This window comes from Burkholderia sp. MSMB1589WGS (assembly GCF_001636105.1).
Lineage (GTDB): Bacteria > Pseudomonadota > Gammaproteobacteria > Burkholderiales > Burkholderiaceae > Burkholderia > Burkholderia humptydooensis.
Genome location: NZ_LNJT01000004.1, coordinates 1 through 57,303, shown reverse-complemented (window position 1 = coordinate 57,303; position 57,303 = coordinate 1). Strand labels below are relative to the sequence as shown.

The 57,303-nt window shown below is 67.0% G+C and carries 48 protein-coding genes, 1 tRNA gene and 1 pseudogene (1 of these 50 only partly in view); 34 read left to right on the top strand and 16 right to left on the bottom strand.

Features of this window, described 5'->3' with window-relative positions:
• The 11 genes from WT16_RS01755 to WT16_RS01705 form a co-directional block, all read left to right on the top strand.
• On the top strand, window positions 1-848 hold the 3' portion of the coding sequence (locus WT16_RS01755) for a MurR/RpiR family transcriptional regulator (RefSeq protein ID WP_006026470.1). It extends 34 nt beyond the left edge of the window; 848 of the gene's 882 nt are visible here — the last part of the coding sequence; the start codon falls outside the window, past its left edge; it ends in the stop codon at window positions 846-848.
• Entirely contained in the window at window positions 841-1,860 is a 1,020-nt protein-coding gene (iolG, locus tag WT16_RS01750) for an inositol 2-dehydrogenase (protein ID WP_063532579.1), read from the top strand. The genes WT16_RS01755 and iolG overlap by 8 nt, the downstream gene beginning before the upstream one ends.
• A 12-nt stretch (window positions 1,861-1,872) precedes the next feature.
• Window positions 1,873-2,910: a Gfo/Idh/MocA family oxidoreductase gene (locus WT16_RS01745; protein WP_063532578.1), complete on the top strand. Its 1,038-nt coding sequence runs from the start codon at window positions 1,873-1,875 to the stop codon at window positions 2,908-2,910.
• A 128-nt stretch (window positions 2,911-3,038) separates the two neighbouring features.
• The gene (locus WT16_RS01740) at window positions 3,039-3,269 is read left to right on the top strand and encodes a sulfurtransferase TusA family protein (RefSeq protein ID WP_006026473.1); all 231 of its coding nucleotides are present in this window, start codon (window positions 3,039-3,041) and stop codon (window positions 3,267-3,269) included.
• A 230-nt stretch (window positions 3,270-3,499) separates the two neighbouring features.
• On the top strand, window positions 3,500-4,048 hold the full coding sequence (locus WT16_RS01735) for an ISAs1 family transposase (RefSeq protein ID WP_061083842.1): 549 nt from the start codon (window positions 3,500-3,502) through the stop codon (window positions 4,046-4,048).
• 180 nt (window positions 4,049-4,228) lie between these two features.
• Complete coding sequence (locus WT16_RS01730; RefSeq protein WP_059929735.1) at window positions 4,229-4,615, top strand: hypothetical protein; 387 nt, start codon at window positions 4,229-4,231, stop codon at window positions 4,613-4,615.
• Between the two features lie 320 nt (window positions 4,616-4,935).
• Window positions 4,936-5,640 (top strand): response regulator transcription factor, encoded by a 705-nt coding sequence (locus tag WT16_RS01725; protein ID WP_004193573.1) that lies wholly within the window; start codon window positions 4,936-4,938, stop codon window positions 5,638-5,640.
• Window positions 5,637-7,001: a FecR domain-containing protein gene (locus WT16_RS01720; protein WP_063532577.1), complete on the top strand. Its 1,365-nt coding sequence runs from the start codon at window positions 5,637-5,639 to the stop codon at window positions 6,999-7,001. The genes WT16_RS01725 and WT16_RS01720 overlap by 4 nt, the downstream gene beginning before the upstream one ends.
• A gap of 10 nt (window positions 7,002-7,011) precedes the next feature.
• Complete coding sequence (locus WT16_RS01715; RefSeq protein ID WP_015601033.1) at window positions 7,012-9,405, top strand: CHASE2 domain-containing protein; 2,394 nt, start codon at window positions 7,012-7,014, stop codon at window positions 9,403-9,405.
• Between the two features lie 89 nt (window positions 9,406-9,494).
• Window positions 9,495-10,112 carry a DUF4136 domain-containing protein gene (locus WT16_RS01710; protein ID WP_063532576.1) on the top strand — a complete coding sequence of 206 codons (618 nt, stop codon included), beginning with the start codon at window positions 9,495-9,497 and terminating at the stop codon, window positions 10,110-10,112.
• A 226-nt stretch (window positions 10,113-10,338) separates the two neighbouring features.
• A complete protein-coding gene (locus WT16_RS01705; RefSeq protein WP_231892021.1) occupies window positions 10,339-12,108 on the top strand; it encodes a hypothetical protein in 1,770 nt (589 codons plus the stop codon).
• A gap of 82 nt (window positions 12,109-12,190) precedes the next feature.
• Here WT16_RS01705 and galU read toward each other — a convergent pair whose 3' ends face one another.
• Window positions 12,191-13,075 (bottom strand): UTP--glucose-1-phosphate uridylyltransferase GalU, encoded by an 885-nt coding sequence (galU, locus tag WT16_RS01700; protein ID WP_006026480.1) that lies wholly within the window; start codon window positions 13,073-13,075, stop codon window positions 12,191-12,193.
• Window positions 13,076-13,161: 86 nt separating this feature from the next.
• Complete coding sequence (locus WT16_RS01695; protein ID WP_063532574.1) at window positions 13,162-16,029, bottom strand: valine--tRNA ligase; 2,868 nt, start codon at window positions 16,027-16,029, stop codon at window positions 13,162-13,164.
• 140 nt (window positions 16,030-16,169) lie between these two features.
• On the opposite strand from WT16_RS01695, the gene WT16_RS01690 reads away from it, so the two are divergent.
• Window positions 16,170-18,542 (top strand): UvrD-helicase domain-containing protein, encoded by a 2,373-nt coding sequence (locus WT16_RS01690; RefSeq protein WP_063532573.1) that lies wholly within the window; start codon window positions 16,170-16,172, stop codon window positions 18,540-18,542.
• A complete protein-coding gene (locus WT16_RS01685) occupies window positions 18,539-19,327 on the top strand; it encodes a 5'-methylthioadenosine/adenosylhomocysteine nucleosidase (RefSeq protein ID WP_006026483.1) in 789 nt (262 codons plus the stop codon). The genes WT16_RS01690 and WT16_RS01685 overlap by 4 nt, the downstream gene beginning before the upstream one ends.
• Before the next feature lie 68 nt (window positions 19,328-19,395).
• Here WT16_RS01685 and WT16_RS01680 read toward each other — a convergent pair whose 3' ends face one another.
• Window positions 19,396-20,649 (bottom strand): MFS transporter, encoded by a 1,254-nt coding sequence (locus tag WT16_RS01680; RefSeq protein WP_063532572.1) that lies wholly within the window; start codon window positions 20,647-20,649, stop codon window positions 19,396-19,398.
• 345 nt (window positions 20,650-20,994) lie between these two features.
• Here WT16_RS01680 and WT16_RS01675 point away from each other — a divergent pair, with 345 nt between their 5' ends.
• Entirely contained in the window at window positions 20,995-22,680 is a 1,686-nt protein-coding gene (locus tag WT16_RS01675; protein WP_063532571.1) for a methyl-accepting chemotaxis protein, read from the top strand.
• Window positions 22,681-22,739: 59 nt separating this feature from the next.
• Here WT16_RS01675 and WT16_RS01670 read toward each other — a convergent pair whose 3' ends face one another.
• Genes WT16_RS01670 through WT16_RS01655 form a run of 4 tightly spaced genes read right to left on the bottom strand, consistent with a single transcriptional unit; the run spans window position 22,740 to window position 27,526 of the window.
• Window positions 22,740-23,618, bottom strand: coding sequence for an HlyD family secretion protein (locus WT16_RS01670; RefSeq protein WP_009912687.1), 879 nt, complete (start codon window positions 23,616-23,618; stop codon window positions 22,740-22,742).
• Window positions 23,619-23,631: 13 nt separating this feature from the next.
• Window positions 23,632-23,835 (bottom strand): DUF1656 domain-containing protein, encoded by a 204-nt coding sequence (locus WT16_RS01665; protein ID WP_004191885.1) that lies wholly within the window; start codon window positions 23,833-23,835, stop codon window positions 23,632-23,634.
• Complete coding sequence (locus WT16_RS01660) at window positions 23,832-26,033, bottom strand: FUSC family protein (protein ID WP_063532570.1); 2,202 nt, start codon at window positions 26,031-26,033, stop codon at window positions 23,832-23,834. Before WT16_RS01660 ends, WT16_RS01665 begins: the two co-directional genes overlap by 4 nt.
• A 14-nt stretch (window positions 26,034-26,047) precedes the next feature.
• Window positions 26,048-27,526, bottom strand: coding sequence for an efflux transporter outer membrane subunit (locus WT16_RS01655; protein ID WP_082761076.1), 1,479 nt, complete (start codon window positions 27,524-27,526; stop codon window positions 26,048-26,050).
• Window positions 27,527-27,744: 218 nt separating this feature from the next.
• Here WT16_RS01655 and WT16_RS01650 point away from each other — a divergent pair, with 218 nt between their 5' ends.
• Window positions 27,745-28,686 carry a LysR family transcriptional regulator gene (locus tag WT16_RS01650; RefSeq protein ID WP_009912680.1) on the top strand — a complete coding sequence of 314 codons (942 nt, stop codon included), beginning with the start codon at window positions 27,745-27,747 and terminating at the stop codon, window positions 28,684-28,686.
• Between the two features lie 134 nt (window positions 28,687-28,820).
• A complete protein-coding gene (locus tag WT16_RS34260; RefSeq protein ID WP_009912679.1) occupies window positions 28,821-28,994 on the top strand; it encodes a hypothetical protein in 174 nt (57 codons plus the stop codon).
• Window positions 28,995-29,043: 49 nt separating this feature from the next.
• On the opposite strand, the gene WT16_RS01640 is transcribed toward WT16_RS34260, so the two are convergent.
• From WT16_RS01640 to wrbA, 4 genes are read right to left on the bottom strand one after another with little or no spacing between them, the layout of a single operon-like run.
• Window positions 29,044-29,928 (bottom strand): metallophosphoesterase, encoded by an 885-nt coding sequence (locus WT16_RS01640; protein ID WP_063532618.1) that lies wholly within the window; start codon window positions 29,926-29,928, stop codon window positions 29,044-29,046.
• Window positions 29,929-29,965: 37 nt separating this feature from the next.
• Window positions 29,966-31,387 (bottom strand): FAD-binding oxidoreductase, encoded by a 1,422-nt coding sequence (locus WT16_RS01635; protein ID WP_063532569.1) that lies wholly within the window; start codon window positions 31,385-31,387, stop codon window positions 29,966-29,968.
• A 33-nt stretch (window positions 31,388-31,420) separates the two neighbouring features.
• Complete coding sequence (locus WT16_RS01630; RefSeq protein WP_006026492.1) at window positions 31,421-31,861, bottom strand: DUF2069 domain-containing protein; 441 nt, start codon at window positions 31,859-31,861, stop codon at window positions 31,421-31,423.
• The gene (gene wrbA / locus WT16_RS01625; protein ID WP_006026493.1) at window positions 31,858-32,466 is read right to left on the bottom strand and encodes an NAD(P)H:quinone oxidoreductase; all 609 of its coding nucleotides are present in this window, start codon (window positions 32,464-32,466) and stop codon (window positions 31,858-31,860) included. Before wrbA ends, WT16_RS01630 begins: the two co-directional genes overlap by 4 nt.
• Window positions 32,467-32,578: 112 nt before the next feature.
• Between wrbA and WT16_RS01620 the strand changes: the two genes are divergently transcribed.
• Window positions 32,579-33,892: a YihY family inner membrane protein gene (locus WT16_RS01620; protein WP_006026494.1), complete on the top strand. Its 1,314-nt coding sequence runs from the start codon at window positions 32,579-32,581 to the stop codon at window positions 33,890-33,892.
• Between the two features lie 101 nt (window positions 33,893-33,993).
• Here WT16_RS01620 and WT16_RS01615 read toward each other — a convergent pair whose 3' ends face one another.
• The gene (locus WT16_RS01615; RefSeq protein WP_015601899.1) at window positions 33,994-34,314 is read right to left on the bottom strand and encodes an Mpo1-like protein; all 321 of its coding nucleotides are present in this window, start codon (window positions 34,312-34,314) and stop codon (window positions 33,994-33,996) included.
• Between the two features lie 182 nt (window positions 34,315-34,496).
• Here WT16_RS01615 and WT16_RS01610 point away from each other — a divergent pair, with 182 nt between their 5' ends.
• The 3 genes from WT16_RS01610 to aroC all read left to right on the top strand — a co-directional run bounded on the left by WT16_RS01610 (window position 34,497) and on the right by aroC (window position 38,303).
• Window positions 34,497-34,961: a CBS domain-containing protein gene (locus WT16_RS01610; protein ID WP_015602134.1), complete on the top strand. Its 465-nt coding sequence runs from the start codon at window positions 34,497-34,499 to the stop codon at window positions 34,959-34,961.
• A 120-nt stretch (window positions 34,962-35,081) separates the two neighbouring features.
• A complete protein-coding gene (locus WT16_RS01605) occupies window positions 35,082-37,016 on the top strand; it encodes an MFS transporter (protein ID WP_006026497.1) in 1,935 nt (644 codons plus the stop codon).
• A 177-nt stretch (window positions 37,017-37,193) separates the two neighbouring features.
• Window positions 37,194-38,303, top strand: coding sequence for a chorismate synthase (gene aroC, locus WT16_RS01600; protein ID WP_059929710.1), 1,110 nt, complete (start codon window positions 37,194-37,196; stop codon window positions 38,301-38,303).
• Window positions 38,304-38,465: 162 nt separating this feature from the next.
• On the opposite strand, the gene WT16_RS01595 is transcribed toward aroC, so the two are convergent.
• Window positions 38,466-40,139 (bottom strand): electron transfer flavoprotein-ubiquinone oxidoreductase, encoded by a 1,674-nt coding sequence (locus WT16_RS01595; RefSeq protein WP_006026499.1) that lies wholly within the window; start codon window positions 40,137-40,139, stop codon window positions 38,466-38,468.
• 180 nt (window positions 40,140-40,319) lie between these two features.
• Between WT16_RS01595 and WT16_RS01590 the strand changes: the two genes are divergently transcribed.
• Both WT16_RS01590 and WT16_RS01585 read left to right on the top strand, forming a co-directional pair.
• On the top strand, window positions 40,320-41,099 hold the full coding sequence (locus WT16_RS01590; protein WP_015602148.1) for an SDR family oxidoreductase: 780 nt from the start codon (window positions 40,320-40,322) through the stop codon (window positions 41,097-41,099).
• A gap of 44 nt (window positions 41,100-41,143) precedes the next feature.
• Window positions 41,144-41,575, top strand: coding sequence for an acyl-CoA thioesterase (locus WT16_RS01585; protein WP_009912676.1), 432 nt, complete (start codon window positions 41,144-41,146; stop codon window positions 41,573-41,575).
• A 239-nt stretch (window positions 41,576-41,814) separates the two neighbouring features.
• Here WT16_RS01585 and WT16_RS01580 read toward each other — a convergent pair whose 3' ends face one another.
• The 3 genes from WT16_RS01580 to WT16_RS01570 all read right to left on the bottom strand — a co-directional run bounded on the left by WT16_RS01580 (window position 41,815) and on the right by WT16_RS01570 (window position 46,281).
• Window positions 41,815-42,888, bottom strand: a complete 1,074-nt coding sequence (locus WT16_RS01580; RefSeq protein WP_063532568.1) for a hypothetical protein — start codon at window positions 42,886-42,888, stop codon at window positions 41,815-41,817.
• 793 nt (window positions 42,889-43,681) lie between these two features.
• Window positions 43,682-45,214: a cellulase family glycosylhydrolase gene (locus tag WT16_RS01575; protein ID WP_006026503.1), complete on the bottom strand. Its 1,533-nt coding sequence runs from the start codon at window positions 45,212-45,214 to the stop codon at window positions 43,682-43,684.
• Between the two features lie 521 nt (window positions 45,215-45,735).
• Window positions 45,736-46,281: a LuxR C-terminal-related transcriptional regulator gene (locus tag WT16_RS01570; protein ID WP_006026504.1), complete on the bottom strand. Its 546-nt coding sequence runs from the start codon at window positions 46,279-46,281 to the stop codon at window positions 45,736-45,738.
• A 254-nt stretch (window positions 46,282-46,535) separates the two neighbouring features.
• Here WT16_RS01570 and WT16_RS01565 point away from each other — a divergent pair, with 254 nt between their 5' ends.
• The 12 genes and pseudogenes from WT16_RS01565 to WT16_RS29865 form a co-directional block, all read left to right on the top strand.
• The gene (locus tag WT16_RS01565; protein WP_006026505.1) at window positions 46,536-47,240 is read left to right on the top strand and encodes a CoA transferase subunit A; all 705 of its coding nucleotides are present in this window, start codon (window positions 46,536-46,538) and stop codon (window positions 47,238-47,240) included.
• 1 nt (window position 47,241) lies between these two features.
• A complete protein-coding gene (locus WT16_RS01560; protein ID WP_009912671.1) occupies window positions 47,242-47,883 on the top strand; it encodes a CoA transferase subunit B in 642 nt (213 codons plus the stop codon).
• A 169-nt stretch (window positions 47,884-48,052) separates the two neighbouring features.
• Window positions 48,053-49,243, top strand: coding sequence for an alpha/beta hydrolase (locus WT16_RS01555; RefSeq protein ID WP_231892011.1), 1,191 nt, complete (start codon window positions 48,053-48,055; stop codon window positions 49,241-49,243).
• Window positions 49,244-49,315: 72 nt separating this feature from the next.
• Window positions 49,316-49,669, top strand: coding sequence for a RidA family protein (locus WT16_RS01550; RefSeq protein ID WP_063532551.1), 354 nt, complete (start codon window positions 49,316-49,318; stop codon window positions 49,667-49,669).
• A 45-nt stretch (window positions 49,670-49,714) separates the two neighbouring features.
• A complete protein-coding gene (locus WT16_RS01545) occupies window positions 49,715-51,958 on the top strand; it encodes a bifunctional (p)ppGpp synthetase/guanosine-3',5'-bis(diphosphate) 3'-pyrophosphohydrolase (RefSeq protein ID WP_063532550.1) in 2,244 nt (747 codons plus the stop codon).
• A gap of 108 nt (window positions 51,959-52,066) precedes the next feature.
• Window positions 52,067-52,143, top strand: a tRNA-Val gene (locus WT16_RS01540).
• A 269-nt stretch (window positions 52,144-52,412) separates the two neighbouring features.
• Window positions 52,413-54,320: a threonine--tRNA ligase gene (gene thrS / locus WT16_RS01535; protein WP_015600888.1), complete on the top strand. Its 1,908-nt coding sequence runs from the start codon at window positions 52,413-52,415 to the stop codon at window positions 54,318-54,320.
• Between the two features lie 49 nt (window positions 54,321-54,369).
• Entirely contained in the window at window positions 54,370-54,894 is a 525-nt protein-coding gene (gene infC / locus WT16_RS01530; protein WP_075644849.1) for a translation initiation factor IF-3, read from the top strand.
• Window positions 54,895-55,086: 192 nt separating this feature from the next.
• Window positions 55,087-55,284, top strand: a complete 198-nt coding sequence (gene rpmI / locus WT16_RS01525; protein ID WP_004191477.1) for a 50S ribosomal protein L35 — start codon at window positions 55,087-55,089, stop codon at window positions 55,282-55,284.
• Window positions 55,285-55,314: 30 nt separating this feature from the next.
• Window positions 55,315-55,674, top strand: coding sequence for a 50S ribosomal protein L20 (gene rplT, locus WT16_RS01520; protein ID WP_004192938.1), 360 nt, complete (start codon window positions 55,315-55,317; stop codon window positions 55,672-55,674).
• Window positions 55,675-55,822: 148 nt separating this feature from the next.
• Window positions 55,823-56,836 (top strand): phenylalanine--tRNA ligase subunit alpha, encoded by a 1,014-nt coding sequence (gene pheS / locus WT16_RS01515; RefSeq protein WP_059929699.1) that lies wholly within the window; start codon window positions 55,823-55,825, stop codon window positions 56,834-56,836.
• A gap of 86 nt (window positions 56,837-56,922) precedes the next feature.
• Window positions 56,923-57,303, top strand: a pseudogene (locus tag WT16_RS29865) (phenylalanine--tRNA ligase subunit beta); the annotation flags it as partial.

The following is a 57,303-nucleotide window of genomic DNA, read 5'->3' as shown; positions in this document are numbered from 1 at the left end:
TCGACGATCTGCTGCAACGGATCGCCGACGCCTTCGACACGCTGCCGCGCCAGTTGAAGCGCATCGCGTCGTATATCGACGAGCACCGCTCGAGCGTGATGATGGACCGCACGAGCGACATCGCCGAGCGCTGCGGCGTGCATCCGTCCGCCGTCGTGCGCTTCGCGCAGCGCTTCGGCTTTTCGGGTTTTTCCGATTTGCAGGCGGTGTTCAAGGATGCCTATACGGGCCAGAACCCGACCGTGCAGAGCTACCAGCAGCGCATCCGCAACCTGATCGACGGCAAGTCGGGCCAGATGACGGGCGGCGCGGTCGCGCGGCAGTTCATCGACGCGTCGCGCGCGGGGCTCGACGAACTCGCGGCAGGCCTCGACGACGACCAGTTCGACGCGGCCGTCACGATGCTCGAGCGCGCGGAGAACATCTACGTGGTCGGCGTGCGCCGTTCGTTTCCGGTCGCGAGCTACATCGTCTACGCGCTCCAGCATACGGCCAAGCGCGTGCATCTCGTGTCCGGCCTCGGCGGGATGTACCGCGAGCAGATCCGCAGCGTGAAGAAGGGCGACGTCGTGATCGCGATCAGCTTCGCGCCGTACGGCAAGGAAACGCAGTACTGCCTGCGCGCCGCGCGCCACAACCATGCGCAGACGCTCGTCATCACCGACAGCCGTCTGTCGCCGCTCGCGCGCGACGCGAGCGCCCATTTGCTCGTGAAGGAGGGGAGTGCGTTCGCGTTCCGCTCGCTCACGAGCACGATCTGCCTGTGCCAGGCGCTCTTCATCGCGCTCGCGTACCGGCTGGAGTTGAACGTGGAAGAAGTCAAGGACACTGGAGGATACGATGACTAATGCAGTACCGACGATCGACGTCGCCGTGTTCGGCGCCGGGCGCATCGGCCGCATTCATGCGGGCAATCTCGCGCGCCGGCCCGGCGTGCGGCTGAAGTACGTGGTCGACGTGAACCGCGACGCGGCGGCCGCGCTCGCCGCGCAGCACGGCGCGCAGGTTGCCGACGTCGAGGGCGCGCTCGGCGACGCGTCGATCGGCGCATCGGTGATCTGCTCGAGCACCGACACGCACGCCGACCTGATCGTCGGCTCCGCGCGCGCGGGCAAGCACGTGTTCTGCGAGAAGCCCGTCGACCTGACGCTCGCGCGGGCGCGCGCATGCGAGGCGGCCGTCGCGCGGGCGGGCGTCGTCTGCATGATCGGCTTCCAGCGCCGCTTCGATCCGACGTTCGAGGCACTCAAGCGCCGCGTCGACGCGGGCGAGATCGGCACGCCGGAGATGCTCGTCGTGACGAGCCGCGATCCGGGCGCGCCGCCTCTCGACTACATCAGGCATTCGGGCGGGATCTTCAAGGACATGCTGATCCACGATTTCGACATCTTCCGCTGGGTCCTCGGCGACGACGCCGACACGCTGCACGCGACGGGCAGTTGCCTCACCGACCCGGCGATCGCGGACGCGGGCGACGTCGATTCGACCGCGGTCACGATCCGCACGAAGCGCGGCCGGCTCTGCCAGATCAACACGTCGCGCCGCGCCGCGTACGGCTACGACCAGCGCTTCGAAGTGCTCGGCAGCGCCGGGATGCTGCAGGCGGGCAACGTGCGGCCGACCGAGGTGACGGGCTACTCGGCGCAGGCGGTGTCGACGGACCTGCCCGAGGCGTTCTTCCTCGAACGCTATCGCGCGGCGTACGCGCGTGAGATCGAGCACTTCTTCGCGGCGGTGACGAGCGGCGAGCCGGTGCGCACGACGATCGCCGACGGCGTGAAGGCGCTCGAGCTTGCCGAGGCGGCGACGCTGTCGTGGCGGGAAGGGCGCGGGGTGAAGCTCGATGAAACGGCGGCCTGAAGGAGCGATGCGATGACAATCAGCCACCGCGCCGCACCCGTGCGGATCGGCATCGCGGGGCTCGGGCGGCTCGGCCGGCGCCATGCGGAGAACCTCGCGCGGCATGTCGCGGGCGCGCGGCTCGCGGCCGCGTGCAGTCCCGTCGCCGACGAATGCGCGTGGGCGCGCGATGCGCTCGGCGTGCCGCGCGTCTACGAGGATTTCGATGCGCTCGCGGCCGACCCCGAGCTCGACGCGCTCTGGCTCGTCACGCCGTCGGCGCTGCATGCGGACCAGATCGTCGCGGCGCTCGTCGCGGGCAAGCACGTGTTCTGCGAGAAGCCGCTGTCGCTCGATCTCGGCGAATGCGAGCGGGTGCTCGCCGAGGCGCGCGCGCGGCCGCATCTCGTCGCGACGATCGGCTTCATGCGCCGCTTCGATCCGAGCTATCGCGACGCATACGCGCGCGTCGCGGCGGGCGAGATCGGCCGGCCGTTCCTCGTGCGCTCGCAGACTTGCGACCGGAACGATCCGGAAGGCTTCTTCGTGCGCTTCGCGCCGACCTCGGGCGGCATCTTCCTCGACTGCACGGTGCACGACATCGACGTCGCGCGCTGGCTCCTCGGCGCGCCGCGCGCGACGCGCGTGTACGCGGCGGGCGCGGTCGCGCTGCACGAGGGCCTGCGCGCGTGCGGCGACGTCGACAACGGCGTCGCGATCTGCGAGTTCGAAGGCGGCCGGCTTGCGATGTTCTACGCATCGCGCACGATGGCGCACGGCAACGACACGCACTCGGAAGTGATCGGCACGGCGGGCGGGCTCGCGATCGGCCGCAACCCGCGCGCGAACCGCGTCGAGATTTACGATGCGGCGGGCATTCGCAACACCTGCACGCCGACGTTCTTCGACCGCTTCGAGGAGGCGTTCCTGATCGAGGCGCAGGCGTTCGTCGCGGCGGTGCGCGGCGAGGGCGGCACGGGCGGCGCGACGCTCGCGGACGCGCTCGAGGCGACGAGAATCGGCCATGCGCTGCGCGAATCGCTGCGGACCGGGCGGGCGATCGAGCTGTAGCCCGACGCACGCGCGCCGCATGGCGGGCGGCGCGCGTGCGCTCGCGCGGGGGCGGACGGGAGCGCATGCGGTAGAATCTGTCGTTCCGATAGCGCCGCGACGGCGCGCCATTCGAAGGTCGAAAGCCGATGCTCATTCACAAGGAAGTGGACGCGCGCGGGCTCAATTGCCCGCTGCCGATCCTGCGCGCGAAGAAAGCGCTCGCCGACATGGAAAGCGGCCAGATTCTGAAGGTGCTCGCCACCGATCCCGGCTCGCAGCGCGATTTCGCCGCGTTCGCGAAGCAGACGGGCAATGAAATCGTCGAATCGTCGACGACGCAGGACAGGACGTTCGTCTTCCTGATGCGCCGCCGCTGACGCGCGCGGGCGCCGGAAGCGGCCGTCCGCCGGCTCGCGCCGCGCAGGGCAATCGCATGAATGGGCGTTAACAATCAAGGAGTGACGAGCGGGGTTGTAAACCGAGGCGAATCAAGCGTTTACTACCATCTTTTGCGGAGGCATCAGATGACGGAAACGCAAGCCTTGAGCATCGAAGACGCGTTCGGCGAGTTGCGCGATCCGCGTAGCCGGACGCCGGCCGACGATTGTTGGCGGTCAAGGAGAACCAGCCGACGCTGCTCGTGGAGATTCGCACAACGCTCGACGCGCTCGACCGTCTTCCGCCCGGCGAGCGCTGGGACTGTTCGAATGAGCATCGAGCCGTCGAAAAGGACCACGGCCGGATCGAAACGCGTCGCTGCCTCGTCAGCGACGTGGTGAGCACATGGCGCGCGGCGGCGCTGTGGCCGGGCATGCGCTCGATCGCAATGGTCGAGGCCACACGCGAGATCGGCGGCACGGTGTCGGTTGAACGCCGGTATTACGTGACGAGCCTACCGCCCGATGCGGTGCGCGTGGCGCACGCCGTGCGTTCCCACTGGGGCATCGAGAATTCGATGCACTGGGCGCTCGACGTGGCATTCGGTGAAGACCAGTGCCGGGTGCGGGTCGAGAATGCGGCGCAGAACTTTGCCATCCTGCGGCGCATCACGATGAACCTGCTGCGCAAAGATACTCAGACCAAGGCCGGCCTCAAAATCCGTCGACTCAAGGCCGCCACCAGCGACAACTACCGGGCTCAACTCCTTGGCTGGTAAGGACCTTCATGCGATTGCCCTGGTGTCTGACAATCCTTAAACCACCTTCCTGCGCGCGTTGCCTATACTGCGCTGTCGAGTCTCGTCTGCGGAATCGCGCCGTGTCGCACGGCGGCTGCGAGCGGGACGTATCGCAAAGAACAGGCTCGTGCGTGTCGCCGCGACTAACTGGGGGAGGTCATGCTGTTCAGGTCGGGAACGATTCGGATACCGTTCGAGCCGAACGGCAGGGCGCGCGAGCGGGCGCGGCCGATCCAGCGCGTCGAGCTCGATCCCGAGCATGACCGCCATGCGCGCGCCGCGCTGGAAGCGTATGCGGATTCGAGCGCGAACGAGATGCCGTGGCTCGCCGAATGGATGCGCGAAGCGCTCGGCAGCCCGCAGCCGGATCTGACGCGGTGCGCCGCCACCATCGAGCGCGTGTTCGACCTCGCGCACGCGTGGGCGGCCGGACAGCCGGATTACGCGGGCGCCGCATGGGAGCACGTGCGCGGCCGTCTGCATGAAGCATTGCAGCACGCGCCGCGTGCGATCGCACCCGATGCGCTCGAAACCGATCCTGTCTGACGATTGTTTCGTTTCGCCGCGCTGCCGGCCGCGCGTGCGGCCGGCAGCGCGGTCATCGCGTTGACATAATTACGCGGCGATACGCACATTTCTCCGGGCGTTTTCATACTACCATCATGAAAACGCCGATCAGGCGTGCCCCGTTTTTGAGATATGGGGTGATCGATCACATAGAATACCGGTTCGCGCGTGGCGCGCCGGACAACCTTCACCATTCAGCCGATAATGGCGAGTTACAACGAATCGGGGGCTCGTGCGGGCCTGCCCATTGCCGCTCGGCGGTTGCGGGAGCCTGAATGGATTTCGTTTTGCGGGGTGCTATGAGAATTGCTGTACTGGATGACGATCAGGCTCAGACGGACTTTGTCAGTCAGACGCTGACGGCCGCGGGCCATACATGCTATGCCTTCAAGGAAGGCAAGGCGCTGAAGAAGCGGCTGCAGCGCGAGACCTTCGACCTGCTCGTGCTCGACTGGAACGTGCCGGACATGTCCGGCGAGGAAGTGCTCAAGTGGGTGCGGGCGAACCAGGTCGAACATCGCCTGCCGATCATCTTCATGACGAGCCGCGACGACGAGGCGGGCATCACGCAGATCCTGAACGCGGGCGCCGACGACTACGTCGTGAAGCCCGTGTCCGGTCCGATCCTGCGCGCGCGGATCGGCTCGCTGCTGCGCCGCGCGTATCCTGTCAACGCGGAGTCGTCGATCCGCGAGTTCGACAACTACAAGTTCGACGCGAACCTGAAGCAGGCATACGTCGGCGACAAGCCGGTGAGCCTCACGCAGAAGGAGTTCGAGCTCGCGCTGCTGCTGTTCCAGCATCTCGACCGGCCGCTGTCGCGCGCGCACATCCTCGATCTCGTCTGGAAGCAGGCGACCGACATCCCGTCGCGCACGATGGACACGCACATCTCGATGCTGCGCACGAAGCTCGGCCTGCGTCCTGAGAACGGCTACCGGCTCGCGCCGATCTACGGCTACGGCTACCGCCTCGAGCGCGTGATGCAGGGGGACGCCGAGTGAGCGCACGCGGGATCGTGACGCAGTCCGTGCTGACGGCGTGCTGCGCCGCAGCCACGGCTCTCGCGGCGCAGCACGCCGCCGCGCAGTCGCCGAAGAATCCGTCCGCGCAGACCGTCGATTACACGACGCGCGGCGGCGACACGCTGTACGACGTCGCGGCCCGCTATCTGCAAGGGTCGGACGACTGGCCGCTCGTCGCGCAACTGAACGACGTGCCGGTGCCGAAGCACCTGCGGCCGGGCATCGTGCTGAAGCTGCCCGCCGCGCGGCTGCGCAAGGAGCCGCTGTCGGCGCGCGTGATCGCCGCGCACGGCGCGGTCGAGAGCGCGGGGCGCGGTGCCGTGCAATTCGCGCCCGTGGCCGTCGATGCGACGCTGACGGAAGGCGACCGCCTGCGCACGGGCGCGAACGCGTTCGTCACGCTCGAGCTCTCGGACGGCACGCACCTGAGCCTGCCGCCCGACAGCCAGATCGATCTCGCGACGCTGCGCCGCACGGTGCTCACGGGCACGCTCGAGCGCGTGATCGATCTGCGCCGCGGCTCGGTCGACAGTGAAGTCACCCATCTGAAGAAGAAGGACGACCGCTTCCAGATCCGCTCGCCGTCGGTCGTCGCCGGCGTGCGCGGCACGCGCTTTCGCGTGAATTACGACAAGGACGGCCATGCGTCGACGACGGTCGAAGTGCTCGACGGCACCGTCGGCGTCGCGCCGAGCGCGAAGCGCGCGGCCGACACGCTCGTCCACGCGAACTTCGGCAACGTGACGAGTGCGAGCGGCGTCGTCGGCAACCCGATCGCGCTGCTCGACGCGCCGCGGCTCGTCAACCCGGCGAAGGTCCAGGACGGTCCGCAGGTCGCGTTCGATCTCGTGCCGCTCGGCGGCGCGCAGCACTACCACGTGCAGATCGCGCGCGACGCGGGCCTGTACGACCTCTTCAAGGAAGTGCAAGTGACGGCGCCGCACGCGACGTTCGCCGACGTGCCGGACGGCACCTATTTCGTGCGGATCTCGGCGACCGATTCGCATGGCCTCGAAGGCCAGCCGCGCATCTACGCGTTCGAGCGGCGCCGCTTCGGCATCGACGCGTCGGCGGCGCCCGCCGACGGCGGCTATGCGTTCCGTTGGTCGACGACGGAAGGCGGCCCGTCGGCCGGCAAGACGCGCTTTCGCTTCGTGCTGTCGCGCTCGAAGGACCTGGGCAACCCGATCGTCGACCAGGTCGACGCACAGGGCGGGCGGATCGCCGTGGCGAACCTGAAGCCGGGCGACTACTACTGGACCGTGATCGCGGAGCGCTACGAAGGCGGCCGTTTCTACGAAAAGGCCGGCGCGGTCAACACGTTCACGATCGCGCGCTGATGGGCGGCGGATGAGATTCGACCGCACGCAACGGCGGCGGCTGCTCGGCCGCCGCTTTCTCGTCGAGTGGATCGCGATCGGTTGTCTCGGGGTCGCGGTGATCCTCTCGGGCGTCGCGGGGCAGATGACGGCGAGCGTCGACCGGATCATCTACGACCGCCTGCTCACGCTGCGCAAGCTGCCGATCGAGTCGAACATCGTGATCGTCGAGATCGACAATCGCAGCCTCGACACGCTCGGCCGCTGGCCGTGGCAGCGCAGCATCCACGCGGAATTCCTCGACGCGCTCGCGAAGACGCATCCGGCGGCCGTCGTCTACGACGTGCTGTTCACCGAGCCGTCCGCCGACGACCGGGCGCTCGCGAAGGCGCTCGACCTCGCGCCGACGTTCCTTCCCGTGCTGCTGAGCCCGGAGGAGCGCGACGGCACGCGCACCGTCAATCCGCCCGTGCCGGTGCTCGCGCGGCATGTCGCGGGCGCGGGCCACATCAATCTCGAAGTCGATCCGGACGGCATCGTGCGCAGCGTCGCGCTCTTCGAGAGCGACGGCCGGCACCGCTGGCCGCAGTTGATGGTGCCCGTGTTTCACGCGCTCGAGAACGGCCAGTTGAAGCTCGCGCAGCCGGCGCCGATCGCGCGACGCGCGCACGACATCGCACAGGACGACAACGGCGAGTCCCGCTATTTCATCCCGTTCAGCCGCGCGTCGCAGAACTATCCGGCGATCTCGTTCGTCGACGTGCTCGCGGGCCGCGTGAACCCCGACGAGCTGCGCGGCAAGATCGTGATCGTCGGCGCGACCGCGTCGGGGCTCTACGACCGTTTCGCGACGCCGATCTCGGGCGAGTTCGGCCCGCTGCCGGGCGTCTACATCCATGCGAGCGTGCTCGACACGCTGATGACGGGCCGCGCGATCTCGCCCGTGTCCGGCTGGCTCGTGTTCAGCGCGTCGCTGCTGCCGCTCGTCGTGCTGCTCGCGGGCTTCCTGATGCTGTCGCCGTGGCGCTCGCTGCTCCTCACGCTGAGCCTCGCCGGGCTCGCGGTGGCGTCGAGCGCGGCGCTCCTCTACGAGGCGCGGCTGTGGCTGTCGCCCGCGCCGGCGATTTTCGGGCTGATCGCCGCGTATCCGATCTGGAACTGGCGGCGTCTCGAGATGACGATGTCGTACCTGCGCTACGAGCTGCAGCGCCTTGCCGACGAGCCGCACCTGCTGCCCGAGGCGCCGCGCGAGCGCAACGAATTCGGCGGCGACGTGCTCGAGCGGCAGATGGCGCTGATGGCGCAGGCCGCGCAGCGCGTGCAGGACATGAAGCGCTTCGTCTGGGACAGCCTCGACAGCATGCCGGAGCCCGTCGTCGTGACCGATCTCGCTGGCACCGTGCTGATCGCCAATCACGCGGCGAAGCGCTACTGCGCGCGGCTGAACGCGCCCGCGCCGGAAGGGCGGCCGCTGCGCGTCGCGTTCGGCGAGCTGGCGTTCACGAAAACGGTCGACGGCAACGCCGAGCAGGACGTCGAGATCCGCACGCACTGGCCGGCCGCGCTCGACCCGACGCGCGACTACGGCAACGACGTGATGGAGCGCGGCATCGAGGTCCGCGACCGCAGCGGCCTCGACCATCTGCTACGCTACGCGCCGTGCACGAACGCGCAGGGCAACGTGACGGGCTGGATCGCCGGCCTCGTCGACGTGACCGCGCTGCACGCGGCCGAGCGGCAGCGCGAGGAGGCGCTGCATCTGCTGTCGCACGACATGCGCTCGCCGCAGTCGTCGATTCTCGCGCTCGTCGAGATCGAGCGGCAGCGGGCCGAATCCGAGCACACGCGCGGGCTGCTCGCGCGCATCGAGCGCTACGCGCAGCGCGCGCTGATGCTCGCCGACGAGTTCGTTCAGCTCGCGCGCGCGGAATCGCAGACGTATCAGCTCGAAGCGGTGAGCTTCGCCGACCTGCTGATCGACGCGAGCGACGAAGTCTGGCCGCAGGCGCAGGCGAAGCGTATCCGCATCGACACGTTGTTCGGCGACGAGCCGTGCTGGGTCGGCGCCGACCGCTCGCTGATGACCCGCGCGCTCGTGAATCTGTTGAACAATGCGGTCAAATACAGTCCGACGGACACGGTGATCGCGTGTACGCTATCGGTCGAACCGGGCACGAAGCGCATGCGTTGCACGATCCGCGACCAGGGCTACGGCATTTCGCTCGACGATCAGCGGCATCTGTTCGAGCGCTTCAAGCGGTTTCACACGAACGAGCGGCCGGAGGTCGCCGGCTCCGGGCTCGGCATGGCGTTCGTCAAGACCGTGGTCGTGCGGCATGGCGGCGGCATCGGCGTGGACAGCACGCCGGGCGTCGGCACCGCGATCACCGTGTCGCTGCCGACGCTCGACGAGCCGTCGGCGTGACGACGCAGGCATTCGACCGCCCGGCGCGAGTGGGGCTCGCGCGCGGGCGGATGGCTAGGACGGGGGCGAACAGCGATATGGGAGAAGCTATGAAAGTCTTGTGGACGGGGGCGGCGCTGGCGGCCGCACTGTTGTCCGGGTGCGCGTCGGTGACGACGGGCGTCAGCGCATCGGCGGCGCCGGGGGCGCTGGCGAGCGCGCGAACCTACGATTTCGCGCGCACGGCCACGCAGGCCGACAACGCGGATTACCGGCAGGTGGAGACGCTCGTGCGCCGCGAGCTCGCGCAGCGCGGCTTCGACGAAGCGGACGGCGCGCAGGCCCGCTACCGCGTGACGATCGCCTATGCGACGCAGCCGGCGTCCGTCGCGCTGACGATGCCGGGCTGCGGCGGCGCGCAGCAGCCGGCGTGCGTCGCGGTCGACGGGCCCGCGCCGTTCGCGCTGCCGTTCGCGGGCACGGTCTACCGGCACGTGCTGACGCTGCGCTTCGTCGAGCGCAGCAGCGGCAACGACGCGTATCGCGTGTCGGCGGCCGTGCAGGACCGCCATCCCGACGCGCTGCGGGCGACGCCCGTGCTCGTGAAAAGCGCGCTTGCGCGCGTGCCGTTTTCGGACGGCGGCGGCTGGCTCGTGAAGACGAAGCAGGGCGAAGCGGGGGCGACGCCGGGCGTCGTGTCCGTGAAACCCGCCAGCGCCAAGCCGTAACGCGCGACCGTCACGCATCAGGCATCGCCCCTCCGTTTCCTTCGCGCCTCTTCATTCGCGTTTCGTGCGCCCGCTTCGCGTCCGCGGGCGGCGCGCACGACCGGTCTTCCCATACTGCCGACACAGTGCCGACATGGATCGTTTTCATGCGGCGGTCACGATTTCCTAACCCTTGAAAGGAAACGCCATGGACGGTCCGGGATCGATTTCATCGAATACGCACGGCTTGGGCGCGCAGCGCATGGAGTCGGAGGAGCCGGTTGCCGGCCCGTCGACACGGACAGCGCCGCATGCGCGCGATACGCGTCGCACGCCATCGATCCTGGCGCGCATGCCTGGCTCGCCATCGTTGCACCAGCCGCCCGCACTGCGCAGTAGCTCGCAGACGACGAACCCCGGCGCGTTGCGGACGTTCCTGCGGCAGGGCAGACGGGCGGGTGTCGAGTCGTCGTCGGTGGCTGAAGAGATCGAACTGCGGGAGCGCGAAACGCAGAGCGAGACCGTCTCCCAGCAGGATGCGATCATGCCGGTTCAGCCGCAGGCGACCGAATCGGTGCCGTATATCGCGATACAAATCGATCCGCTTGAAACAAGACCGGATCGCGACGCGCCCGCGCCGACCCCGCAGCAAATGGCGGCGGTGGTGAATACGTTGCAGCAGGCGAGCCAGGGACGGATAACGGCCGCGGAGGTCGCGAACAGTCTGGTCAATGCGATCAGCGGTTGGGGAACGGCAGCGTCCAGGCAGGCCAGTGCGTTCGGCAACTCGGTCGCGAGCGGCGCGCAGGACGCGTTGAGCGCCGGCTCCCGATTCGCGCGGACGACGTACGCGCAGGCAAGCACGGGATTGAGCACCGTGTACGACCGGACGAGCGCCGGATTGAGCCATGCATACGGGCAGGCGAGCGCCGGACTCGGTCGTGCGAAGGACGCGGCGCTCGAAGAGGGCGGACGAATCGTCACCAACGCCTACGGCGACAATCAGGCCGTGATGGGATGGGTGGCCAATTTCATCAACGCGGCCAGCCACGAGCTCGCCGGAACGGGCGGCGCGACCATCCTGCGCGAACTCGCGGGCGCCTGCACCGAGGCGTTGTTGCAGCACTACGAGGTATCGCCGGAGAGCCGCGCGCTCGGCGTCGCGGTGCTGTACACGGCCGCGGGCGCGGGCAACCTGATGGCGATGATTCACAAGCACCACAAGGGCGTCGCGACGAGCGACACCTACAAGGGCCATGCGATGCAGATGCTGACGCTGCTCGGCACGGTGGTCGCCGCCGGCGCATTGGGCCGCGGCCAGAACGGCAACGGCCAGTTCGGCCTGCTGGCGACGCAGTTGCCGAACGCGGTGAAGTCGTTCGTCTACACCGCGCGCGACCTGTTCAATCTGGAGCTGCCGCTCGAAAGCAACCATGACGACGACTACGAACACCCCGTTCGGGCGCAGGCGCTCAATAACATCCCCTACGTGCCGAACCAGTATCTCGTCAACGACGGTCAGGGTTTTTTCGGGGCGTCCGGCGCGGGCTTCGTCGATGCGCTGCGTGACGGGAAGCTGACCCTCCCAGAGGGGATGCGCGAGTTGACCGGATATGTCGGCTCCAACGTTGCCGGCGAAGCTACCGATGCGATCGGTTCGCGGCTCGTCAACGAACTGACGACGCATGGCCTCACGCAGCACGCGTTCCACCAGATCCGCGATCTGCGCATTCGCTGGTCGAAGATCGACACGTCGGAACAGAGCTTCACTTCGCAACTGGCGGACAAGGCAGCGGGCGCCGGCATCGCGCGCGCCAGTCTGTTTCTCAACGTCTATGGCTTGAGCGCGGTCGCCACGCATCTGCTGTCGCAGACGTCGCTCGACGATACGGCGAAGAACCATCTCGAGAACGTGCTCGGCGCGCTGCTGGTCGGCGCGGGATGTGTGCAATTCGCGATGAGTACGAGCAGCCAGCCGGCGCAGCCGCACGCAGCGACGCATGCCGCCGAGGCTTGAAGCAAGCTGTCGATGAAGCGGTGAAGAGGCCGGCCGTCGGTAGCCGGCGCGGCGGGCGAAACCGTTCGCCGTGCCCGCCGGTTCAGGACTGCGCCGCGCTGCCGTCGCGTGCGCGCAGATACGCTTCGAACTCGGTCCTCACTTCCGGGTGGCGCAGCGCGAACTCGACCGTCGCCTTCAGATAGCCGAGCTTGCTGCCGCAGTCGAAGCGGGTGCCGCGATACTTGTACGCGAGCACCTGCTCGTCCGCGAGGAGCGCCTGGATCGCGTCCGTCAACTGCAGCTCGCCGCCCGCGCCCGGCTTGAGCGCGCGCAGATGATCGAAGATCCGCGGCTTGAGCACGTAGCGGCCGACGACGCCGAGGTTCGACGGCGCGACGTCGGGCTCGGGCTTCTCGACGATCGCCGACATCTTGATGATCGAGTCTTCCCATTCCTTGCCGTCGACGATCCCGTACGACTTCGTGTCCGTGGGCGGGATCTCCTCGACGCCGATCACCGAGCTGTGATAGTGGTCGAACACGTCGACCATCTGCTTCATTACGGGCGGATTGCCGTCGAGCAGGTCGTCGGCGAGGATCACCGCGAACGGGTTGTCCGCGACGAGCTTCTCCGCGCACAGCACCGCGTGGCCGAGGCCGAGCGCTTCCGGCTGGCGCACGTAGAAGCAGTCGACGTGGCTCGGCTTGATGTTGCGCACGAGATCGAGCAGCTTTTCCTTGCCGCGCGCTTCCAGTTCCGCCTCGACTTCATACGATTTGTCGAAGTGATCCTCGATCGCGCGCTTGCTGCGGCCCGTCACGAAGATCATCTCGGTGATGCCCGCTGCAATCGCTTCTTCCACCGCGTACTGGATCAACGGTTTGTCGACGACGGGCAGCATTTCCTTCGGGCTCGCCTTGGTGGCGGGCAGGAACCGCGTGCCCAGGCCCGCGACCGGGAAAACCGCCTTGGTGACTTTCAACATGATTGAACCCTTGCTCCTCGTATCGATTCGATCGAAACAAATGGTGATTGCAGCATTATAGTGAACGCAAGATTCCTTACGGACTGTTACGCCGGCAGCCGCGCGAGCTGCGCGCGGAGTTTCGCCAACGTGCTCTGAAACTCCGCGAGCCGCTTTTGCTCCTGTTCGACCACCGCGGGCGGCGCCTTCGCGACGAACGCCTCGTTGCCGAGCTTCGCGTTGCACTTGACGATTTCGCCTTCGAGGCGCGCGATCTCCTTCGACAGGCGCTCGCGTTCCGCCGCGACGTCGATCTCGACCTTCAGCACCAGCTTGTTGCCTCCGACGATCGCGATCGGCGCGCCGTGCGCGTCGGCGTCGAGCGCCGCCTCGTCCGGCAGCACGCGCACTTCGGACAGGCGCGCGAGCGCCTGCACGTAAGGCGCGAACGCCTGCAGCTTCGCCGCGTCGCCGGCCGCGAGGAGCGGCACCTTGGTCGCCGGAGACAGGTTCATCTCGCCACGCAAATTACGGCATGCGTCGACCACCGCCTTCAGTTCGGCCGCCCACTGTTCGGCCGCCTCGTCGAGCTTCTTCGGCTCGGCGACCGGATAGGCCTGCACCATCAGCGACGCTTCGCCGTCCGCGTGGCCCGCCGGATAGCGGCCGGCGAGCGGCGCGACCTTCTGCCACAGCGCCTCGGTGATGAACGGAATGATCGGGTGCGCGAGGCGCAGCACCGTTTCCAGCACGCGCAGCAGCGTGCGGCGCGTCGCGCGCTGCTGCTCGGGCGCGCCGTTCTGGATCTGCACCTTCGCGAGCTCCAGATACCAGTCGCAGTATTCGTCCCAGACGAACTTGTAGATCGCGTTCGCGATGTTGTCGAAGCGATAGTCGGCGAAGCCCTTCGCGATGTCCGCTTCGACGCGCTGCATGAGCGACACGATCCAGCGATCCGCCTGCGAGAAATCGAGATGGCCGCCCGGGCCGCAATCGCCCGCGCCGCAGACTTCCGGCTTGTCGAAGCCGCAGTCGTGGCCTTCGCAGTTCATCAGCACGAAGCGCGTCGCGTTCCACAGCTTGTTGCAGAAGTTGCGGTAGCCTTCGCAGCGCGCGAGATCGAAGTTCACGTTGCGGCCGAGCGTCGCCATCGACGCCATCGTGAAGCGCAGCGCGTCGGTGCCGAACGCGGGGATGCCGTCCGGGAATTCCTTGCGCGTCTTCTTCTCGATCGTCGCCGCCTGCTTCGGATTCATCAGGCCCGTCGTGCGCTTCGCGACGAGCGCGTCGAGGCCAATGCCGTCGACGATGTCGATCGGGTCGAGCGTGTTGCCCTTGCTCTTCGACATCTTCTGGCCTTCGGCGTCGCGCACGAGGCCGTGCACGTAGACCGTCTCGAACGGCACCTTGCCCGTGAAGTGCGTTGTCATCATCACCATCCGGGCGACCCAGAAGAAGATGATGTCGAAGCCGGTGACGAGCACCGACGACGGCAGGAAGTGCTTCAGCTCAGGCGTCTCGTCCGGCCAGCCGAGCGATGAGAACGGCACGAGCGCGGACGAGAACCACGTGTCGAGCACGTCGTCGTCGCGCTTCAATGCGCCTGCGTAGCCCTTCGCGGCGGCCTGCGCGCGCGCGTCTTCCTCGCTGCGCGCGACGAAGATCTCGCCGTTCTCGCCGTACCACGCGGGAATCTGATGGCCCCACCATAGCTGGCGCGAGATGCACCAGTCCTGGATGTTCTCGAGCCATTGGTAGTAGGTGGTCGTCCAGTTCTCCGGCACGAACCTGATCTGGCCGCGGCGCACGACGTCGAGCGACACTTCGGTGATCGACTTGCCCGGATGGAACGTGCCTTCCGGCGCGGGCTTCGTCATCGCGACGAACCACTGGTCGGTCAGCATCGGCTCGATCACGACGCCCGTGCGGTCGCCGCGCGGCACCATCAGCTTGTGCGGCTTCACCGATTCGAGGAAGCCCTGCGCGTCGAGCTCGTCGACGATGGCCTTGCGCGCGTCGAAGCGGTCGAGGCCGCGGTACGCCGCGGGCGCGTTGTCGTTGATCTTCGCGTCGAGCGTGAGGATCTCGATCGGCGCGAGCTGGTGGCGCAGGCCGACCTGATAGTCGTTGAAGTCGTGCGCGGGCGTGACCTTCACGACGCCCGTGCCGAATTCGCGATCGACGTAGTCGTCCGCGATGATCGGAATCTCGCGGTCGCAAAGCGGCAGCTTCACATGCCGGCCGACGAGGTGCCTGTAGCGCTCGTCTTCCGGATGCACCATCACCGCGACGTCGCCGAGCATCGTCTCGGGGCGCGTCGTCGCGACGCTCAGGTGGCCCGGGCCGTCCGCGAGCGGGTACCGGATGTGCCACAGGTGGCCGTTTTCCTCTTCGCTCGCGACTTCGAGATCGGACACCGCGGTGAGCAGCACGGGGTCCCAGTTCACGAGGCGCTTGCCGCGATAGATGAGCCCCTGTTCATAGAGGCGGACGAACACTTCGCGCACGACTTCCGACATCCTGTCGTTCATCGTGAAGTATTCGCGCGACCAGTCGGGCGACGCGCCGATGCGGCGAACCTGGCCCGTGATCGTCGAGCCGGATTGCTCCTTCCATTCCCATACGCGCTCGACGAATTTCTCGCGGCCGAGATCGTGGCGCGACACGCCCTGCGCATCGAGCTGGCGCTCGACGACGATCTGCGTCGCAATGCCCGCGTGGTCGGTGCCGGGCACCCACAGCGTGTTGTGGCCGAGCATCCGGTGGTAGCGCACGAGGCCGTCCATGATCGTCTGATTGAACGCGTGGCCCATGTGCAGCGTGCCCGTCACGTTCGGGGGCGGCAACTGGATCGAGAAGTCGGGCCGGCTCGGGTCGAGCACGGGGGTCGCGTAGCCGCGCTTTTCCCATTCCGGCCCCCATTGGGATTCGATGGTCTGGGGCTCGAAACTCTTCGCAAGCGTGGTGTCGCTCATGGTAGGAAATTCGCCGAAAGATGGGGTGATTGATGCGGAAACTATCAATTATAAATGGATGCGCATCCGCCCGGGCGGCGCCGGCCGCGCGCGATTTATAATGTCGGGTCCGCGTCCACCCGCTCGACCGCTTTCTCTCCATGCCCGATCTGCTCGCGAACCTGAACCCCGAACAACTCGCCGCCGTCACGTTGCCGAACGAGCCGGCGCTGATCCTCGCCGGGGCGGGCAGCGGCAAGACCCGCGTGCTCATCACGCGGATCGCGTGGCTGATCCGGCAGGGCTATGCGTCGCCCGCGACGGTGCTCGCCGTCACGTTCACGAACAAGGCCGCGCGCGAGATGATGGCGCGCCTGTCCGCGATGATGCCGATCGACACGCGCGGCATGTGGATCGGCACGTTCCACGGCCTCTGCAACCGGATGCTGCGCGCGCACTACCGCGACGCGGGGCTGCCGCAGACGTTCCAGATCCTCGACACGGCCGACCAGCTCTCCGCGATCAAGCGGCTGATGAAGGCGGCGAACGTCGACGACGAGAAGTACCCGCCGAAGAACGTCCAGTACTTCATCAACAACGCGAAGGAGCAGGGGCTGCGCCCCGACAAGGTCGACGCGACCGACAGCTTCAACCGCAAGTTCGTCGAGCTGTACCAGGCATACGAGCAGCAGTGCCAGCGCGAGGGCGTCGTCGATTTCCCCGAGCTGCTGCTGCGCTGCCACGAGCTGCTCGCGCACAACCCGCCGCTGCGCGCGCACTACCAGGCGCGCTTCAGGCACATCCTCGTCGACGAGTTCCAGGACACGAACAGGCTGCAGTACGCGTGGCTCAAGCTCCTCGCGGGCGGCCACAACGCGATCTTCGCGGTCGGCGACGACGACCAGTCGATCTATGCGTTCCGCGGCGCGAACGTCGGCAACATGCGCGACTTCGAGAACGAATTCCGCGTGCGCAACCTGATCAAGCTCGAGCAGAACTACCGCTCGCACGGCAACATCCTCGATGCGGCGAACCACCTGATCGCGAACAACGCGCACCGGCTCGGCAAGAACCTGCGCACCGACGCGGGCCACGGCGAGCCCGTGCGCGTCTACGAAGCGGCCACCGACGCGCAGGAGGCGGCGTGGATCGTCGAGGAGATCCGCTCGCTCGTGAATACGGGCCTCGCGCGCAGCGAGGTCGCGGTGCTGTACCGGAGCAACGCGCAGTCGCGCTCGATCGAGCACACGCTGATGACGGCGGGCATTCCGTACCGCGTGTACGGCGGCCTGCGCTTCTTCGAGCGCCAGGAAGTGAAGCACGCGCTCGCGTATCTGCGCCTCATCGACAATCCGAACGACGACACCGCGTTCGCGCGCGTCGTCAACTTCCCGACGCGCGGCATCGGCGCGCGCTCGATCGAGCAGCTCGCCGACGCCGCACGCCTGTACGACTGCTCGATGGCGGCCGCGATTCCGTACGTGACGGGCAAGGCGGGCTCGAGCCTTTCGTCGTTCGCGAACCTGATCGCGAAGATGCGCGCGGAAACCGCGCAGATGAGCCTGCCCGAGACGGTCGAGCACGTCGTGCGCGCGAGCGGCCTCGCCGATTTCTATCAAGGCGAGCGCGAGGGCCAGGATCGCCTCGAGAACTTGCAGGAACTGGTGAACGCGGCCACCGCGTTCGTCTCCGAGGAAGGCTACGGGCTCGATACGCCCGCCCGCTCGATTCCGCTGCATGCGCGCGCGAGCGCGGCGCCGGAGCTCGCGGCGGGCGGCGCCGATCCGGCCGATGCGGTGCTCGCGCCCGCGAACCTCGCCGATCCCGCGCAGAACCCGGATGCAATGACGCCGCTTGCCGGCTTCCTGTCGCACGCGTCGCTCGAGGCGGGCGACAACCAGGCGCAGGCGGGCCAGGACGCGGTGCAACTGATGACGGTCCACGCGGCGAAGGGGCTCGAGTTCGCCTCGGTGTTCATCACCGGGCTCGAGGAAGGGCTCTTTCCGCACGAGAACAGCGCGCTCGAATCCGACGGCCTCGAGGAAGAGCGCCGGCTGATGTACGTCGCGATCACGCGCGCGAAGGAGCGGCTCTACCTGTCGTTCGCGCAGAGCCGGATGCTGCACGGCCAGACCCGCTACAACATCCGCTCGCGCTTCTTCGACGAGCTGCCGCAGCACGTGCTCAAGTGGCTCACGCCGAAGGTCGAGGCGGGCGCGCGCTGGGGCGGCCGCTCGGACAATGCCGGGTGGGGCCGCGACTGGTTCGCGCGGCCGGGCGGCGGTGGCGGCGGCGCGCGCGCGGGCGTCGTCGACGCGGCGGTGTCCGCGCCGCTGCCCGCGTTCGCGAACCAGCAGCGCGAGGCCGAAAACGGCTTCCGGATCGGCCAGCAGGTATTCCACACGAAGTTCGGCGAAGGCACGGTGACGGCGCTCGAAGGCAGTGGCACCGACGCGAAGGCGCAAGTCAAATTCAAGCGGCACGGCGAGAAATGGCTCGCGCTCGCGGTCGCGAAACTGCAGGCGGTCGAATGAATCAGCAGACGTTTTTCGACCGGCCGCTCGGCATCCTCGCCGCGCTGCCGGAGGAGTTGGGCGACCTTGTCGCCGCGATGCGCGACGGCGGGCCCGTCGACACGATCACGCTCGGCCAGCGCGACTACCATGTCGGCGTCGCGCACGGCGTGCCGTGCGTCGTCACGCTCGCGCGGGTCGGCAAGGTCGCGGCGGCCGCGACGGCGAGCGCGCTCATTCATCGCTTCGACGTGCGCGCGATCGTGTTCACGGGCGTCGCGGGCGGCGTCGCGAGCGAGGTGAGCATCGGCGACGTGGTCGTCGCCGATGCGCTGCTGCAACACGATCTCGATGCGTCGCCGCTCTTTCCGCGCTTCGAGGTGCCGCTGCTCGGGCTCACACGCTTCGCCGCCGACACGGCGCTCGCCGCGCAGTTGAAGGCGGCCTGCGTGCGCTTCGTCGACGACGAGGGCGCGACGCTGAACGCGCGCTTCCGGTTGCACGGCGCGCGCGTGCACGAAGGCCTCATCGTCAGCGGCGACCGCTTCGTGTCGAGCGAACGCGAGGTGACCGCGCTGCGCGACACGCTGCCGGACGCGCTCGCGGTCGAGATGGAAGGCGCCGCGCTCGCGCAGGTGTGCCACGAGTACGGCGTGCCGTGCGCGATCGTCCGCACGATCTCCGACACCGCCGACGACCACGCGAGCACGTCGTTCACGACGTTCCTCACCGACATCGCCGGCGCCTATTCGTCGGGCATCCTGAAGCGGTTTCTGGCCGCGCACGCGAAGGCGAACGCGGCCTGATCCGAAGCATGGCGTTCGGCGCGGCCGGCGCGCGCTCGCGCGTCGGCTGCTTCGGTCTTGTCGATCCCTCAGGCGCCTTGCCTGCCGAGCTTCTTCCTGCCCTCGACGTTCGGCAGGAACACCGTCAGCACGCCGATCAGCGGCAGGAACGAGCAGACCTTGTAGACGAACGCGATGCTCGTCGCGTCGGCGAGCTGGCCGAGCACCGCCGCGCCGACGCCGCCGAGGCCGAACGACAGCCCGAAAAAGAGCCCGGCGACCGTGCCCACCTTGCCCGGAATCAGCTCCTGCCCGTAGACGATGATCGCCGCGAACGCGGACGCGAGCACGACGCCGATCACGATGGTCAGCACCGTGGTCCAGAACAGGTTCGCATACGGCAGCAGCAGCGTGAACGGCGCGACGCCGAGGATCGACGCCCAGATCACGTACTTGCGCCCGATCCGGTCGCCGACCGGCCCGCCGATGATCGTGCCCGCCGCGACGGCCGCGAGGAACACGAACAGATGGATCTGCGCGGCCTGCACCGACAGGTGGAACTTGTCGATCAGATAAAACGTGAAATAGCTGTTGATGCTGGCGAGATAGAAGTACTTCGAGAACACGAGCAGCACGAGCACGCCGAGCGCGAGCCCGACCTGGCGGCGCGACAGCGTCGGATGCGCGGCGTGCGGGGCCTTCTTCTTCGCGGCCGGATGACGCTGATACCAGCGGCCGATCTGCACGAGCACGAAGATCGCGACGAGCGCTGCGACCGAGAACCACGCGATGCTGCGCTGGCCGTGCGGGATCACGATCAGCGCGGCGAGCAGCGGCCCGAGCGACGAGCCGGCGTTGCCGCCGACCTGGAACAGCGACTGCGCGAGCCCGTGCTGGCCGCCCGACGCCATTCGCGCGACGCGCGACGATTCGGGGTGAAACACCGACGAGCCGCAGCCGACGAGGGCCGCCGCGGCGAGCAGGAACGGGAACGTCGGCGCGAACGACATCAGCAGCAGGCCCGCGAGCGTGAAGCCCATGCCGACGGGCAGCGAGAACGGCTGCGGACGCTTGTCCGTATACAGGCCGATCACGGGCTGCAGCAGCGACGCGGTGATCTGGTACGTGAGCGTGATGAGGCCGATCTGCGCGAACGACAGCGCGAATTCCGCTTTCAGCATCGGGTAGATCGCGAGGATCAGCGACTGGATCATGTCGTTGAGCAGATGCGAGAAGCTGATCGCGCCGAGCACCGGGTAGACGGTGCGCGAGACGGCGGCGGCCGGCGCGGGCGATGCGGCGGGACGGGCAACGGGCGGGCGGTTGTCGAGGCTGGTTTCCATACGGATGCGAGTGTCTCGGAAGGGGCGCGGCGTGCCCGTAAGGGCGCGGCACGTGTTTTTCTTTGATGGGTCAACGAAGTGTAATGTGTCGCATCGGCAATGTCCGGCCAACTTTTGTTGCAAATCGGACAACCCCGCGCGCGACCGTTGCGCGCGTTCGCACGCCGGCCGCGTGTTTAGCGTTTGCGCGGCCGGCGGCCGGGCGTTGCGTCCGGAACGACGGGTAATACCCCACTCAAGAAAAAAAAGCGCCTGCCGTAGATGCTGTCGAGACGTATCGCGCGAGCGCCGACGGTCAAGCCGAAACCGCCTTTTCGGCCGCAGCATCAGAACGGGGATCCATCGATGAAAGGAGTATCGCTGCCCGGCAAGCACTTCCTGCCCGACGACGCGACGGGGAACCCCGGGCGCCCGCCCGAGCCCGGCAAGCCCCACCGCCCGCGCCGCGCATGGTCGGTGAAGACGACGCTGCGCGCCGCGTTCGCGATGCTGCTCGTCGGCACGCTGGCCGTCGGCCTGTTTTCGCTTGCGCAGATCAGCCGGCTCAACAGCTCGATCAAGTCCGTGTACGAGCAGGGGCACGTTGCGAGCCGCGCGGCCGAGGAGGTGCGCGCGTCGGTGCTGCGCGCGAGCCGCGCGCAGAAGATGCTGATCACCGCGACGACGGCGAAGGAGCGCGACGATCTCGGCGCGGACATCGACACGGGGCTCGCGGTGATCGGCGCCGAGCTCGCGACGCTGCAGCGCCACGCGGACGGCGCGGCCGACGGCGCTGCGCGTCTGAAGGCGTTCGGCACGGCCGTGGCCGCGTGGAGCGCGCATCTGCGCGACTTCGTGAAGCTCGTGCGCGAGCAGCCGCTCGACCTGTCGCAGATGAGCTGGCAGGTCGGCTCGCAGGACGTGTCGCTGCTCGTCGAGACGGGCAAGCTCGAGAAGCTCGTCGACGGGCTCGTCGACGCGCGCGGCGATGCGTCGAAGGCGACGCTCGATGCGTCCGGCGCGATATTCCGCGAATCGTTCGCGATGCTCGCCGCGATGACGGCGGCGCTCGTCGTGCTCGCGTTCGCGATCGCCGCGTGGGTCGTGCGGCGGCTCGGCGCGCAACTGGGCGGCGAGCCCGCGTATGCGAAGGACATCGCGGTCAGCATCGCGCGCGGCGATCTGTCGAACGCGATCAGGCTCGACGCGCGCGACCACGACAGCATGCTGCATGCGCTGCGCGACATGCAGGAGGGCCTGGCCGGCACCGTGCGCGAGATTTCCGCGAGCGCCGAGGCGATCGCGTCCGCGGCGGGCGAGATCGCGATGGGTAATCTCGATCTGTCGCAACGCACCGAGCAGCAGGCGGTCGCGCTCGAGCGCACCGCGTCGAGCATGGGGCAACTGACGTCGACTGTCCACCAGAACGCGGAGAACGCGCGGCAGGCGAGCGCGCTCGCGGCGAACGCGTCGTCGGTCGCCGAGGCGGGCGGCACGGTGGTCGGCCGCGTGGTTGCGACGATGAATGAGATCGACGAGAGCGCGAAGAGCATCCGCGACATCATCGGCGTGATCGAGAGCATCGCGTTCCAGACCAACATCCTCGCGCTGAACGCGGCCGTCGAGGCGGCTCGCGCGGGCGAGGAAGGGCGCGGATTCTCGGTCGTCGCGAGCGAGGTGCGCTCGCTCGCGCAACGCTCGGCGACGGCCGCCAGGGAGATCAAGGGGCTGATCGGCGCATCGGTCGAGCGGGTCGCGAACGGCGCGGTGCTCGCGCAGGACGCCGGGCGCACGATGGACGATGTCGTGCGCGCGGTGAAGCGCGTGACCGACATCATGGGCGAGATCTCGGCCGCGTCGAACGAGCAGAGCTCGGGCATCGACGCGATCGGGCGCGCGGTCACGCAGATGGACGCCGGCACGCAGCAGAACGCGGCGCTCGTCGAGGAGGCGGCCGCCGCCGCGCGCTCGCTCGACGAGCAGGCGCAGATGCTCAAGGCGATGGTCGGGCGCTTCCGCTTGCCCGCGCGCGCGGTGGGCGCGGTGGATTGAGCGCGCGCGATCCGGATTGCGCCGCCCGCGGTTCGGCGCGCCCGCGCCCGCGTCGCGAGCTACGATTTGCGCTTGCCGCCGTCGGGCTCGACGATCACCGTGCAGGTCGTGCCCGCCGACAGCACGAGTTCCTTCGGCACCTCGTCGATATGGATGCGCACCGGCACGCGCTGCGCGAGCCGCACCCAGTTGAACGTCGGGTTCACGTCGGCGACGAGGTCGCGGCTCTGCGGATTGTCGCGGTCGTAGATGCCGCGCGAGATGCTCTCGACATGGCCTTTCAGCACGCCGCCGCTCATCAGCCGCATCTCGGCCTTCGCGCCGATCTTCACGCGCGGCAGCTTCGTTTCCTCGAAATAGCCGTAGACCCAGAACGAATGGCTGTCGACGATCGCGAGCTTCGCCTGGCCGGCACTCGCGTAGTCGCCCTTGAAGACCTGCAGGTTCGTCACGTAGCCGTCGACGGGCGCGACCACGCGCGTGCGCTCGAGATTGAGCCGCGCGGCGTCGAGCGCGGCGAGCGCCTGCTGGTACTGCGCCTCGGCGCTCGACGCGGTCTGCGCCGAATTCTCGCGGCTTTCCTTCGACACGACGAGCGCGTCGAGATCCGCGCGGCGCGCGGCGTCGGCGCGGCGCATCTGCAGCTCCGCGCGGCGGGCGGCGACGGCCGCCTGCGCTTGCTCGACCGCGATCTGGTAATGCGACGGATCGATCTGCAGCACGAGGTCGCCTTTCTTCACCAACTGGTTGTCGCGCACCGGCAAGTCGACCACCGCGCCCGACACGTCCGGCGCGACGTTGACGATCTCCGCGCGCACGCGGCCGTCGCGGGTCCAGGGCTCGTCCATGTAGTGGACCCACAGCGTGCGCCCGATCAGGATCGCGACGATCAGGATGGCGGCTGTCGCGACGAAGCCGAAAAGTTTTCGCAAGAGCATGGTTCGATTCATATCAACGGTAGACGGCGAGGCTCAGCCCGCCGCAAATGCACACGAGAAGGCTTGCCCGGAACAGCGACGGGTGCCAGACGACGCGATAGAGGCCCGTGTACGCGAGCAGGCGGTCGATCAGCCAGGTCGCGAACGCGCCGATGACGAACATCAGCACGACGGTCGGCACGTATGCGTCGAGAATCGCGAGGTCGCGCGGCATCATGATGAAACTCCTTGTCGGTCGGGCGGCACGCGCGCGCCGTTCAGCGCGGCGAGCGGAGATTCCGGATCGAGCAGCGCGGTGCGCACGAAATGCAGGTGCGACAGGATCCGCTGCATCTGGTGGCGCTCCTCGCGCGGCGGCGCGAACGTGACGAGCGCCTGCTGCGTCGCCGCGATCGCGTCGACCGCGGCGGCGAGCGCCGCGTGAAAGCGCGCGGGCGCCGGCTTGCCGAACAGCGCGGCGAGCGCGTCGCGCGCTGCTTCGATCTTGCGCCGCCACGGCATCGTCGCCGCATAGCGCGGATCGCGCGGCAGCGCCGCGAGCTCGTCGCGCAGATCGATCACCGCGTTGCCGGTCTCGAGCACGGCGAACATCCAGCGCAGCGCGTCGCGTTGCGCGTCGGGCTGGTCGGCGGACAGGCCATGCGCCTGGAACATCAGATCGCGCGCGCCGCTCTCGAAGCGCGTGCGCAGCCCCGGCAGCCTCGCGTGGCACGCGGCGACCGCCTGATGGCGCAGGTCGGCGAACAGGCGCTTCTTGAGCCAAGGCGCGCTCGGCGGGAACAGCACGGCGAACGCGATCGCCGACACGATCATCGACAGCACGAGCGCGAGCGCGTCGTTCATGAAGCCGATCGGGTCGTAATGCGTGAGGTTCTCCGGGCCGGCGAGCGTGCAGAAGAAGATCAGGTAGCCCGCGCCGCAGCCCGCGTACTTCGGCTTCAGCGACATCAACACGCCGGGCGCGAGGAACGGCGCGAGCGCCGCGCACAGCAGCGCGAAGCCGTCGATGTGCGGATAGACGCCGAACATCAGCACGAAGCCCGTGACGACCGCGAACGCGGTGCCGAGCGCCATCTGCGCGGCCATCCTGGTCGGCTGCGGCGACGACGACGCGAGCGCGCACACGGCCGCCGCGTTCAGCACGAGCATCACGCCGCTCGGCCATGCGCTGCAGATCCAGAACACGCTCAGCAGCAGCATCACGCTCGCGGTGCGGATGCCCGCGATCAGCGCGGCCGTCGCGTTCGTGCGCGGCTCGTAGCGCTCGATCCAGTGTTCGCGCTCGTGCGTGCTCGCGGCGAGCGACGCGTAGGTCGCCGCGTACGCATGCAGATCGGTGATGAAGCGGTACAGCAGCTCGGAGGCGGTGTCGAAGTCGAGGAGCGGGAAGTCCGGCTGCGTCTCGTGCCCGGCGCGCGTCGCGCGGATCCGGCGCGGCAGCGCGTCGCGATACGCGAGCAACTGCTCGGCCGCGCGCGCCGCGTCGGCGGACGTGCGCACGTGCTCGCCGTCGTTCGACAACAGCGGCGCGATCTCGCGGAAATACGGTTCGAGCGCGTCCACGGCCTGCGCGCTCGTCGCGTGCAGCCGGTTCATCAACTGGTGCAGCGCGTGAAAGCGGCTCGACGCGGTCATGAACTCGCTGTTCAGCCGCGACAGCCGGCCGCTGCGCATCCGCGTGTCCGGGTTCTCGAACACGGCCATGCTGCGCGCGGCCTCGAAGCCGACGACGTCCGCGACGAAGCGCGTGTGCACGCTCTCGATCTTCGAGCGGTCGAGCGCGCCCGCGAGCGCGTCCGCGACGTAATCGACGAACGCGCCGAAGCGCCGGCGCACGGTCGTGCGCATCTGCTCGCCCGTGTATTGCGGGAAGATCAACGCGCTCACGACGCCCGCCGACAGGATGCCGACCGAGATCTCGGAGACGCGCGTCATCGCGGTCATGAACGCGTCGTTCGGCGCCTGCGACGCGGGCAGTCCGATCAGCGCGGCCGTGTAGCCGGCGAGCAGGAAGCCGTAGCTGCGGAAGTTGCGGTTGCGCGCGGCGCCCGCCGTGCATGCGGCCACCCACAGCGCGACCGCGAGCAGGAACAGCACCGGCTGCTGCGGGAACAGGCCGACGAGCGCGAGCGTCGCGGTCAGGCCGACGAACGTGCCGATGAGCCGGTAGAAGCTCTTCGCGAACACCGCGCCGCTTTGCGGCTGCATCACGATGAAGACGGTCGTCATCGCGGTCTTCGGCGCGGGCAGGTCGAGCACCATCGATACGCCGAGCGCGAGGAACGCGGCGGCGAGCGCCTTCGCGAGATAGAGCCACGCGGCGCCGTCGGTGCGCGCCCAGTCGCTCATCGACGCGACGAATGCGGCGCCGGCCGACTGCGGCGGCGGCGCGGAAGCGGGGGAGGCGGCGGACATGATCGGCTCCTCGGTTAGCGGACGGCGCTCGCCGATGCGGACGGAGCACCCGAAGCACCCGAAGCGCCCGCACGCCGCGCATCGCCCGCAGGCGCGTCATGCGGCGCGTCGCCCGCGGTTTCGAGCCCGCCGCCGAGCGCGACCATCAGCGACGCGTGCGCGGCGAGACGCGCGGCCTCGACGCGCGTCTGGCTCTCCTGCGCGCTCAGCAACTGGCTCTGCGCGATGAGCACGTTCACGTAGTCGGTGAGCCCGCGGCTGAAGCCCGTGTGCGACAGATCATACGAGCGCCGTGTGAGCGAGACCGCGCGCGCCGCGTCTTTCTGCTGCGAGTCGAGCGAGTGCAGGCGCACGACGTTGTCGGCGATGTCCTTGAGCGCGCCGACGATCGTCTGGTTGTAGTGCTCGACCGCCTCGTCGTAGCCCGCCGACGCGACGCCCAGTTGCGCGCGCAGCCGGCCGCCCTCGAAGATCGGCAGCGTGAGCGCGGGGCCCGCCGACCAGCCGCCGTTCATCGCGCGCAGGAACGTCGCGAACGGCGCGCTGACCGCGAAGCCGCCGAGCGACGCGATCAGGTCGACGTTCGGATAGAACGCGGCCTTCGCGACGTCGATGCCGCGCGTCTGCGCGTCGACCGTCCAGCGCGCGGCGACGATGTCCGGCCGGCGGCCGATCAGCTCGGCGGGCAGCGCGGACGGCAGGCCGGCGTTCGCGTCGAGCGCGAGCTTCGGCCGTGCGAGCGACGCGCCCGCGCCCGGCCCCTTGCCGGCGAGCGCGGCGAGCTGATGCCGGCCGAGCTGGATCGCCTCTTCGTACGAATCGATCTGCCGCGAATAATCGGGCAGAGGCGCCTCGGCCTGGCTGACTTCGAGCTGCGTGCCGATGCCCGCGCGCAAGCGCTTGCGCGCGAGTTCGGCGAGCTCGTTCTGGCGGTCGTAGGTCGCGTGCGCGATGTCGAGGAGCGCGTAATTCTTCGCGAAATCGATGTATGCGCGCACGACGTTCGCCTCGAGCTCGAGCTGCGCGGCGCGCGCGTCGGCCGCGCGGGCGCGCGCCGCGTCGAGCGCGCGCTCGGCGTTGTTCTTGTCCTTGCCCCACAGGTCGAGGTGGTACGACAGGCTCAGCGTGCCCGTGTTGTTCCAGGTGTCGGCGTTGGCGAGCGGGCCCGGGCCGTAGTAGACGTTGTCCGGCCAGTGCTGGCGCATCAGCGACAGATTGCCGTTCACCTGCGGCAGCTCCTCGGCGTGCGCGATGCGCGCGAGCGATTGCGCTTCGCGCACGCGGGCCTGCGCGGCGGCAAGCGACGGGTTGCCGGCGAGCGACGCGGCGATCCACGCATCGAGCTGCGGATCGCGATACGCGCGCCACCAGTCGGCCGCGGGCCAGCCCGCGTCGCGGTCGGCCGCCGCGATCGCCGCGCCCGCGTCGAGCGACGCCGGATCGATCTGCTTGGCTTGCGGTGCAACATCGCCCATGCTTGCGCATCCGGCCATTATTGATGAGATTGCAAGAACCGCGAGTGCAAACGTCCCTCTTGTTGCCGGAGACTGCACGATTTTCTCCCTTTCGGATAAAGATGAGTCGAATGCGATTATATTTTTTTGCGAATTGCCAAATAAACCGACAATGGTGCAACGCATTCTTACGGGAATTGAGATAATATTGTTGGATATTTGTGCAACAATCCTCCCGGATTCAATAGGGAAACAGCATGGATACGCTCCAAAACATGCGTGTGTTCGCCCGCGTGGTCGATGCGGGCAGCTTCACGGCGGCGGCGCAGCAGCTCAATTCGACGACCGCGTATGCGTCGCGCGCGGTGTCCGATCTCGAGGCGCACCTGCGCACGCGCCTTTTGAACCGGACGACGCGGCGCATCGCGCTCACGGAGGCGGGCGAGCGCTATCTGCAGCGCTGCGAGCAGATCCTCGCGTACGTCGAGCAGGCGGAGGCCGAGGCGAGCGACGCGCACGCGCGCCCGTCCGGCAAGCTGAAGGTGCACTGCATGACGAGCCTCGGCCAGCACTACACGGTGCCCGCGGTGTCGCGCTACCGGAAACGCTATCCGGAAGTCCAGGTCGACCTGACGCTCGCGCAGCGGCTGCCGGACCTGCTCGACGAAGGCTTCGACGTGTCGCTCGTCGTCGGCCGCGAGCTGCCCGATTCGGGGCTCGTGTCGCAGCGGCTCGGCGAGACGTTCAGCGTCGTCTGCGCGTCGCGCGGCTACATCGAGGCGCACGGCGCGCCGCAGCGGCCGCAGGATCTCGCGAGCCACGTGTGCCTCGGGATGGTCGCGCCGGGCCTGTACTGGGACGAATGGAAGCTGATGGGGCCGCACGGCGAGGAGAGCGTGACGCTCGCGCCGCCGCCGTTTCGCGTGAACGTCGCGGAAGCGCTCGCGGCCGGCATCCGCGAGGGAATGGGGATCGGCGTGCTGCCGCTCTATTCGGCGATCGCCGGGCTGCGCAACGGCGACTTCGTGCGCGTGATGCCCGAATACCGGTCGCACGTGATGAACATCTACGCGCTCTATGCGTCGCGCCAGTATCTCGACGCGAAGATCCGCACGTGGGTGGATTTCCTGCGCGACGAGCTGCCGTCGATCCTCGAAGCCGACGAAGCGGCGCTCGAGCGCTTCACCGTGCAGACCTGATGCGCGCGCGGCGAGCGACGGAATTGACGCATTTTGACGCTATCGCAACACTTTCTTACGCTCAGGCCGTGCCGGGTTTGCTACTGTCTTCCCATGCAATCGCTTGATGCAATCGACGGATCGGGGAGCAATCGATGAATACGCCTCTGCTGCTGGGTTTCGGCGCGCTCGCGCTGTTCGGCGCAATCGGAATCGCCGCGTCGCGCGAGCTGCTGCGCGCGATCGACGCGCAACAGCGCCGCGCGCCGGTGCCGGTGCGCGTGCGCACGCACCGGCCGCATCGGGACGGCCGCCGCACCGTGCTCTGAACGCTGCGGACGCGGTACTCCGCTCCACTCGCTTCGTCGCGCGCTCGCGTCACGCGAGCGTGACGACCTTGCCCCATTCGAACGACGGATTTTCCCGCTCGCCGGTGCGCCGCCGAATGTAGCCGTGCGGATTGCAGACGACGCGCGTGCCTTCCGCCGTCGCGTAGTCGAACGACGTGTGCGTGTGCCCGTGAATCCAGAGCGAGACGGGCGGCCGCACGAGCGCGCTCAGGTCGCTGATGAAGCCGGCCGACGCGAGATCGTCGGCGTAGCGCGCGGCGAGGCTCGCGCGAAGCGGCGCGTGGTGCGTGACGACGATCGTCGCGCCCGGCCACGGTTTCGCGAGCTCGCGCTCGAGCCAGGCGCGGGCGGTGCGATGCAGCGCGAGCGCGTCGCGCGGCGCGAAGTTGCGCGGACCCGGGCCGGACGCCGTGGCGGCGGGCGCGTTCGCGTCGGCCGCCGGTTCTTCCGTCGGTTCTTCCGTCGATTCGCCGCCGGCGTCGCCCGGCCAGTCCACCTGGATCAAGCCCTTGAAATCGAGCATCACGCGCTCGCACGCGGCGATCGAATGCGAGAGCGCCGCCGCGTCGCTGCCGAACAGCTCGAAGTCGCTCCAGAGCGTCGTGCCGAGCACGCGAAAGCGCCCGGCCGGATCGACGTAGACGTCGTTGTTCAGGTAATGGATGTGGTCGAGCGCGGCGGCGGCGTCGCGCATCGCGGCTTCGAGCGCGCCGAACTCGCCGTCGTAGTACTCGTGATTGCCGGGCACGTAGACGACGGGCACGGCCGGATCGAACGTCTGCGCCGCCCAGCGCAATCCCTCCGCATGATTGTGGATGTCGCCCGCGAGCACGACGAGATCCGCCTGCGCGTGCGGGATCGCATCGGGCTCGTTGCATTCGAGATGCAGGTCGGACAGCACGCGAATCCTCACGGGCGGCTCCTCCTCCTTCATGTCTCGGTCATCGGCGTCAGTGCAGCACCTTGCCGGGGTTCATCAGGTTGAGCGGATCGAGCGCCGTCTTCAGCGCGCGCATCAGCCCGATCTCGACGGCGGCCTTGTAGCGCTGCGCATCGTCGATTTTCAACTGGCCGATGCCGTGCTCGGCGCTGATCGTGCCGCGATGCTTGTGGACGCTGTCGTAGACGATCCGGTTGATGGGCGCCTGGTGCGCGGCGAGGAACGCCTTCGGATCGCCGCCTTCGGGCATCTGCACGTTGTAGTGCAGGTTGCCGTCGCCGAGATGCCCGAACGTCACCATCCGCGCGCCGGGCGCGGCCGCCTGGATCGCCGCGTCGGTCTCGTCGATGAAGTGCGCGATCGACGAGATCGGCACCGCGATGTCGTGCTTGATGTTGAGCCCTTCGTCCGCCTGCGCGAGCGGGATGTGCTCGCGCAGATCCCAGAACGCGCGCGACTGCGCGAGGTTCCCGGCGACGACCGCATCGACGACGAGCCCCGCCTCGAACGCTTCCTCCATCATCTTTTCGAAGAGCGCGCGCGCGTGCGCCTCGCTTTCGTTGTCCGACAATTCGAGCAGCACGGTCTGCGCGTGCGCGGCGTCGAACGGGTAGCGCAATTGCGGATAGTGCTTGCCGACGAGCTTCATGCAGAAATCCGACATCAGCTCGAAGCCGGTCAGCAGCGGGCCGGCCGCGCGCTGCGCGAGCGCGAGGAAATCGAGCGCCGCGTGCGGCGATTCGAGCGCGGCGAGCGCCGTGACCTTCGCGGCGGGACGCGGATGCAGCTTCATGACCGCGGCCGTGATGATGCCGAGCGTGCCTTCGGCGCCGATGAAGAGGTCGCGCAGGTCGTAGCCGGTGTTGTCCTTGCGCAGCCCGCGCAGGCCGTCCCAGATCTCGCCTTGCGGCGTGACGACCTCGAGCCCGAGACACAGCTCGCGCGCATTGCCGTAGCGCAGCACCGCGGTGCCGCCAGCGTTCGTCGCGAGATTGCCGCCGATCGTGCAACTGCCTTCGGCGGCGAGGCTGAGCGGGAAGAGCCGGTCGGCTTCCAGCGCGCGCGCCTGCACGTCGGCGAGGATCACGCCCGCCTCGACGGTGATCGTGTTGTTGTGCGGATCGAGCGCGCGCACGCGGTTCAGGCGCGCGAGGCTCAGCACTGCCTGCGCGCCGCTCGCGTCGGGCGTCGCGCCGCCCGCGAGGCCCGTGTTGCCGCCTTGCGGCACGAGCGCGACGCGATGCTCGAGCGCGAGCTTCACGAGCGCCGCGACCTCTTCGGTGTTCGCGGGCCTGAGCACGGCGCACGCGGCGCCCTGGTAGCGGCGGCGCCAGTCGGTCAGGAACGGGGCGGTATCGTGGGGATCGGTCAGCACGTGGTCGGCGCCGATCGCTTGGCGGCACGCGTCGACGAAAGCGGAAGATGAGGTCATGGCGTTCGTTCGGAGGTCAGGCAATCGAAATAATCAGGAGCGGGAGCGCTCGGATGCGCTCGCGCGGTCTTGCGGGTGCTTTGTCGCCTGCTTCGCCGCTTGTTTCGCCGCTTGTTTCGCGGCGCGCTTGTACGGCGCGACATAGGCGAGCGCGGCGCAGAAGAAGCCGAGCGCGAGCGCGGCCTCGATCCAGCCGAGCCGCGCGGACGGCCCGCCGTCCGTCATGCCGCGCACGATGCCTTCTGCAAGATAAATCAAAATCAGCATCGACGCCCACTGCAGCGTGTACACGCTGCGCCGCCATACGCCGGGCAGCGCGAGCGCGAGCGGCACGGCCTTCAGGATCAGCGCGGAGCCGCCCGGCCGCAGCGGCGCGAGCCAGGTCTCCCAAGCGGCGCACAGCGCGATCAGCGCGACGAGGCAAAGCGCGGCCGCGCGCGCGGCGAGCGGCTTCGCGGCAACGGGTGCGCTCATGCGGATGCGGCGCCGAGCAGCGACGCGGTGTGCGCGAGCCGCGCGCCGAGCGCGTGCGCGAGCATCTTCTCGTCGGCGGAAATGCGCTCGTGCGCGGCGTCGGCCGTGCGCGCGAAGTGCGACGCGCCGTATGGCGTGCCGCCCGTCTGCGTGACGGACAGCGCGGTCTCGGTATAAGGAATGCCGACGATCAGCATGCCGTGGTGCAGCAGCGGCAGCATCATCGACAGCAACGTCGACTCCTGGCCGCCGTGCAGGCTGCCCGTCGACGTGAACACGCACGCGGGCTTGCCGGCGAGCGCACCCGACAGCCATTGCGGCGTCGTGCCGTCGAGGAAGTACTTGAGCGGCGCGGCCATGTTGCCGAAGCGGGTGGGCGAGCCGAGCGCGAGCCCCGCGCATTCGTCGAGGTCGCGCGGCTCCGCGTACGGCGGGCCGTCGTCGGGGATGTCGGGCTGCGTCGCCTCGCAGACGGTGGACACGGGCGGCACCGTGCGGATGCGCGCCTGCATGCCGGGCACGCTGTCGACGCCCGCCGCGATCGCGAGCGCGAGTTCGCGCGTCGCGCCGTGGCGGCTGTAGTAGAGCACGAGGATGTCTTTCATAGGCTTCTTGAGTGAGCGGCTATTATAGGGGCTGAAGCCGCCGCGAAGCGTCGCGGCTCGGCCCGTCGCGCCGCGACGCGCGCGCGGCGCGCGCAGCAAAAGGAGAAAGCCGTTGCCGAAGTTGAGCGTCGATCTCGACACCATCAAGCGCCTCGCGCGCTTCGCCGCGAAGCGCAGCGCGGAAGACCGCATCCCGCAGGTCGCGGGCAGCCTCACGTTCACGACGATGCTCGCGCTCGTGCCGCTCGTGACGGTCGCCTTCGCGCTTTTCACCGCGTTCCCGATGTTCGCTTCGTTCCAGAACTCGCTGCAGGGTTTTCTCGCCGATCACCTGATGCCCGCGCAGTTCAACAGCCAGATCTTCAAGTACCTGAACCAGTTCGCGTCGAAGGCGAAGGGACTGACCACGGCGGGCCTCATCGTGCTCGTCGTCACCGCGGTGATGATGATGATGACGATCGAATCCGCGTTCAACCTGATCTGGCGCGTGCGCAAGCCGCGCCCGTTCGCGCAGCGCGTGCTCGCGTACTGGGCGCTCATCACGCTCGGGCCGCTGCTGTTCGGCGTGAGCCTGTCGATTTCGTCATATCTGTTCACGAAATCGCTCGCGTTCACCGGGTCGACGAGCATGCCGCCGATCTTCGAATGGCTGCTCGCGGCCGCATCGCTGCCGCTCACAGTGCTCGCGTTCACGCTGCTCTACGTGTATCTGCCGAACTGCACGGTTGCGTGGCGCGACGCGGTGGTGGGCGGCGTGTGCGCGGCGGTCGCGTTCGAGCTCGCAAAGCGCGGCTTTGGCTATTACGTGCGGCGCATTCCGACCTATACGGCGGTGTACGGCGCGTTCGCGACCGTGCCGATGTTCCTGCTGTGGCTGTATTTGAGCTGGTTCGTCACGCTCGCGGGCGCGATGATCGCGTCGGCGCTGCCGGCGATCCGGGTCGGGCAGTTCCACAGGATCCACTATCCGGGCAGCGACCTGCTCGATTCGCTCGAACTGCTCGCGCGGCTCGCCGACGCGCAGCAGGCGGGCAAGCCGGGCCATACGGCCGCGCGGCTCGCGCTGATGGCGCGCTGCGACATGGAGACCGCGCAGCGGCTCCTGTCGACGCTCGAGGAGCGCGAATGGGTCGCGCGGCTGCAAAGCGGCAGCGACGCCGCGCCGCGCTACGTGATGCTAGCGAACCCGGAGCGCCTGACGGTCGCGAATCTGTTCGACGTGCTCGTGATCGACCGCTCGGAGCTCGTCTACCAGGCGCAGCGCGGCAAGACCGAGGTCGACTGCGCGGCGCTCCTCGACGCGTTCGTGAGCGAGAAGCTCGATCTGTCGCTCGCGGAGCTGATCGCGCGCGGCAGGAAGCGCACGTCGCGCGGCGCGCAGGACGCGGCGCGTTCGACGTCCGCGCTGCCGCCGCGCACCGCGTGACGCGAGGCCGAGGCGGACGAGGGCCGTGCCGTCACGGCGTTACGCGCGAGAGGGGCGCGGGCCTTGCCTGCGGCGCTCATTCTGCGCCCCGCCCGAGCGGGTCAGATCGAAATCTTGCCGGTGCAGATGTCCTTGAACATCACCCAGTCGCCCATCAGGCTGTAGATCGGGTGCCGGAACGTTGCGGGCCGGTTCTTCTCGAAGAAGAAGTGCCCGGTCCACGCGAAGCCGTAGCCGCAGGCGACGGCGGCGGGCAGCCACCACCAGAGGCCGGTGGCGAGCGCCATCGCGATGCAGCCGATCACGCCGAGCGAGCCGACGAAATGCAGCCGCCGCGACACGAGGTTGCGGTGCTCTTCCAGATAGAATGGGTAGAACTCGGCGAAGCTCGCGAAATGCTCGGTGTGCGCGGAATGTGCCATGACAGTCTCCTTGGCGCCGGCGGCGGCCGCGCGGCGCGTCACGTCCTTCATTGTGCGGCGGGCCGCCGCCCGCCGCAACCGCGGCAGCCGCCGTCACCGCAGGCCGCCGCGCGCTTTCCTTTTGCGGGGCTTTCCGTTAGGATCGAAAGCCGATTATGCACAGGTTGCAATAGGGGACAACGATGCGCGTCAGCGATATTCTGAAAGTCAAAGGCAATACGCTGTTCACCGTGACGCCCGATACGCCGCTGCGCAGTGCGGTCGACACGATGGCGGAACACGACATCGGCTCGCTCGTCGTGATGGAGTACGGCGATCTCGTCGGGATCCTGACGTTCCGCGAGATCATCCTGCGCCTGACGGCGAACGGCGGCAGCATCGGCGATGTGCTCGTGCGCACCGTGATGGACGAGCCGCTCACGTGCACGCCGGAGACCGACATCGACGAAGTGCGCCGGATGATGCTCGAGCGGCACGCGCGCTACATGCCGGTGCTCGACAAGAAGGTGCTGATGGGCGTCATTTCGTTCTACGACGTCGCGAAGACGGTCGTCGAGGCGCAAAGCTTCGAGAACCGGATGCTGAAGGCGTACATCCGAGACTGGCCGGAACCCGACAGCGAAGAACGCAAGCCGCTCGCAAGCTGAGCCCGCGCGCGGCTGCGCGCACGCCGCCGGGCGTGCCGCGTCCGCCCCGGCGCTCTCCGTCAACTCTTCCTTCGCCTGCGTGCGCGATCGTGCCGACGCGACACGCGGGCGCACTCACGCATGAGCGACCCATCCATTACGTCGACCTCGCGGCGCGAGAAGCGCCACGCCCATCCGTCGCAGTTCGATCTGCTGCGCGAGCGCCGCTTCGCGCCGTTCTTCGCGACGCAGTTCATGGGCGCGCTGAACGACAACGTCTTCAAGATCGGCTTCACGTCGCTCGTCACCTACCAGACGGCGAAATTCAGCGGCGTCGATCCGAAGACGGCGGCGTTCCTGATCTCGGCGATCTTCATCCTGCCGTTCGTGCTGTTCTCGGCGACGGCCGGACAGATCGCCGACAAGTACGACAAGGCGCGCCTCACGCGCTTCGTGAAGAGCTTCGAGATCGCGCTGATGGCGGTCGGCGCGGCGGGCTTCGTCACGCACGGCGCGCCGCTGCTCTATCTGTGCACGTTCATGATGGGCATGCACTCGACCCTCTTCGGGCCCGTCAAGTATTCGTACCTGCCGCAGCATCTGAACGACCATGAGCTCGTCGGCGGCAACGGGCTCGTCGAGATGGGCACGTTCGTCGCGATCCTGATCGGCACGATCGTCGGCGGCGCGGCGGCGGGCATCTCGGGGCGCGGCGAGCTGCTGCTCGCCGTCTGCTGCGTCGGCATCGCGCTCGTCGGGCGCGTCGCCGCGGCGGGCGTGCCGGCGACGCCCGCGCCGCAGCCGAATCTCGCGATCAACTGGAATCCGTTTTCCGAGACGCGGCGCAACCTGAAGCTCGCGCGCGAGAACCGGACGGTGTTCCTGAGCCTCCTCGGCATTTCGTGGCTGTGGTTCGTCGGCGCGACGTTCCTCACGTCGTTCTTCGGTTTCGCGAAGGACGTGCTGTCGGCGAATCCGGACGTCGTTACCGTGCTGCTCGCGACGTTCTCGTTCGGCATCGGCCTCGGGTCGCTGCTGTGCGAGCGGCTGTCGCGGCGGCGCGTCGAGATCGGGCTCGTGCCGCTCGGCTCGCTCGGCATCAGCGCATTCGCGATCGAGCTGTACTTCGCGAGCCACGCGCTGCCCGCGCAGACGCATCTGCTGACGGTCGGCGAATTCCTCGGCCATGCGGCGCACTGGCGGATCCTTGCCGACCTGTTCCTGCTCGCGATGTTCGGCGGCTTCTACAGCGTACCGCTCTACGCCCTGATCCAGAGCCGCAGCGCGCCCACGCACCGCGCGCGGATCATCGCCGCGAACAACATCCTGAACGCGCTCTTCATGATCGTGTCAGCGCTGATGGCGATGCTGCTCACGAAGACGGGCGTCAGCATTCCGGGGATCTTCCTCGTGACGGCGCTGCTGAACGCCGTCGTCGCGACGTACATCTACTCGCTCGTGCCCGAGTTCCTGCTGCGCTTCATCGCATGGGCGCTCGTGCACACGCTCTACCGGGTCCGCCTCGTGCACGCGGAGCGGATTCCGGACGAGGGCGCGGCGCTCCTCGTCTGCAACCACGTGAGCTATGTCGATGCGCTCGTGCTCGCGGCGGCGAGCCCGCGGCCGATCCGCTTCGTGATGGATCATCGGATCTTCAACACGCGCTTCGCGAGCTGGGCGTTCCGCCACGCGAAGGCGATCCCGATCGCGCCGCGCCACGAAGATCCCGAGATGCTCGCGCGCGCGTACGACGCGTGCGAGGCCGCGCTGCGCGAAGGCGAGCTCGTCTGCATCTTCCCGGAAGGCAAGCTGACGAAGACGGGCGACGTCAACACGTTCCATCACGGCGTCACCGAGATCCTCACGCGCGCAAGCGTGCCCGTCGTGCCGATGGCGCTGCGCGGACTGTGGGGCAGCGTGTTCTCGCGGCACGAGGATGCGCGCTGGCCGCGCCCCGTGAAGCGCGGCGTGATGAGCCGCCTGACGCTCGCGGTCGGCGAGCCGATCCCGGCCGTGGCGGCGACGCCGGAGGCGCTGCAGGCCGTCGTCACCGAGCTGCGCGGCGCGCGCAAGTAGGCGGCGCGGGCAGAGTGGCGCGCTCCGACCCTGCGGCATCGGACGGAGCATGGGGCGGCCCGCTTGCCGGCGAGCTGGATCTGCGCCGATCGTCTCGCGCGCCGCATCGCCGCATCGCCCGAAACGGGCTGGCATAATATCGGTTTCCCCCGACTGACTTCTCTTTTGGACGGCCCTATGTCCGGCAACACCCTCGGCACGCTTTTCACTGTCACGACCTTCGGCGAATCGCACGGCCCCGCGATCGGCTGCGTGATCGACGGCTGCCCGCCGGGCATGGCGCTCACGGAGGCGGACGTCCAGCTCGAGCTCGACCGCCGCAAGCCCGGCACGTCGCGCCACGTCACGCAGCGTCAGGAGCCCGACCAGGTCGAGATCCTGTCCGGCGTGTTCGAGGGCGTGACGACGGGCGCGCCGATCGCGCTCCTGATCCGCAACACCGATCAGCGCAGCAAGGACTACGGCAACATCGCCGAAACCTTCCGTCCGGGCCACGCCGACTACACGTACTGGCAGAAGTACGGCGTGCGCGACTATCGCGGCGGCGGCCGGTCGTCGGCGCGGCTGACGGCGCCCGTCGTGGGCGCCGGCGCGATCGCGAAGAAGTGGCTGCGCGAGCGCTTCGGTGTCGAGGTGCGCGGCTACATGAGCGCGCTCGGCGAAATCGAAATTCCGTTCGTCGACTGGTCGCACGTGCGCGAGAACCCGTTCTTCGCGCCGAACGCCGACATCGTGCCGCAGCTCGAGGGCTACATGGACGCGCTGCGCAAGGACGGCGATTCGATCGGCGCGCGGATCGACGTCGTCGCGTCGGGCGTGCCGGTCGGCTGGGGCGAGCCGCTCTTCGACCGTCTCGACGCGGACATCGCGCACGCGATGATGGGGATCAACGCGGTGAAGGGCGTCGAGATCGGCGCGGGCTTCGCCAGCGTCGCGCAGCGCGGTTCGGTGCACGGCGACGAGCTGACGCCGGACGGCTTCGTCGGCAACCACGCGGGCGGCGTGCTCGGCGGCATCTCGACGGGGCAGGACATCATGGTGTCGATCGCGATCAAGCCGACGTCGAGCATCCGCACCCCGCGCCGCTCGATCACGACGGCGGGCGCGCCCGCCGTCGTCGAAACGTTCGGCCGTCACGACCCATGCGTCGGGATTCGCGCGACGCCGATCGCCGAATCGATGCTCGCGCTCGTCCTGATCGATCACGCGTTGCGGCATCGCGCGCAGTGCGGCGACGTGTCGACCGCGACGCCGAAGATCGCCGCGCGCGCGCCGGGAGCGGAATGAGCCCTGCCTGAGGGCGTCGCGCGGCCGATACTCAGGCGGGCGCGACGCGCCGAAATCGAAACGGGATCGAAACGGAAACGGGCGCCGAGGCGCCCGTTTCGCTTTGTCGCGCGGCAGTGCGTCGCGCGGCGCGACTGGTCCGCGCGATGCGCGGATGCCCGGTCACATGTTCGGATAGTTCGGCCCGCCGCCGCCTTCCGGCGTGATCCACACGATGTTCTGGGTCGGGTCCTTGATGTCGCAGGTCTTGCAGTGCACGCAGTTCTGCGCGTTGATCACGAGGCGGTCGCTGCCGTCGTCGTTCTTCACGAACTCGTAGACGGCGGCTGGGCAGAAGCGCGCTTCCGGCCCCGCATACGTGCGCAGATTGACGTTCACCGGCACGCTCGCGTCCTTCAGCGTCAGGTGCGCGGGCTGGTTCTCCTCGTGGTTCGTGTTCGAGATGAACACCGACGACAGACGGTCGAACGTCAGCTTGCCGTCCGGCTTCGGATAGTCGATGGGCTGGCACTGTGACGCGGGCTTCAGCATCTCGTGGTCGCCGTGCTGATGATGCAGCGTCCACGGCACGTTGCCGTTCATCAGCTTCTGCTCGACGCCGACCATCAGCGTGCCGAGATACAGCCCCTTGCTCATCCACTGCTTGAAGTTGCGCGCGCGGTAGAGCTCGGTGTGCAGCCACGACGTCTTGAACGCGTCCGGGTACGCGGTCAGCTCGTCGGCCTGGCGGCCCGCCTGCACCGCGTCGAACGCGGCTTCGGCGGCGAGCATGCCGGTCTTGATCGCCGCATGGCTGCCCTTGATCCGCGACGCATTCAGGAAGCCCGCGTCGTCGCCGACGAGCGCGCCGCCCGGGAACACGGTCTTCGGCAGCGACAGCAGGCCGCCCGCCGCGATCGCGCGCGCGCCGTACGACACGCGCTTGCCGCCTTCGAGGAACGGCCGGATCGCCGGATGCGTCTTGTAGCGCTGGAACTCCTCGAACGGCGACAGGTACGGGTTCGAGTACGCGAGGCCGACGACGAAGCCGACGACGACCTGGTTGTTGTCCATGTGATACAGGAACGAGCCGCCGTACGTGTCCGACGACAGCGGCCAGCCGGCCGTATGGATCACGAGGCCCGGCTTGTGCTTGACGGGATCGATCTCCCACAGCTCCTTGATGCCGATCCCGTACGTCTGCGGATCGCTGTTCGCGGCGAGCTTGAACTTGTCCATCAACTGGCGGCCGAGGTGGCCGCGCGCGCCTTCGCAGAAGAGCGTGTACTTCGCGTGCAACTCCATGCCGAGCTGAAAGTTCTCGGTCGGCTCGCCGTCGCGGCCGATGCCCATGTTGCCCGTCGCGACGCCCTTGACCGAGCCGTCGTCGTTGTAGAGGATTTCGGCGGCCGGGAAGCCGGGGAAGATCTCGACGCCCAGGGCTTCCGCCTGCTGGCCGAGCCAGCGCGTGACGTTGCCGAGGCTGATCACGTAGTTGCCGTGGTTCTTGAAGTTGTCCGGCAGCGCCCAGTTCGGCACCTGGAACGCGCTCTTCTCGGTCAGGAACAGGAAGCGGTCTTCGGTGACGCCGACGGTGAGCGGCGCTCCCTTTTCCTTCCAGTCGGGGAACAGTTCGGTGATCGCGCGCGGGTCCATCACGGCGCCCGACAGGATGTGCGCGCCGATCTCCGAGCCCTTCTCGAGCACGCAGACGCCGATTTCCGTGCCTTTCTCGGCGGCGAGCTGCTTGAGCCGGATGGCCGCCGACAGGCCTGCAGGGCCGCCGCCGACGATCACGACGTCGTATTCCATCGATTCGCGCGGGCCGTATTGCTCGATGAGGCTTGCGGGGGTCATGGACGCTCCTCTAACCATTAGAATGCTTATATTCGGGACCGTATTGTCGGCGAAATAAAACGCTTGCCGCAACTGCGGGACCCTAGATTAGCACGATCGTTCTATTTTTGGGATTGGGTCGCACGCGGGAACGGTTCATACTGGTGCGGCATGTTGCCATCGGAATAAAGAGGAGTCGGCATGGGCCGTTCGATCAATCTGGAGGGCAAGGTCGCGTTCGTCACGGGCGCGTCGAGCGGTCTCGGGCAGCGCTTCGCGCAGGTGCTGTCGCAGGCGGGCGCGAAGGTCGTGCTCGCGAGCCGGCGCGTCGAGCGCCTGAAGGAGCTGCGCGCGGAAATCGAGGCGGCGGGCGGCGCCGCGCATGTGGTGTCGCTCGACGTCACCGATTATCAGAGCATCAAGGCGGCCGTCGCGCACGCGGAAACGGAAGCGGGCACGATCGACATCCTGGTCAACAATTCGGGCGTGTCGACGATGCAGAAGCTCGTCGACGTGACGCCCGCCGATTTCGAATACGTATTCGATACGAACACGCGCGGCGCGTTCTTCGTCGCGCAGGAAGTCGCGAAGCGGATGATGATGCGCGCGGGCAACGGCAACGCGAAGCCGGCCTGCCGGATCATCAACATCGCGTCGGTCGCCGGGCTGCGGCCGTTCTCGCAGATCGGCCTCTACGCGATGAGCAAGGCGGCCGTCGTCCACATGACGCGGGCGATGGCGCTCGAATGGGGCCGCCACGGCATCAATGTCAATGCGATCTGCCCCGGCTACATCGATACCGAGATCAATCACTATCTATGGGAAACCGAGCAGGGCCAGAAGCTGCAGGCGATGTTGCCGCGCCGGCGCGTCGGCAAGCCGCAGGATCTCGACGGGCTGCTGCTGCTCCTTGCCGCCGACGAGTCGCAGTTCATCAACGGCTCGATCGTGTCGGCCGACGACGGCCTCGGCCTCGCGTGAGCGGCCGCGCCGAACGGTTTCACCTTGCAGAAAAGATGAGTGCGATGAGCGATTACACCCCTGTTTTCGAAATGTCGATGCCGATCCGCTGGGGCGACATGGATGCGTTCGGCCACGTGAACAACACCGTCTACTTCCGCTACATGGAGGAAGCGCGCGTCACGTGGTTCGGCAAGCTCGGCATCGCGGGCGGCAACGGCGAGGGGCAGGGGCCCGTCGTCGTCAACGCGTCGATGGAATTCCTGCGCCAGTTGCACTATCCGGGCGACGTGATCGCGCGTCTGTCGGCCGCGAAGCCGGGCCGCAGCAGCTTCGACACGGCGTTCGAGCTGACCCGCTCGGACGACCCCGAGCACGTGTACGCGCGCGGCGCCGCGCGCTGCGTGTGGGTCGACTACGCGCTCGGCAAGTCGGCGCCGCTGCCGGACCTGCTTCGGAGCACGATCGAAAGCGCGCTGCAAGCGAAGATCGATTAAGTGGCGACACGCGTCACGGACGTCCCTGATTCCATCCCTTTTTGCGCAGACTGATGGTTTTTTGCGGAAGTAGGCAATGCAGTGCTTGACGAACACTGCATTGCCGGATTTCGTCTTGAGAAATTGATCAAGTATTCAGGCCGTTTTTCTCTGCGCCTTCGTATGGCCGACCGAAGTCGCATCGGTCGGCCGTTCCTGGACGCGTCTCATCTTGCGAGAACCCGGCCCGGATGCGGTCATCATCCAATTGAAATCGGCCCGTTCCAGTTGTCGGCGCCGACCACCCAGGCAACGTGCAGGATGCCGTCGCTGTCGACGACAAACACGTCGGTCTGATTCGGAATGCCGAACTGGTTCGACGCTGCGACCGCCGCGCCGGGAGGGAAAAGGTTGGTCGAGCTGATCGACGCGGGTCCGTTCCAATTGCCGGCGCTGACCACCCACGCTACGCGCAGGGCGCCGTCGCGGCCGACGGCAAACACGTCGGTCTGATTCGGAATGCCGAACTGGTTCGACGTGGCGATTGCCGCGCCGGGAGGGAAGAGCCCAGGGGGGCTGATCGGAACCGGTCCGTTCCAGCGATCTGCGCTGACGACCCACGCGACGTTCAACGCGCCATCGTTGCCGACGACAAACACGTCGGTCTGATTCGGGATGCCGAACTGGTTCGACGTGGCGATCGCCGCACCTGGAGGGAACAGGCCGGCCGCGCTGATCGGAGTCGGGCCGTTCCAACTGCCGGCGCTGACGACCCACGCGACGTTCAACGCGCCGTCGTTGCCGACGACAAACACGTCGGTCTGATTCGGGATGCCGAACTGGTTCGATGTGGCAATCGGCGCGCCCGCAGGGAAAAGGCCCGTCGCGCTGATCGGAATCGGTCCGTTCCAACGATCGGCGCTGACGACCCACGCAACATTCAAGGCGCCGCTGTTGCTGACGGCAAACACGTCGGTCTGGTTCGGGATGCCGAACTGGTTCGACGTCGCGACCGCCGCACCCGCAGGGAACAGGCCGGCCGCGCTGATCGGGGTCGGTCCGTTCCAGCGATCGGCGCTGACGACCCACGCAACGTTCAACGCGCCGTTGCTGCCGACGGCAAACACGTCGGTCTGATTCGGGATGCCGAATTGGTTCGACGCCGCAACGGCCGCGCGGGGAGGAAAGAGCGCGGCCGGGCTGATCTGAGCGGGGCCGTTCCAGGCTCCGGCGCTGACTACCCAGGAAACGCGCAGCGAGCCGCCGCCGTCGACGGAAAATACATCAGTCTGATTGGGTATGCCGAATTGATTTGAAGTTGCTAATTTTGCCATTTTGTTTCACCTTTTCAATGGATGGAAAGGATTTTCTTGAAACCGGAAGCATGGTTCTTATTAAATGATTGGCGATTTGGCCTCCTTTGTAATGTTCGATGAACAAGGAGCCGAATATCAACGGCCTGTAATCTTGATGTGGCGGAATTCGCGGGTCGAGAACATGTTCCTGCTTTCAAAGGGTGCTGAAAGTCGTTCAGTCACGGCGGGCGCCGCCATGACAGTGTGGTTATGTCCGGCAACCCGGCAGCCGCATGAACCCGTTCCGCAGGGCGATCGAATGCGCGTGTGCGTGTTGCATGTGCGGTGCGTGCGTGGCCATCTTCCACTCTTCCAGTGACGGCTGAGATGCGCGTGATGTTTATTCCGCCCGACTGGAATCGGTTTCTCGATCGAGGTTTGTTGCTTTAGGGCAGCCTTGGTATGTCTCGTTTGATTCCATTTATACAAGCAGCATAGTAGGTAAACAGGTTGGAAATTGGCTGAAAACTCGATGAATTATTTTTGATGCGCCCGCCGGGCATCGCGATGTCGGGTAGTCAGTGTTTTGTTCACGACAAGTGACTTCATCGCTGCTTGCGACGCAAGTTTTGATTCGCTGAGCGAAACCGTTGCCGGATTTTGAATTTGCAGGGGTGTGGCTCAGGGCAAGCTCTGGATTCGCCGCGGGCATCCCGCGCCGAATCGGTTCCTCTTGCGACTGAGCCGCCACAGTCGGGCTGTTTCCGTCAAGAAAGTTCCCGCGTTGTTCGACGCAACGGCTGCGGTGCTTCCCGGCTGCTTGCCCGATGCGTCACCAGCCGGGGCCGACGGGCGCATAGCCTGGCGTCTGATTGGCCGCCGCGGCGGCGGCCACGCCGAAGTTGGGCCAGGCCGGGTAGTACTGCCCCGACGGGGCCTGATACGTGCCGGCGATCTTGGGCGCGCCCACCGTGCCGGAGGATCCCGTCGACGCGGTGATCGTCACCAGGCCGAAGTACGGCTCGTAGATGTTCGCGCTATACGGCGACGCCAGCGCCATGTCCGAGTAACAGTACGCGTAAACCGGTCCGTATTGGCCATAGGGCTGGTTGGCGATCCATGCGATCAGCGCCTTGTACTCACGTTCCTGATTCGCCTGCGTCAGGTACGCTGGCGCGATCGTCTGAAAATTGGCGTTCGCGTACTGCTGCGCGCTGCCGCCCAACTGGCCAGTGAAATCGGTTGCGCCGTCCGACGTGGTCGTCGCGACGCCGAACTCGGTGATCACGATCGGCTTTCCTCCGTCGCCGTTCGCGTTCATCTGGTCGCGCAGGCTCGTTCCCGTGTAGCTGGCGAATGTCTTGCCGGTCGGGGACGGCCAGCCGTACGAAGGCGACGCAAACGTGTGCCACATGATGTTGAACGGATTCGAGTAATCCGGGTATGCGGAGTTGACTGTCGTGCTCGGGCATTGGTCGCCTGGCAGTTGCCAGTCGTCGCTGTGGCAGTGGGGGTGGTGCGCGAGGCCGTCAAAATATCCCCGTGCGCCGTTCGCGTACATCACGGCCAGCCAGTCGCGCGGCTCCCATTGCGTGGGCGCGGGGTATCGGGCGTCCGTCGAATTCACGAGGCCGGCCACGCCGGTCGTCGGGAGCGCGCCGGTTCCATTGTTCGGGGACGTGAGGCACCCCGAACTGCCGCCCGCATAGACGAGCGCCGACGGATTGGCCTGCTTGATCGCCGGATAGGCGCTCTTCAGGAGCCGCGTATAAAGGACCGGATCGTGAGGCATGAAGTTCGGGCCGCAATTCGGCTCGTTCCAGATTTCCCACGCGTCGATTTTCCCGCCGTAGCTGTCGTTGCCGTAATGCTTGGCGGCGGCTCGCGCGAAGTTCGTGTATGACGTGAGATTCGGCGCGCACAGCGTGTAGGCGTCGCCATTCGATTGCCGGTAGTTGCTCGGGCATTGCGAATTGACCGCCCAGCGCGGCGTCGACGTGATCACGCCGAGAATTCGTATTCCATAATTTCTGGCCGCCCGAACGACGATGTCCGTCGCGCCCCAGGTGAGGCCGCTGCTCTGGCCGGGATTGGGGTCGCTCGTGAAGATCCACGTCGACGCCGGCTGGATGGCCGACCAGTCGAGATGAATGCGCACCCAGCGCACGTTCATCGCGGCGACGCCCGACATGTAGTTGTTGATCGCTTGTGTCGGATTTTGCGGATTCTGCTTGATGATTTCGATGATTTCTCCGCCCAGATCGATGCCGGTTACCGGCGTATTGGTTTGAGCGAATGTCGGCCGGCATCCGGTCAGGCCGATCATGAAAATGAAAAATAAAAATCCTGCTCTTGCGTTAATCATGATTCAACTTGGCCTGATGGATTGAATGGGCGATTTGACAGGCTGACGGCGCAGCCGGCGCGGGGCGGGCTGCGCGACGGCCCGCCGTCAGATCTTTCGGATTCCTGATGCATGTGCCGGAAACGGCTGCGTTCTCGTGGTCGGTTTCATGAAGCTGTCGCGATACGGCGTCGATCGATCGAGGCGCGGCGCGAAATCGCGCGATCATCCCGATTCGATCAGGGCGACATGGGGGCGTCCGGACGAGATGCCGATATTCTCGTTGCGGAGGTGAGTTTTATTGCCTGGTAAAATGCGAATGTACTGCTTTTTGCGCGATATTGACGATTTCCTGAATTGAGTTGGATGGTGTTGCTCAAGGGTAAATAATTTTCCCGAAAAAGTGTAGGGCTGAAATCCGATCTAATCGGTATCGGGAAATGGAATTTGTTGAGTTTTGGGCGGCAATGATTCGGCTTGGGCGGCAAGCGCCCGGTTCATTGTCGTGCCCGGTTTCCCTGCTGCCGCCGCGATGCGCGTTTTCACTGCCCGAGCAGGCGCTGCAGCAGTTCGGCCGTGTTGCCCGTCCCGTATTTGCGCATCAGTCGCGCGCGATAGATATCGACCGTGCGCGAGCTGATGTCGAGCACGCGGCCGATCTGCTTGCTCGTCTTGCCCGTCACGAGCTGCGCGGCGATTTCGCGCTCGCGCGGCGTCAGCTCGACCGCGACGCGCCGCGTCGCGCTCAGGTCCTCGAACGTCCACACGCCCGCCGCGAGCGGTGCCGTGCGGTCGAGCGCGCGGCCCGTCACGTGGCACCAGAACAGCTCGCCGCCCGCGCGCTTCATGATGCGGTCGTCCGCATAGCTGCCGTGCGCGATCATCACGGGCGAGATCCGCTCGCCGATCCTCTCGAATTCGTCCGACGACGGATAGAGCACCTCGAAAGACCGGCCGATCAGATCGATGCGCGCGCAGCGGAAGATCGCGGCGAGTTCGTCGTTGCAATCCTCGATGACGCGGTCGCGCGACAGCACGAGGCCGATCGGCGCGAGATGGAAGGCGGTCTTGTAGTCGATGGCGGGCATGGATGCTGGCGGGCGGTGATCGGGCGCCGCGCAAGCGGCGGCGAATGCTTATGTAGTTTTGCGTATTGTGCCGCATTCGGCGCGCATCGTACCCTTTCGCACGTGTCGCGGCTCATGCCGCGAACGGACAATAGAAAAAAGTGCGGCGTCGCGGCAGCATTCGCGGCGCGTGCTTAGAATGGTGCGACGGGTTCGTCGCGCGCGCGAGCCGCGCGGACCGTCGAGCCGGTTTCCATTGAGGAAGGGACATTCAGATGAACAAAGTCTACCCAAGCGCGGCTGCCGCGCTCGAGGGCGTCGTCCATGACGGACAGACCTTCGCGGTCGGCGGCTTCGGCCTGTGCGGCATTCCGGAAGCGCTCATCGCGGCGCTGCGCGACTCGGGCGTGAAGGACATCACCTGCATCAGCAACAACGCGGGCGTCGACGGCTTCGGCCTCGGCCTTCTGCTCGAATCCCGGCAGATCAAGAAGATGATTTCGTCGTACGTCGGCGAGAACAAGGAGTTCGAGCGTCAGTATCTGTCGGGTGAGCTCGAGCTCGAGTTCACGCCGCAAGGCACGCTCGCCGAAAAGCTGCGCGCGGGCGGCGCGGGCATTCCGGCGTTCTTCACGCAGACGGGCTACGGCACTGTGATCGCCGAAGGCAAGGAGACGCGCGAGTTCGACGGCAAGCATTACGTGCTCGAGCCGTCGCTCACGGCCGACGTCGCGCTCGTGAAGGCGTGGAAGGCCGACAAGTCCGGCAACCTGATCTACCGCCGCACCGCGCGCAACTTCAATCCGATGTGCGCGATGGCGGGCCGGATCACGGTCGCCGAGGTCGAGGAGATCGTCGAGAACGGCGAGCTCGATCCGGATGCGATCCACACGCCCGGCATCTTCGTGCAGCGGCTCGTGCTCAATGCGACGCCGGAGAAACGCATCGAACAACGCGTCGTGCGCGCGAAAGGAGACTGAGATGGCTTGGAATCGTGACCAGATGGCCGCGCGCGCGGCGAAGGAATTGCAGGATGGCTTCTACGTGAACCTCGGCATCGGGCTGCCGACGCTCGTCGCGAATCACGTGCCGGAGGGCATCGAAGTGTGGCTGCAATCGGAGAACGGCCTGCTCGGGATTGGCCCGTCGCCGACCGAGGACGAAGTCGACGCGGATCTCATCAACGCCGGCAAGCAAACTGTGACGACGCTGCCGGGCTCGTCGATCTTCTCGTCGGCCGATTCGTTCGCGATGATCCGCGGCGGGCACATCAACCTCGCGATCCTCGGCGCGATGCAGGTCAGCAAGAACGGCGACCTCGCGAACTGGATGATCCCCGGCAAGATGATCAAGGGGATGGGCGGCGCGATGGATCTCGTCGCGGGCGTGAAGCGCGTCGTCGTGCTGATGGAGCACGTCGCGAAGGGCGATCAGCACAAGATCCTCGAAGAATGCGCGCTGCCGCTGACGGGCGTCGGCGTCGTCGACCTGATCATCACCGATCTCGGCGTGATCGAAGTGACGCCGGAAGGCCTGAAGGTGCTCGAGCTTGCCGATGGCGTCACCGTCGACGAGATCAAGGCGAAGACGGGCGCGCCGCTCGACGTGAGCGCGGTCGTGTAACGCGGCGCGAAGGCGCGCGGGCGGCGGGGCGCACGGCTGCCGCGCTTCGTCGGCTGGGGGAATCCGATGTGGGTTCCGCGCGCGATGCGCATGCGGCAGTGAAAGAGAATGCCCCGCGTTTGCGAAGACGCGGGGCGTTTTGATTGGTTGCGTCGGGCATCGGGGCGAGATGCGTCGCGCGAGCGGAAAGGGCGGCGATTCGTCGAACGCACGCAACGCCGATCGATCTGGTGCGAATCTGACTTTCCTGGCGTGCGATTGCCGGAACGGATCGATCGACCGTTTCTGTCTTGACATAGGTCGCACGGGCCGTCTTGCGTCGCGCGACCGTCCGTTTGGCCGACCGGCCGCCTGCAACGAAGCGGTTTACAATCGCTTCATCTGTTCGGCGCTTCGTCGCAACCGGAGCGCCGAGCGCTCGACCGTGCCGATCGATCGTTCGTCAGGAGCGCCGATGTCATCGAACCTTGCCACTTCCGTCTCCCCGCGCGAGCGTCGCGTGCAATGCGCGAGTCCGCTGGGCCTGCATCACGTCGCGTACACCGAATGGGGCGATCCCGCGAATCCGCGCGTGCTCGTCTGCGTGCATGGCTTGACGCGCTCGGGCCGCGATTTCGACCGTCTCGCGGCCGCGCTGTCCGACGTCTATCGCGTCGTCTGCCCCGACGTGGCCGGACGCGGCCGGTCGGACTGGCTGCCGGATCCGAAGTTCTACGGGGTGCCGCAATACGTTTCCGACGTCGTCACGCTGATTGCGCGTCTTGACGTCGAGCGCGTCGACTGGTTCGGCACGTCGATGGGCGGCCTGATCGGCCTCGCGCTCGGCGGGCTGCCGGGCACGCCGATCGGCAGGATGCTCGTCAACGACGTCGGGCCGCGCATCGAGCCCGCCGCGCTCGAGCGCATCGACGAGTACGTCGGGCTCGACAAGCGCTTCGCGACCGAGCAGGAGGGCGTCGATTACCTGACGTCGCTGTCGCTGTCGTTCGGCCCGCTCACGCCGGACGAGTGGCGCGCGTTGAACCGGCCGCTCCTCGTGCAGGATGCGGACGGCTCGTGGCGCGCACGCTACGACCCGCGGATCGCGGAGCCGTTCAAGGCTGCCACGCCGGAGACGAACGCGCAGGGCGAGGCGTGGCTTTGGCATGCGCTCGAGGCGTTCGCGGGGCCGTTGCTTGTCGTGCGCGGCGCGCAGTCGGACCTGCTGTCGCGCGAAACGCTCGATGCGATGAAGGCGCGCGGGCGGGCGGTGTCGAGCGTCGAGATCCCCGAGGCCGGCCACGCGCCCGCGTTCGTGAGCGTCGAGCAGATCGCGATCGCTCGCCAATTTTTCGTCAGGGATGCGCCGCTCGCGTCATAATACGCGGTTCGGCACCGTGCGTTCGCCGCGTGCGGCGCCGCCCACCGATCAACCATTCAACCGGGAATTCTCATGGCAGTTACTCGTCACCACGTCGGTCCCCGCCTTTCCGAAATCGCGATTCACAACGGCACCGTCTACCTCGCGGGCCAGATCGCCGAGGACACGGCGCAGGACATCAAGGGCCAGACGCGCGAAGTGCTCGCCCACATCGACCGCCTGCTCGGCGAGGCGGACAGCGACAAGTCGCATCTGCTGTCGGTGCAGATCTTCATCTCCGACATGGCGAACTTCCCGGGCATGAACGAAGTGTGGGACGCATGGGTCGCACAGGGCGCGACGCCGCCGCGCGCGACTGTTGAGGCGAAGCTCGCGAATCCCGCTTGCCTCGTCGAAGTGGTGGTGGTCGCCGCGCAACGCAACTGAGCCGACGCACGACACGTTTTTTCAGGCAGCCTGCAATACCCGACGATGACAGCCGGTTCCGCATCCTCCGCTACCGCCGCGGCGCCGTCGCTCGACGACGTTCTCGCGTTCGTGCGCGAGCACGCGGGCGACGCGCGCTTGTCGTCGGGAGAATTGCTCGCCGATCATGCGACGGGCACGTCGGCGATCATGCAGCGGCTGAACGTCGATCCGCCCGCGACGCAGGCGGCGGCGCTGTTCGCACTCGCGCCGTATCTGAGCGACCCCGAAAAGCAGATCGCCGGGCGCTTCGGCGACGAGGTCGCGCGCCTCGTCACCGACGTGCGCAAGCTGCTGCGTCTCGGCACCGTGAGCCTGCGCGCCGCGCAGAGCGCGCCCGCCGATGCGAGCCGCGACGCGCAGGCGGAGCGGCGCGCGCAGATCGAGGCGCTGCGCAAGATGCTGCTCGCGTTCGCGCAGGACATCCGCGTCGTGCTGATCAGGCTTGCGTCGCGGCTGCAATCGTTGCGCTACTATGCGGCCGCGAAAATCGAGCCGCCGCCCGACGTCGCGCGCGAGACGCTCGAAATCTACGCGCCGCTCGCGAACCGGCTCGGCATCTGGCAATTGAAGTGGGAACTCGAGGATCTCGCGTTCCGCTTCGAGGATCCCGTCACCTACAAGCGCATCGCGAAGCTGCTCGACGAGAAGCGCGTCGAGCGCGAGGCTTACGTCGCCGGCGCGATCGAGCGGCTGCAACGCGAGCTGGCGGCCGTGCACATCCCGGCCGAAGTGAGCGGCCGGCCGAAGCACATCTACAGCATCTGGCGCAAGATGCGCGGCAAGGAGCTCGACTTTTCCGAGCTCTACGACGTGCGCGCGTTTCGCGTGATCGTGCCGGACATCAGGGATTGCTACACGGTGCTCGGCATCGTTCACCACCTATGGCAGCCGGTACCGAAGGAATTCGACGATTACATCTCGCGGCCGAAGCCGAACGGCTACAAGTCGCTGCATACGGTCGTGATCGGCGACGACGGCCGCGCGTTCGAAGTGCAGATCCGCACGCAGGAAATGCACCGCTTCGCCGAATACGGCGTCGCCGCGCACTGGCGGTACAAGGAGGCGGGCGCGCGCGGCTACGGCGGCCAGTTCGCCGCGAGCGAGAAATACGACGAGAAGATCGCGTGGCTGCGTCAGTTGCTCGCGTGGAAGGACGAGATCGCGGACAGCGGCGGCTCGGACGTGAGCGGCCATGAAGCGTGGGCGCAATTGCGCGAGACGACGCTCGACGACGATCACATCTACGTGCTGACGCCGCAGGCGCGCGTGATCGCGCTGCCGCAGGGCGCGACGCCAGTCGATTTCGCGTACCACCTGCACAGCGAACTCGGCCATCGCTGCCGGGGGGCGCGCGTCGACGGCGCGATGGTGCCGCTCAACACGCCGCTCGCGAACGGTCAGACGGTCGAGATCGTCGCGGTGAAGGAGGGCGGCCCGTCGCGCGACTGGCTCAATCCGCAGCTCGGCTATCTGCGCAGCTCGCGCGCGCGCCAGAAGGTGCGCGCGTGGTTCAACGCGATCGATCAGCAGGAGAACGTCGCGCACGGCCGCGCGCTCGTCGAAAAGACGCTGCAGCGCGAAGGCAAGACGTCGGTGAATCTCGAGCACCTCGCGGCGAAGCTCGGCTTCAAGTCGCCGGACGATCTGTTTTCGGTCGTCGGCAAGGAAGAGTTCAGCCTGCGCAACGTCGAGCAGGCGTTATCCGACGCGCCGGCGCCCGAGCCCGAACCGGAGGCGCCCGCGAGCTTCGAGAAGCGCGCGAGCGGCGCGAACGTCGCGCGCGGCGCGTCGACGGGTGTGCTCGTCGTCGGCGTCGACGCGCTCCTCACGCAACTCGCCCGCTGCTGCCGCCCGGCGCCGCCCGATCCGATCAGCGGCTTCGTCACGCGCGGCAAGGGGATGTCGATCCACCGCAGCGATTGCGCGACATTCCGCCGGATGGCCGAGCGCGCGCCCGAGCGCGTGCTGCAAACCACCTGGTCCGCCGACGTGCTGGGCGGGCGGGGCGCGTCCGTCTATCCGGTCGATCTGATGATCGAGGCGTCCGACAGGCAGGGGCTGTTGCGCGACATCTCCGAAGTATTCGCGCGCGAGAAGATGAATGTGATCGGCGTGAAGACGCAAAGTCGCCGCAACGCGGCCTTCATGCAATTCACGGTCGAGGTGTCGAGCGCGTCGCAGGTGCAGCGCGCGTGCACGCTGCTCGGCGAGGTTCAGGGCGTCGTCCGGGCGGCCCGCAAGGCGTGAGCGCCGCCCGCGGGCGGCGATGCGGCAACGGCTTGCGAACTTCCCCGAACAATATGCACGAAAACACTTGCCAAGACGAAAAGAGCTCCATATAATTTCAGCTTCTTCAGGCTCGTAGCTCAGTTGGTTAGAGCACCACCTTGACATGGTGGGGGTCGTTGGTTCGAATCCAATCGAGCCTACCAACGACATTCGGCTGAATGCCTGGTTCGCCGGGCATCGGCGGCAGTAGAAAATTTCTACGCAAAAGGCGAATACGGTTATGACACCGCGAACGTTGACCGAAACCTATTCGGAGCGACGCTAGTCGAGGAACGTTTTCGCCTTGTGGTTTTGGAGTATCGGAATGCGGCCCCTCGAAAGCGGGGCCGCATTTTTTTTGTCGCGCGTTTTCATTGCCGCGTTCGCGCGTTGATAGTCTGCCGGTCACTGACGGCATCACGGAGATTGCTATATGGTTTCGATACGCTTGCCCGACGGCTCGGTTCGCCAATACGAGCATCCGGTGACGGTCGCCGAAGTGGCGGCGTCGATCGGCCCCGGTCTTGCGAAAGCTGCGCTCGGCGGCAAGCTCGACGGCGAACTCGTCGATACGTTCGCGCTGATCGATCGCGATGCGTCGCTTGCGATCGTCACCGACAAGGACGCCGACGGTCTCGACATCATTCGCCACTCGACCGCCCACCTGCTCGCCTACGCCGTGAAGGAACTGCATCCGGACGCGCAGGTGACGATCGGGCCTGTGATCGACAACGGCTTCTATTACGATTTCTCCTACCATCGCCCGTTTACGCCCGAGGATCTGGAGCAGATCGAAAAGCGCATGCAGGAGCTCGCGAAGCGGGACGAGCCCGTCACGCGCCGCGTCGTGTCGCGCGACGAGGCTGTGTCGTACTTCCGCAGCATCGGCGAGAAGTACAAGGCGGAGATCATCGAATCGATTCCCGTGAGCGACGAGATCAAGCTGTATTCGCACGGCGGCTTCACTGATCTGTGCCGCGGCCCGCACGTGCCGTCGACGGGCAAGCTGAAGGTCTTCAAGCTGATGAAGGTCGCGGGTGCGTACTGGCGCGGCGACTCGAAGAACGAGCAACTGCAGCGGATCTATGGCACCGCCTGGACGAAGAAGGAAGACCAGGACGCGTATCTGCACATGCTCGAAGAGGCGGAGAAGCGCGATCACCGCAAGCTCGGCAAGCAGCTCGACCTGTTCCACCTTCAGGAAGAGTCGCCCGGCATGGTGTTCTGGCATCCGAAGGGCTGGACGCTCTGGCAGCAGGTCGAGCAGTACATGCGCCGACGTCTCGATGCGGCCGGCTATCTCGAGATCAAGACGCCGATGATCATGGATCGTTCGCTGTGGGAAGCGTCCGGTCACTGGCAGAACTATCGCGAGAACATGTTCACGACGGAATCGGAGAAGCGCGACTACGCGATCAAGCCGATGAACTGTCCGGGCCATGTGCAGGTGTTCAAGCACGGGCTGCGCTCGTATCGCGACCTGCCGCTGCGGTACGCCGAATTCGGCTCGTGCCACCGCAACGAGGCGTCGGGTGCGCTGCACGGGCTGATGCGCGTGCGCGGCTTCGTGCAGGACGACGCGCACATCTTCTGCACGGAAGACCAGATCAACTCCGAGGCGATCGCGTTCAACAAGCTCGCGATGAGCGTCTACGCGGATTTCGGCTTCGATCGCATCGACATCAAGCTGTCGCTGCGTCCCGAGCAGCGGATGGGTTCGGACGAGACGTGGGATCACGCGGAGGAAGGGCTGCGCAACGCGTTGAAGGCATGCGGCCTCGAGTGGGAGGAGTTGCCGGGCGAGGGTGCGTTCTACGGTCCGAAGATCGAGTACCACATCAAGGATGCGCTCGGCCGCTCGTGGCAGTGCGGCACGCTGCAGCTCGACATGATGCTGCCGGAGCGGCTCGGCGCCGAGTACGTCGCCGAGGACAACAGCCGCCGCCGGCCGGTGATGCTTCACCGGGCGATCGTCGGTTCGATGGAGCGTTTCCTCGGGATTCTGATCGAGCACCACGCTGGTGCAATGCCGGTCTGGCTCGCGCCGGCGCACGCGGTTGTGCTGAATATCGCCGAAAGTCAGGCTGAATATGCTCAGACTGTTGCTCAATCGTTGCAAAAACAAGGGCTTAGAGTATCGGCCGATTTGCGCAACGAGAAAATTAGCTATAAAATACGCGAGCACACGCTCGAAAAAGTTCCCTACCTGCTCGTCGTAGGCGACAAGGAGCGTGAAGCACAAACGGTAGCCGTGCGTGCCCGTGGCGGCGTCGATCTGGGTGTCATGCCCGTCGAAGCCTTCGTTGAGCGTCTGCGTGAGGACATCCAGGCGTTCAAGTAACCGCCCTGGCAGCGCGGCTCGTTTTTTTAATTTTTAGAGGAAACGTAACATCGCTACTGATAAGTCGTCGCATCGCATCAACGGTGAAATCACTGCGCCGGAAGTGCGTCTGGTCGGGGTCGATGGTGAGCCCATCGGCATCGTGAAACTCGCCGAGGCTTTCCGTAAATCGGAAGAACTGGATGTTGACCTGGTGGAAATCGCGCCGCAGGCGTCTCCGCCGGTTTGCCGTCTGATGGATTACGGCAAGTTCAAATACCAGGAAGCCAAGAAGCAGCACGAGGCGAAGCTCAAGCAAAAGGTCATCCAGGTCAAGGAAGTGAAATTCCGCCCGGGGACCGATGACGGCGATTACAACGTCAAGCTTCGCAATCTGATGCGCTTCCTCGAGGAAGGCGACAAGACGAAGATCACGTTGCGTTTCCGCGGCCGTGAAATGGCTCACCAGGAAATCGGCATGCGGATGCTCGAGCGTCTGCGCGGCGATCTCGACGAAGTCGGTCAGGTCGAGCAGATGCCGAAGATGGAAGGGCGCCAGATGATCATGGTGCTCTCGCCGAAGAAAAAGAAGTAACGAGCGTGCCGCGCGAGCGCGGCGGTTCGATGAAGTGGTTCGGCGCGTCGCCCGGTCAGGGCGGCCGCCCGAAACAGCGGCGGTCGCGCGAGCGCACGCGCCGTACACAAGTGGACTGGGTTCCGAAGGGCGGGTTGAGGGCGCAAGCCAACCGCACACCCACCTCCATCAAATAAACTGGAGTTGTTCGTCATGCCTAAGATGAAGACCAAGAAGAGCGCTGCGAAGCGCTTCGTGGTGCGTCCGGGCGGCACCGTCAAGCGCGGTCAAGCCTTCAAGCGCCACATCCTGACCAAGAAAACCACGAAGAACAAGCGTCACCTGCGCGGCGCCACGGCAGTTCATGATTCCGATCTGAACTCCGTCCGCGCGATGCTCCCGTTCGCGTAACCCCTCAACCGATACTCACAGGAGAGAAACATGCCTCGAGTCAAACGTGGGGTAACCGCACGGGCCCGTCACAAGAAGATCATCAACCTGGCCAAGGGTTATCGCGGCCGTCGCAATAACGTCTACCGCATCGCCAAGCAGGCGGTGATGCGCGCCGGTCAGTATGCGTACCGCGACCGCCGCAACAAGAAGCGTGTGTTCCGCGCATTGTGGATCACGCGTATCAACGCGGCCGTGCGTCAGCACGACATGACCTACAGCGTGTTCATCAACGGCCTGAAGAAGGCGTCGATCGAACTCGACCGCAAGGTGCTGGCCGACATGGCGGTGTTCGACAAGGCAGCCTTTGCCGCGATCGTGAAGCAGGTGAAGGCCGCCGTTGCAGCCTAATTGCGAAATTAGCACTGCGTGGTGAGCTGCAGCGATGTTCCGGTAGTCGCGGCCGCTGCAGCGAAAACGGGGCTCTTCCGAGCCCCTTTTTTGTTGGGTCGGGCGTTTCGCTCGACATGCACAACTGACGTTGGAAGTGATGGGATCAATGGATCTGGACCAGATTGTCGCCGACGCGCAGCAGTCGTTCGAAGGGGCTGCGGATATCACCACGCTCGAGAACGAGAAGGCGCGGTTTCTCGGCAAGTCGGGCGCACTGACCGAGCTGCTGAAGGGCCTCGGCAAGCTCGATCCCGAAGCGCGCAAGATGGAAGGCGCGCGCATCAATGTCGCGAAGCAGCAGGTCGAAGCCGCGCTCAACGCGCGCCGTCAGGCGCTCGCCGACGCGCTCCTGAACCAGCGTCTCGCCGCCGAGGCGATCGACGTCACGCTGCCCGGCCGCGGAGCGGGGACAGGCAGCCTCCATCCCGTGATGCGCACGTGGGAGCGCGTCGAACAGATTTTCCGCTCGATCGGCTTCGACGTGGCCGACGGCCCGGAGATCGAAACCGACTGGTACAACTTCACCGCATTGAACAGCCCGGAGAACCATCCGGCGCGCTCGATGCAGGACACGTTCTACGTCGACGGCAAGGACGCGGACGGCCGTCCGCTGTTGCTGCGCACGCATACGAGCCCGATGCAGGTTCGCTACGCGCGGATGAACCGGCCGCCCATCAAGGTGATCGCCCCCGGTCGCACGTACCGCGTCGACAGCGACGCGACGCACTCGCCGATGTTCAACCAGGTCGAAGGCCTGTGGATCGACGAGAACGTGAGCTTCGCGGATCTGAAGGGCGTCTATACCGATTTCCTGAAGAAATTCTTCGAGCGCGACGACATCCTCGTGCGCTTCCGTCCGTCGTATTTCCCGTTCACCGAGCCGTCGGCGGAAATCGACATGATGTTCGAGCACGGCAAGAACGCCGGCAAGTGGCTCGAGATTTCCGGCTCCGGCCAGGTGCACCCGACCGTGGTCCGCAACATGGGGCTCGATCCCGAGCGCTATATCGGCTTCGCGTTCGGCAGCGGCCTCGAGCGGCTGACGATGCTGCGCTACGGTGTGCAGGACCTGCGTCTGTTCTTCGAGAACGACCTGCGCTTCCTGCGGCAGTTCGCGTAACGGCGCGACCGTCTCGCTCCGCGCCCGGCCGGCCTGTCGAGGCGGCGCGCGGGCCTCGATCTAACCTGTTTCGAACGTGGATATCCATGCAATTCCCTGAATCCTGGTTGAGAACCTTTGTCGATCCGCAACTGACGACGGACGAGCTGTCGCACGCGCTGACGATGGCGGGGGCTCGAGGTCGAGTCGCTGCGCCCGGCCGCGCCGCCGACCGAGAAGATCGTCGTCGGCCGCGTGCTCGAGGTGGTCAAGCAGCATCCGGATGCCGACAAGCTCAACGTCTGCCAGGTCGACGCCGGCACCGGCGCGACGCTGCAGATCGTCTGCGGCGCGCCCGAATGTCGCGCCGGGCATCAAGGTGCCGGTCGCGCTCGTCGGCGCGAAGCTGCCCCGCCGAAGAAGGCGGCGCGCCGTTCGCGATCAAGCTGTCGAAGCTGCGCGGCGTCGAGAGCCAGGGGATGCTCTGC

Excerpts from the sequence above, each read along its gene's own strand:
- WT16_RS01630 (WP_006026492.1), bottom strand. The coding sequence starts at position 31,861 with ATGAGCGCACCCGTTGCCGCGAAGCCGCTCGCCGCGCGCGCGGCCGCG.
- WT16_RS01715 (WP_015601033.1), top strand. The coding sequence starts at position 7,012 with ATGAGATTCGACCGCACGCAACGGCGGCGGCTGCTCGGCCGCCGCTTT.
- WT16_RS01575 (WP_006026503.1), bottom strand. The coding sequence starts at position 45,214 with ATGATTAACGCAAGAGCAGGATTTTTATTTTTCATTTTCATGATCGGC.
- aroC (WP_059929710.1), top strand. The coding sequence starts at position 37,194 with ATGTCCGGCAACACCCTCGGCACGCTTTTCACTGTCACGACCTTCGGC.
- WT16_RS01655 (WP_082761076.1), bottom strand. The coding sequence starts at position 27,526 with ATGGCCGGATGCGCAAGCATGGGCGATGTTGCACCGCAAGCCAAGCAG.
- rplT (WP_004192938.1), top strand. The coding sequence starts at position 55,315 with ATGCCTCGAGTCAAACGTGGGGTAACCGCACGGGCCCGTCACAAGAAG.
- WT16_RS01725 (WP_004193573.1), top strand. The coding sequence starts at position 4,936 with ATGAGAATTGCTGTACTGGATGACGATCAGGCTCAGACGGACTTTGTC.
- WT16_RS01710 (WP_063532576.1), top strand. The coding sequence starts at position 9,495 with ATGAAAGTCTTGTGGACGGGGGCGGCGCTGGCGGCCGCACTGTTGTCC.
- WT16_RS01590 (WP_015602148.1), top strand. The coding sequence starts at position 40,320 with ATGGGCCGTTCGATCAATCTGGAGGGCAAGGTCGCGTTCGTCACGGGC.
- WT16_RS01680 (WP_063532572.1), bottom strand. The coding sequence starts at position 20,649 with ATGGAAACCAGCCTCGACAACCGCCCGCCCGTTGCCCGTCCCGCCGCA.
- WT16_RS01555 (WP_231892011.1), top strand. The coding sequence starts at position 48,053 with ATGCGTCGCGCGAGCGGAAAGGGCGGCGATTCGTCGAACGCACGCAAC.
- WT16_RS01545 (WP_063532550.1), top strand. The coding sequence starts at position 49,715 with ATGACAGCCGGTTCCGCATCCTCCGCTACCGCCGCGGCGCCGTCGCTC.
- WT16_RS01740 (WP_006026473.1), top strand. The coding sequence starts at position 3,039 with ATGCTCATTCACAAGGAAGTGGACGCGCGCGGGCTCAATTGCCCGCTG.
- WT16_RS01670 (WP_009912687.1), bottom strand. The coding sequence starts at position 23,618 with ATGCTCTTGCGAAAACTTTTCGGCTTCGTCGCGACAGCCGCCATCCTG.
- WT16_RS01685 (WP_006026483.1), top strand. The coding sequence starts at position 18,539 with ATGAATCAGCAGACGTTTTTCGACCGGCCGCTCGGCATCCTCGCCGCG.
- iolG (WP_063532579.1), top strand. The coding sequence starts at position 841 with ATGACTAATGCAGTACCGACGATCGACGTCGCCGTGTTCGGCGCCGGG.
- WT16_RS01595 (WP_006026499.1), bottom strand. The coding sequence starts at position 40,139 with ATGACCCCCGCAAGCCTCATCGAGCAATACGGCCCGCGCGAATCGATG.
- WT16_RS01610 (WP_015602134.1), top strand. The coding sequence starts at position 34,497 with ATGCGCGTCAGCGATATTCTGAAAGTCAAAGGCAATACGCTGTTCACC.
- pheS (WP_059929699.1), top strand. The coding sequence starts at position 55,823 with ATGGATCTGGACCAGATTGTCGCCGACGCGCAGCAGTCGTTCGAAGGG.
- WT16_RS01730 (WP_059929735.1), top strand. The coding sequence starts at position 4,229 with ATGCTGTTCAGGTCGGGAACGATTCGGATACCGTTCGAGCCGAACGGC.
- WT16_RS01690 (WP_063532573.1), top strand. The coding sequence starts at position 16,170 with ATGCCCGATCTGCTCGCGAACCTGAACCCCGAACAACTCGCCGCCGTC.
- WT16_RS01605 (WP_006026497.1), top strand. The coding sequence starts at position 35,082 with ATGAGCGACCCATCCATTACGTCGACCTCGCGGCGCGAGAAGCGCCAC.
- WT16_RS01650 (WP_009912680.1), top strand. The coding sequence starts at position 27,745 with ATGGATACGCTCCAAAACATGCGTGTGTTCGCCCGCGTGGTCGATGCG.
- WT16_RS01695 (WP_063532574.1), bottom strand. The coding sequence starts at position 16,029 with ATGAGCGACACCACGCTTGCGAAGAGTTTCGAGCCCCAGACCATCGAA.
- WT16_RS01635 (WP_063532569.1), bottom strand. The coding sequence starts at position 31,387 with ATGACCTCATCTTCCGCTTTCGTCGACGCGTGCCGCCAAGCGATCGGC.
- WT16_RS01580 (WP_063532568.1), bottom strand. The coding sequence starts at position 42,888 with ATGGCAAAATTAGCAACTTCAAATCAATTCGGCATACCCAATCAGACT.
- WT16_RS34260 (WP_009912679.1), top strand. The coding sequence starts at position 28,821 with ATGAATACGCCTCTGCTGCTGGGTTTCGGCGCGCTCGCGCTGTTCGGC.
- rpmI (WP_004191477.1), top strand. The coding sequence starts at position 55,087 with ATGCCTAAGATGAAGACCAAGAAGAGCGCTGCGAAGCGCTTCGTGGTG.
- WT16_RS01660 (WP_063532570.1), bottom strand. The coding sequence starts at position 26,033 with ATGTCCGCCGCCTCCCCCGCTTCCGCGCCGCCGCCGCAGTCGGCCGGC.
- WT16_RS01550 (WP_063532551.1), top strand. The coding sequence starts at position 49,316 with ATGGCAGTTACTCGTCACCACGTCGGTCCCCGCCTTTCCGAAATCGCG.
- WT16_RS01585 (WP_009912676.1), top strand. The coding sequence starts at position 41,144 with ATGAGCGATTACACCCCTGTTTTCGAAATGTCGATGCCGATCCGCTGG.
- WT16_RS01570 (WP_006026504.1), bottom strand. The coding sequence starts at position 46,281 with ATGCCCGCCATCGACTACAAGACCGCCTTCCATCTCGCGCCGATCGGC.
- WT16_RS01675 (WP_063532571.1), top strand. The coding sequence starts at position 20,995 with ATGAAAGGAGTATCGCTGCCCGGCAAGCACTTCCTGCCCGACGACGCG.
- WT16_RS01615 (WP_015601899.1), bottom strand. The coding sequence starts at position 34,314 with ATGGCACATTCCGCGCACACCGAGCATTTCGCGAGCTTCGCCGAGTTC.
- thrS (WP_015600888.1), top strand. The coding sequence starts at position 52,413 with ATGGTTTCGATACGCTTGCCCGACGGCTCGGTTCGCCAATACGAGCAT.
- WT16_RS01745 (WP_063532578.1), top strand. The coding sequence starts at position 1,873 with ATGACAATCAGCCACCGCGCCGCACCCGTGCGGATCGGCATCGCGGGG.
- WT16_RS01560 (WP_009912671.1), top strand. The coding sequence starts at position 47,242 with ATGGCTTGGAATCGTGACCAGATGGCCGCGCGCGCGGCGAAGGAATTG.
- WT16_RS01665 (WP_004191885.1), bottom strand. The coding sequence starts at position 23,835 with ATGATGCCGCGCGACCTCGCGATTCTCGACGCATACGTGCCGACCGTC.
- wrbA (WP_006026493.1), bottom strand. The coding sequence starts at position 32,466 with ATGAAAGACATCCTCGTGCTCTACTACAGCCGCCACGGCGCGACGCGC.
- galU (WP_006026480.1), bottom strand. The coding sequence starts at position 13,075 with ATGTTGAAAGTCACCAAGGCGGTTTTCCCGGTCGCGGGCCTGGGCACG.
- WT16_RS01565 (WP_006026505.1), top strand. The coding sequence starts at position 46,536 with ATGAACAAAGTCTACCCAAGCGCGGCTGCCGCGCTCGAGGGCGTCGTC.